Annotated in this window: 51 protein-coding genes (1 of these 51 cut by a window edge); 14 read left to right on the forward strand and 37 right to left on the reverse strand. The window is 65.0% G+C overall.

What is annotated here, in order from left to right:
* Positions 1-2 precede the first annotated feature (2 nt).
* From IAG41_RS11190 to IAG41_RS11270, 17 genes are all read right to left on the reverse strand, one after another.
* Positions 3-734 (reverse strand): extensin family protein, encoded by a 732-nt coding sequence (locus tag IAG41_RS11190; protein ID WP_410468085.1) that lies wholly within the window; start codon positions 732-734, stop codon positions 3-5.
* On the reverse strand, positions 731-1,477 hold the full coding sequence (locus IAG41_RS11195; RefSeq protein WP_187728733.1) for an NUDIX hydrolase: 747 nt from the start codon (positions 1,475-1,477) through the stop codon (positions 731-733). The genes IAG41_RS11190 and IAG41_RS11195 overlap by 4 nt, the downstream gene beginning before the upstream one ends.
* A 172-nt stretch (positions 1,478-1,649) precedes the next feature.
* The gene (locus IAG41_RS11200) at positions 1,650-2,705 is read right to left on the reverse strand and encodes a PepSY-associated TM helix domain-containing protein (RefSeq protein ID WP_187728734.1); all 1,056 of its coding nucleotides are present in this window, start codon (positions 2,703-2,705) and stop codon (positions 1,650-1,652) included.
* Positions 2,705-4,936 (reverse strand): TonB-dependent receptor, encoded by a 2,232-nt coding sequence (locus IAG41_RS11205; protein ID WP_187728735.1) that lies wholly within the window; start codon positions 4,934-4,936, stop codon positions 2,705-2,707. The genes IAG41_RS11200 and IAG41_RS11205 overlap by 1 nt, the downstream gene beginning before the upstream one ends.
* Positions 4,937-5,029: 93 nt before the next feature.
* Entirely contained in the window at positions 5,030-6,040 is a 1,011-nt protein-coding gene (locus tag IAG41_RS11210; protein ID WP_187728736.1) for an SMP-30/gluconolactonase/LRE family protein, read from the reverse strand.
* 11 nt (positions 6,041-6,051) lie between these two features.
* Complete coding sequence (locus IAG41_RS11215; RefSeq protein WP_187728737.1) at positions 6,052-7,395, reverse strand: gluconate:H+ symporter; 1,344 nt, start codon at positions 7,393-7,395, stop codon at positions 6,052-6,054.
* Complete coding sequence (locus IAG41_RS11220) at positions 7,395-9,650, reverse strand: glycoside hydrolase family 3 N-terminal domain-containing protein (RefSeq protein WP_187728738.1); 2,256 nt, start codon at positions 9,648-9,650, stop codon at positions 7,395-7,397. Before IAG41_RS11220 ends, IAG41_RS11215 begins: the two co-directional genes overlap by 1 nt.
* Positions 9,647-10,744: a Gfo/Idh/MocA family protein gene (locus IAG41_RS11225; RefSeq protein WP_187728739.1), complete on the reverse strand. Its 1,098-nt coding sequence runs from the start codon at positions 10,742-10,744 to the stop codon at positions 9,647-9,649. Before IAG41_RS11225 ends, IAG41_RS11220 begins: the two co-directional genes overlap by 4 nt.
* A 72-nt stretch (positions 10,745-10,816) precedes the next feature.
* Positions 10,817-11,842 (reverse strand): sulfotransferase, encoded by a 1,026-nt coding sequence (locus tag IAG41_RS11230; RefSeq protein WP_187728740.1) that lies wholly within the window; start codon positions 11,840-11,842, stop codon positions 10,817-10,819.
* Entirely contained in the window at positions 11,826-12,200 is a 375-nt protein-coding gene (locus tag IAG41_RS11235) for a hypothetical protein (protein WP_187728741.1), read from the reverse strand. Before IAG41_RS11235 ends, IAG41_RS11230 begins: the two co-directional genes overlap by 17 nt.
* Positions 12,200-12,421 (reverse strand): hypothetical protein, encoded by a 222-nt coding sequence (locus IAG41_RS11240; protein ID WP_262408620.1) that lies wholly within the window; start codon positions 12,419-12,421, stop codon positions 12,200-12,202. The genes IAG41_RS11235 and IAG41_RS11240 overlap by 1 nt, the downstream gene beginning before the upstream one ends.
* Entirely contained in the window at positions 12,412-13,824 is a 1,413-nt protein-coding gene (locus IAG41_RS11245; protein ID WP_187728742.1) for an arylsulfotransferase family protein, read from the reverse strand. The genes IAG41_RS11240 and IAG41_RS11245 overlap by 10 nt, the downstream gene beginning before the upstream one ends.
* Positions 13,825-13,928: 104 nt before the next feature.
* A complete protein-coding gene (locus IAG41_RS11250) occupies positions 13,929-15,263 on the reverse strand; it encodes an ATP-binding protein (protein ID WP_187728743.1) in 1,335 nt (444 codons plus the stop codon).
* Positions 15,263-15,964 carry a response regulator gene (locus tag IAG41_RS11255; RefSeq protein WP_222950658.1) on the reverse strand — a complete coding sequence of 234 codons (702 nt, stop codon included), beginning with the start codon at positions 15,962-15,964 and terminating at the stop codon, positions 15,263-15,265. Before IAG41_RS11255 ends, IAG41_RS11250 begins: the two co-directional genes overlap by 1 nt.
* A gap of 62 nt (positions 15,965-16,026) precedes the next feature.
* A complete protein-coding gene (locus tag IAG41_RS11260) occupies positions 16,027-16,410 on the reverse strand; it encodes an OsmC family protein (RefSeq protein ID WP_187728745.1) in 384 nt (127 codons plus the stop codon).
* A 69-nt stretch (positions 16,411-16,479) separates the two neighbouring features.
* A complete protein-coding gene (locus IAG41_RS11265) occupies positions 16,480-17,121 on the reverse strand; it encodes a PilZ domain-containing protein (protein WP_187728746.1) in 642 nt (213 codons plus the stop codon).
* 166 nt (positions 17,122-17,287) lie between these two features.
* Complete coding sequence (locus tag IAG41_RS11270; protein ID WP_187728747.1) at positions 17,288-17,872, reverse strand: TetR/AcrR family transcriptional regulator; 585 nt, start codon at positions 17,870-17,872, stop codon at positions 17,288-17,290.
* A 171-nt stretch (positions 17,873-18,043) separates the two neighbouring features.
* Between IAG41_RS11270 and IAG41_RS11275 the strand changes: the two genes are divergently transcribed.
* Genes IAG41_RS11275 through IAG41_RS11305 form a run of 7 tightly spaced genes read left to right on the forward strand, consistent with a single transcriptional unit; the run spans position 18,044 to position 25,681 of the window.
* The gene (locus IAG41_RS11275; RefSeq protein ID WP_187728748.1) at positions 18,044-19,237 is read left to right on the forward strand and encodes an efflux RND transporter periplasmic adaptor subunit; all 1,194 of its coding nucleotides are present in this window, start codon (positions 18,044-18,046) and stop codon (positions 19,235-19,237) included.
* Between the two features lie 10 nt (positions 19,238-19,247).
* Positions 19,248-22,445 carry an efflux RND transporter permease subunit gene (locus IAG41_RS11280; RefSeq protein WP_187728749.1) on the forward strand — a complete coding sequence of 1,066 codons (3,198 nt, stop codon included), beginning with the start codon at positions 19,248-19,250 and terminating at the stop codon, positions 22,443-22,445.
* Complete coding sequence (locus IAG41_RS11285; protein ID WP_187728750.1) at positions 22,442-23,851, forward strand: efflux transporter outer membrane subunit; 1,410 nt, start codon at positions 22,442-22,444, stop codon at positions 23,849-23,851. The genes IAG41_RS11280 and IAG41_RS11285 overlap by 4 nt, the downstream gene beginning before the upstream one ends.
* Positions 23,852-23,888: 37 nt before the next feature.
* A complete protein-coding gene (locus tag IAG41_RS11290) occupies positions 23,889-24,335 on the forward strand; it encodes a DUF1801 domain-containing protein (RefSeq protein WP_222950659.1) in 447 nt (148 codons plus the stop codon).
* Complete coding sequence (locus tag IAG41_RS11295; protein WP_316251140.1) at positions 24,332-24,814, forward strand: helix-turn-helix transcriptional regulator; 483 nt, start codon at positions 24,332-24,334, stop codon at positions 24,812-24,814. Before IAG41_RS11290 ends, IAG41_RS11295 begins: the two co-directional genes overlap by 4 nt.
* Positions 24,811-25,227, forward strand: coding sequence for a VOC family protein (locus IAG41_RS11300; RefSeq protein ID WP_187728752.1), 417 nt, complete (start codon positions 24,811-24,813; stop codon positions 25,225-25,227). Before IAG41_RS11295 ends, IAG41_RS11300 begins: the two co-directional genes overlap by 4 nt.
* The gene (locus IAG41_RS11305; protein ID WP_316251141.1) at positions 25,217-25,681 is read left to right on the forward strand and encodes a DUF1801 domain-containing protein; all 465 of its coding nucleotides are present in this window, start codon (positions 25,217-25,219) and stop codon (positions 25,679-25,681) included. Before IAG41_RS11300 ends, IAG41_RS11305 begins: the two co-directional genes overlap by 11 nt.
* A 185-nt stretch (positions 25,682-25,866) precedes the next feature.
* On the opposite strand, the gene IAG41_RS11310 is transcribed toward IAG41_RS11305, so the two are convergent.
* From IAG41_RS11310 to IAG41_RS11330, 5 genes are all read right to left on the reverse strand, one after another.
* Positions 25,867-26,700, reverse strand: coding sequence for a hypothetical protein (locus tag IAG41_RS11310; RefSeq protein ID WP_187728753.1), 834 nt, complete (start codon positions 26,698-26,700; stop codon positions 25,867-25,869).
* A gap of 196 nt (positions 26,701-26,896) precedes the next feature.
* Positions 26,897-29,224, reverse strand: a complete 2,328-nt coding sequence (locus tag IAG41_RS11315) for a TonB-dependent receptor domain-containing protein (RefSeq protein ID WP_316251142.1) — start codon at positions 29,222-29,224, stop codon at positions 26,897-26,899.
* Positions 29,225-29,279: 55 nt separating this feature from the next.
* Positions 29,280-30,224, reverse strand: a complete 945-nt coding sequence (locus tag IAG41_RS11320) for a FecR family protein (RefSeq protein WP_187728755.1) — start codon at positions 30,222-30,224, stop codon at positions 29,280-29,282.
* Positions 30,214-30,729 (reverse strand): RNA polymerase sigma factor, encoded by a 516-nt coding sequence (locus tag IAG41_RS11325; protein ID WP_187728756.1) that lies wholly within the window; start codon positions 30,727-30,729, stop codon positions 30,214-30,216. The genes IAG41_RS11320 and IAG41_RS11325 overlap by 11 nt, the downstream gene beginning before the upstream one ends.
* A 95-nt stretch (positions 30,730-30,824) precedes the next feature.
* Complete coding sequence (locus tag IAG41_RS11330; protein WP_187728757.1) at positions 30,825-32,429, reverse strand: ArnT family glycosyltransferase; 1,605 nt, start codon at positions 32,427-32,429, stop codon at positions 30,825-30,827.
* A gap of 264 nt (positions 32,430-32,693) precedes the next feature.
* Here IAG41_RS11330 and IAG41_RS11335 point away from each other — a divergent pair, with 264 nt between their 5' ends.
* The 3 genes from IAG41_RS11335 (at position 32,694) to IAG41_RS11345 (ending at position 34,862) form a co-directional block, all read left to right on the forward strand.
* Positions 32,694-33,608 (forward strand): VOC family protein, encoded by a 915-nt coding sequence (locus tag IAG41_RS11335; protein WP_222950660.1) that lies wholly within the window; start codon positions 32,694-32,696, stop codon positions 33,606-33,608.
* A gap of 39 nt (positions 33,609-33,647) precedes the next feature.
* Positions 33,648-34,502: a helix-turn-helix domain-containing protein gene (locus IAG41_RS11340; RefSeq protein WP_187728759.1), complete on the forward strand. Its 855-nt coding sequence runs from the start codon at positions 33,648-33,650 to the stop codon at positions 34,500-34,502.
* 126 nt (positions 34,503-34,628) lie between these two features.
* Complete coding sequence (locus IAG41_RS11345; RefSeq protein WP_187728760.1) at positions 34,629-34,862, forward strand: hypothetical protein; 234 nt, start codon at positions 34,629-34,631, stop codon at positions 34,860-34,862.
* A gap of 285 nt (positions 34,863-35,147) precedes the next feature.
* On the opposite strand, the gene IAG41_RS11350 is transcribed toward IAG41_RS11345, so the two are convergent.
* A complete protein-coding gene (locus IAG41_RS11350; RefSeq protein WP_187728761.1) occupies positions 35,148-35,774 on the reverse strand; it encodes an HNH endonuclease in 627 nt (208 codons plus the stop codon).
* A 62-nt stretch (positions 35,775-35,836) separates the two neighbouring features.
* Here IAG41_RS11350 and IAG41_RS11355 point away from each other — a divergent pair, with 62 nt between their 5' ends.
* The gene (locus IAG41_RS11355; RefSeq protein WP_187728762.1) at positions 35,837-38,134 is read left to right on the forward strand and encodes a DGQHR domain-containing protein; all 2,298 of its coding nucleotides are present in this window, start codon (positions 35,837-35,839) and stop codon (positions 38,132-38,134) included.
* Between the two features lie 24 nt (positions 38,135-38,158).
* Here the strand turns inward: IAG41_RS11355 and IAG41_RS11360 are convergent, their stop codons facing one another.
* From IAG41_RS11360 to IAG41_RS11425, 14 genes are all read right to left on the reverse strand, one after another.
* Positions 38,159-39,343: a DNA adenine methylase gene (locus IAG41_RS11360; protein WP_187728763.1), complete on the reverse strand. Its 1,185-nt coding sequence runs from the start codon at positions 39,341-39,343 to the stop codon at positions 38,159-38,161.
* A gap of 127 nt (positions 39,344-39,470) precedes the next feature.
* Entirely contained in the window at positions 39,471-40,313 is an 843-nt protein-coding gene (locus tag IAG41_RS11365) for a hypothetical protein (RefSeq protein WP_187728764.1), read from the reverse strand.
* Complete coding sequence (locus tag IAG41_RS11370; RefSeq protein ID WP_187728765.1) at positions 40,313-41,296, reverse strand: ParB/RepB/Spo0J family partition protein; 984 nt, start codon at positions 41,294-41,296, stop codon at positions 40,313-40,315. The genes IAG41_RS11365 and IAG41_RS11370 overlap by 1 nt, the downstream gene beginning before the upstream one ends.
* A gap of 429 nt (positions 41,297-41,725) precedes the next feature.
* A complete protein-coding gene (locus tag IAG41_RS23475; protein WP_187728766.1) occupies positions 41,726-42,115 on the reverse strand; it encodes a TrbC/VirB2 family protein in 390 nt (129 codons plus the stop codon).
* The gene (gene virB11 / locus IAG41_RS11380) at positions 42,112-43,107 is read right to left on the reverse strand and encodes a P-type DNA transfer ATPase VirB11 (RefSeq protein ID WP_187728767.1); all 996 of its coding nucleotides are present in this window, start codon (positions 43,105-43,107) and stop codon (positions 42,112-42,114) included. Before virB11 ends, IAG41_RS23475 begins: the two co-directional genes overlap by 4 nt.
* Positions 43,104-44,207, reverse strand: coding sequence for a TrbI/VirB10 family protein (locus IAG41_RS11385; RefSeq protein ID WP_262408621.1), 1,104 nt, complete (start codon positions 44,205-44,207; stop codon positions 43,104-43,106). The genes virB11 and IAG41_RS11385 overlap by 4 nt, the downstream gene beginning before the upstream one ends.
* Complete coding sequence (locus IAG41_RS11390; protein WP_187728768.1) at positions 44,207-44,899, reverse strand: TrbG/VirB9 family P-type conjugative transfer protein; 693 nt, start codon at positions 44,897-44,899, stop codon at positions 44,207-44,209. The genes IAG41_RS11385 and IAG41_RS11390 overlap by 1 nt, the downstream gene beginning before the upstream one ends.
* A complete protein-coding gene (locus tag IAG41_RS11395; protein ID WP_187728769.1) occupies positions 44,896-45,681 on the reverse strand; it encodes a virB8 family protein in 786 nt (261 codons plus the stop codon). The genes IAG41_RS11390 and IAG41_RS11395 overlap by 4 nt, the downstream gene beginning before the upstream one ends.
* The gene (locus IAG41_RS11400) at positions 45,678-46,916 is read right to left on the reverse strand and encodes a type IV secretion system protein (protein WP_187728770.1); all 1,239 of its coding nucleotides are present in this window, start codon (positions 46,914-46,916) and stop codon (positions 45,678-45,680) included. The genes IAG41_RS11395 and IAG41_RS11400 overlap by 4 nt, the downstream gene beginning before the upstream one ends.
* Positions 46,913-49,267: a VirB4 family type IV secretion/conjugal transfer ATPase gene (locus tag IAG41_RS11405; protein WP_187728771.1), complete on the reverse strand. Its 2,355-nt coding sequence runs from the start codon at positions 49,265-49,267 to the stop codon at positions 46,913-46,915. Before IAG41_RS11405 ends, IAG41_RS11400 begins: the two co-directional genes overlap by 4 nt.
* Positions 49,246-49,530: a type IV secretion system protein VirB3 gene (locus IAG41_RS11410; RefSeq protein WP_187728772.1), complete on the reverse strand. Its 285-nt coding sequence runs from the start codon at positions 49,528-49,530 to the stop codon at positions 49,246-49,248. The genes IAG41_RS11405 and IAG41_RS11410 overlap by 22 nt, the downstream gene beginning before the upstream one ends.
* Position 49,531: 1 nt before the next feature.
* Complete coding sequence (locus IAG41_RS11415) at positions 49,532-49,858, reverse strand: TrbC/VirB2 family protein (protein ID WP_410468088.1); 327 nt, start codon at positions 49,856-49,858, stop codon at positions 49,532-49,534.
* 392 nt (positions 49,859-50,250) lie between these two features.
* Positions 50,251-54,417, reverse strand: coding sequence for an RHS repeat-associated core domain-containing protein (locus tag IAG41_RS11420; protein WP_187728773.1), 4,167 nt, complete (start codon positions 54,415-54,417; stop codon positions 50,251-50,253).
* 59 nt (positions 54,418-54,476) lie between these two features.
* Positions 54,477-54,704, reverse strand: a complete 228-nt coding sequence (locus tag IAG41_RS11425) for a hypothetical protein (protein ID WP_187729172.1) — start codon at positions 54,702-54,704, stop codon at positions 54,477-54,479.
* Between the two features lie 613 nt (positions 54,705-55,317).
* Between IAG41_RS11425 and IAG41_RS11430 the strand changes: the two genes are divergently transcribed.
* The 3 genes from IAG41_RS11430 to IAG41_RS11440 form a co-directional block, all read left to right on the forward strand.
* On the forward strand, positions 55,318-56,337 hold the full coding sequence (locus IAG41_RS11430) for a hypothetical protein (RefSeq protein WP_187728774.1): 1,020 nt from the start codon (positions 55,318-55,320) through the stop codon (positions 56,335-56,337).
* On the forward strand, positions 56,334-56,957 hold the full coding sequence (locus tag IAG41_RS11435) for a RelA/SpoT domain-containing protein (protein WP_187728775.1): 624 nt from the start codon (positions 56,334-56,336) through the stop codon (positions 56,955-56,957). Before IAG41_RS11430 ends, IAG41_RS11435 begins: the two co-directional genes overlap by 4 nt.
* Positions 56,958-57,279: 322 nt before the next feature.
* On the forward strand, positions 57,280-57,671 hold the start of the coding sequence (locus IAG41_RS11440; protein ID WP_187728776.1) for a hypothetical protein. The gene runs 403 nt beyond the window's last position; only the first 392 of its 795 coding nucleotides appear in the window; its start codon is at positions 57,280-57,282; its stop codon lies off the right edge, out of view.

Genomic DNA, 57,671 nt, shown 5'->3' on the forward strand with positions numbered 1-57,671 from the left:
GCCTAGCGGCAGGTCCGCCAGCCCATCTCACCCCGCGCCGCTTCGTCCAGGTGCAGGTGATCCCGATGCGCCGCGTTATAGTCCGGCGACAGCACCGTCGAGAACAGCCTGCATCCGCCGGTGCGCACCTCGCGCAGGAACTTGGCCTTCTCTCCGCCCTTCGACCAATCCACCAACACGCTGACCCGCGTCCCGTTCGACAGGCGGAAAGCGGCGACGTCAACCGCGTCCGCCGTGGCGTGCTCGCTCCAGTCGCCCGAGCTGCGGCCATAGATGCGCCGGCACGAATAGCTGCCGAGATGCTCGATTCCGACGACCTGCGCGCCGAAATGCTTCTGCGCGGCGGGCTGGACCACGTTCCACTCCCACACCGCCAGCGCCGCGGCGACGGGGCATGACGTGCCCAGGTTCGCGGGGCTGAACCCGATCGTCCGCGATCCGCCCGGTGCGAAGCGGACGCCGTCGGCATAGCCGCATTGCTCGCCCGACCGCACAGGCGGCAGCACGGTGTAGGCGACTCCGGCGGCACGGAGCAGTGCGCGGCACTCGGCGAAATCGTCCGTCAGACCGGCGATCTTGCGGCCGGTAAAGGCGCCCACCTTCTGGCTCAAGTCGAGCCGCGTCCACGGCAGGTCCTGCGGCCGGTCGCGCACCAGCGCGACGATGATGAGCACCCCGCCGAGCAGCAACGCAAAGGCGAGCATCACCAGGATCGTCTGCCGTATCGCCCTCACGCGCGGATCGCCCGGTCCAGCCGCTCCTCGGTCACCGGATAGCCAAGGTCATCGGGGATGCAGAGATACTGGCCGTCGTCCCGCGTCTCGATCCACGGTGTGACCGTGCGGATCGGATAGCGGTTCGCATCGGAGGCCGCCTCTTCGAACGACGCGAAGCGCGCGAGCCGCTCCAGGTTGCGCCGCGTCGGGAAGATGATCGTCGCCTCGCCCGCATCCGCCGCATCGAGCACCGCCTGCGCGGTAGCCCAGAAGACGCGGACATTCTCGTTCCCATCGACCACCGGCGCTGCATCTTGGGGCGCGCGGGCGAGGTAGAAGCGGGTGTCGAACACGCGGTGCCTGACATTGTCGGGCAACCAGCGCGCGAACGGAACGAGTGCGTCGAGTCGCAGTGTGCCGCCCATTTCCTCGATCAGCGCGCCCATCGGCTCGCCGGCATAGAGCCGGTGCTTGAGCGCGGGAATCGCATCGCCGTCGACATCGAGCCCGACCGCGACTCCCGCTTCTTCCAGCGTCTCGCGCACCGCCGCGATCCGCGCGGCGATATCGTCGGGATCGCCCGAATGGAGCGCCGCCAACACATGGTCGCCCGCATCGATCCGCCCGCCGGGGAATACCAACGCGCCGCCCGCGAAGGCCATCGCCTGCGCGCGCTCGACCATCAGCAGTTCGGGCGGGCCGCCGGCGCATTCGCGCATCACGATCACGGTGGCGGCGGGAATCGCCTCTGGTTCGGACATGCCCCGAGGTCTAGCCTCTGTCCTGATTGGAAGGAAGCAATCGCCAGTGCTCCTGCGAAAGCAGGAGCCCAGGAGCCTCAGGCGATGCGCTCGTGACCCTGTGCTCCTGCTTTCGCAGGAGAACGATCCCATCGCCAGACTAACGCTAGGCGATGGACCCGAAAACCGCGAGTCAGGCTCGCCGTTTCCGCGGACGCTTGAACCAGAAGGTCCAGACGGTGAGGCTGCCGAGCAGCGCCAGCGCCAGCCCGGAGCAGGTCATCAGCAGCCGATAAGCGAGCCCGCCCACCTTGGCGGCATGCAGCGGATAGGCGCCGTTGAAGACCTGCGCGGCCTTGGGCATCGCCAGCGCGTCGTTCGCGGCGAGCAGATGGCCATCAGCGGCATCGAACCAGACGGTGGAGCGGCCGTTGGGCAGCCACTCGCCCGCACGCTTCATCCGGATCGAGATCGGTTCGCCCGGCTTACGCGGGATCGCGAGGATGCGGATCTGCGCATCGGGGAAGCGTGCATGCGCGGCAAGGATCATCGCGGACCAGTCCGGCCTGGGCGAGAGCGGCCCGCTCTTCACCTTCGGCATCGCGCTCGCCTCGGCAAGCGATCCGAACGGCGCGACGACGAAAGCGGCGAAGGGCTTGAAGATCATCATCGTGCCGGTGACCACCGACAGCAGCAGCAGCGGCGCCATGACGATGCCGAAGTCGCGGTGCTGCATCACGATCGCGGGCCGGCTCAGCCGCTTGGGCCAGAGCCGGAACTTGAAGGTCCGCCGCGTGCGCCACCACAGGATCGCGCCGGTCACGATGAAGAGGAGCGCCGCGAGGCCCGCCACGCCGATCACCGTCTCGCCCACATCGGCGCTGAACAGGTGATGGTGCAGGTCGAAAATCCACAGCTCGGGCCGCTCCCACTGGCTGTGCCAGCGCGCTACCACATTGCCCGCCTGATCGGCATAGGCGCCCGCGCCCTTGGCGAGGCGCAGCTGGTCCAGCCCGAACCGGTCGCCGGCATAGATGATGCTCTGCGCCTTGGGATTGGCGGCGAGCATCTTCGCGGTCGCCGCGCCGATCGCCGCCGGATCGGTGACCAGCGCGTCGCCGGCATGCGGCAGCATCAGCGAGAGCCAGCTCTCCTTATGGACCAGGATCGCGCCGGTCAGGCCCATGATGCCAAGCACCAGGCCGATAATGCCGCCGGTCCAGCGATGGACCAGATCAAGCCATTTCATCAGAACCGATAGTCCCAGCCCAGGGTGAAGGTACGACCGCGGCCGGCGAAATAGCTGAGATTGTCGGTCGGGAGCCGGGTGTCGCTGCTGTAATCGATATAGAATTTGTCGAAGAGGTTCTGGACGCTCAGCGACAAGGCGCCGATGCCGGTTTCGTAGCGCAGGCTCGCATCGGTGACGGTATAGCCGCCGAAATCGTTGCGCGGATCGCGCACCCTCCCCTGGAAACTGCGCGACAGATAGAATTGCGTCTGCACCAGCGCCGAGAGCGGGCCCTTGGCATAACTCGCCGAGAGGTTGAGGCGATCGGGCGAGATGTTGGTGCCGTCGAGATCGGTATCGACCTTGCCGTCGGGCACGACGCTGCTGTCATAGCGCCCATCGAGATGCGCATAGCCCGCCGAGACGCGCAGGCCGTCGATCGGCAGACGGACGCCCAAATTGATCTCGAGCCCCTGGATCTCGACCCGCTGGCGCTGCACGTCGAAGATGCCGCCGGGATTGGCGATGAGCAATTGGCCCTTGTCGCTCGACGACCAGAAATAGGTGGCCGACGCATCGAGCGGCCCGCGCTTGATCTCGACGCCGATCTCGCGGTTGTTCGAGACGATCGGCTGGATATCGACATAGGTGTCGATGTCCTGGTTGGGCTTGCTGATCGCGCGGGTGATGCGGCCGATGTCGGGCACGGTGAAACCCTGGGCGTAGCTCGCATAGGCGCGGATGCCGGTCCAGGGCTCGAGCACGACGCCGCCATTGACCAGCAGATCGTTGAACTTGGGCTTGCCCCCGGCGACCGCGACACCGCCATAGGTCGATGGACCACAGGGTGTGCCGGGCGGCAGAGTGGGCGCGCAGGCGACAAAGGTGGTCGAGGCGAGCGTGTGATAATCGTCGACCTTAATCTCGACATTCTCCCAGCGCACGCCGCCGGCAAGGCGCAGCGCGCCGTCGAACAGCTTGAGATTGGCCTGGCCGAACGGCGCAATGCTGCGGAACTGGCTGGGCGGCACCCAGATGCGGTTAGTCGCGACCAGTAGCTGGGCAGTATTGTCGGACAGGGCATCGAGCCCGGCGGTCAGCGTCAGATTCTCGAAGCCGGGGACCGCCCGCTCATAGGAGATCTTCGCGCCGATCTTGCGCGACTTGTTCTGCGACTGGTCGAACAGCTTGAGCGTGGGATCGATCGCGGGATCCTGGAAGGTCGCGATCGGTGCGATTTCGCCGCCGAACGTGTCGCGGCTGCGGTTGAAGAAGATCTGGCTGACGAAATTGCCGCCCCACAGCGCACTGTCGGTATAGGTCAGCGCGATGCTCTCGGTGCGGCTGGCGGCGGAGATGCCCGGCGGGTCGCCGCGCACCGAGCTGGTCGGCACGCCGGTCAGGCGATTGCCGGGGATCGCGACATAGTCGCCATCGCCCTTCAGCTCGAAGCGGCTGGCGATCAGATCGAGCCGGCCGGTCTCGCCGACCTGATAGCCGAGCCGCGCGAACAGCGAGGTCGTCTTCGAATCCTGCGTTTCGCCCTGCGTCAGGTTGAGGCCGACGCGCCGCCCGTCGCCGTCATAGAAGACGCCGCGCTTGTCATAAGCCGCGCCGAAGGTCGCATCGAAGCGTCCCGCCTTGTACTGGACCAGCCCGGCGACCTTGCCGCCAATCCCGTCCTTGCTGAAATCATTGTCCGCACTGCCCTGGAGCAGGAGGCGGCCGCTGATGCCGTCCTGCTTCGGCGCGCCGACAGTCACCTGGTTGACGATGCCGCCGGTGCCGCCAATCCCCTGCAGCGCGTTCGAGCCATAGATCAGCTCGACCCGGTCGACGAAGAAGCCGTCGATGGTGAAGCCGTCGCGGGCACCGTCGCGCAAGGGAGTCGATTGGGGAATGCCGTTGATCGCGTAGAGCGGCGAACGGCCGCGCAGCGTCTCGCCCGCGCCAGAGAGCTTCTGGCGAGTTGGCGAGAAGGAAGGCGTCAGCGTCGCGACGGCGTCGGTGACCGATCCCGAGATCGCGATCTGCTGGTCGAGCGTCTTCTTGTCGATCACGTCGATCGTCAGCGGCAGCGCGTTGGGCGGCAGGATGGTGCGCGCCGCGGTGACGACGATCTCGTCGGACGAATCGGCAGTCGTTTCTTCGCCAACCGGTGTCACGCCCGAATCCTGCGCGAAGGCCCCACCTGGCATCGTCACGGCGAGTGCGAACAAGGGCAGCGAAAGATACGAGCGACGCGACATGGGATTCCCCCGCCCGCTCGGCACCATGCCCGCGGGTCTATCGCGCGCCGCTAGCAGCGCTCAAAGTCTAATGCAAGTCACTCGCAAGAGCATTTACCGTCCCGAAATCTTGAGCCGCACGCGCACGACCATGTCGCTGGAAGTGATGAACAAGGTCCGGCCATCCTCGCCGAACGCCGAATTGGCGGCCGCCTTGCCGGTGGAGATCAGCCCGAGCCGCCGCCCGTCGGGGGCGAGGATGTGGATGCCGCCGGGGCCGCTCGCGAACAGATGCCCGCTCGCGCCGACCTTCATCCCGTCGGGTAACCCCGGCAGGCCCTTGGCGACGCCGTCGCGGAAATCGGCGAAGATCCGCGAGCCGCGCGGGAGTCCGTCCTCGCCCAGCGGATAAGCGTGGATGAACGGCGCCTTGTCGTCGGAAACCGAGACGTAGAGCGTCTTCTGGTCGGGCGAGAGGCCGATGCCGTTGGGGCGCGTCTGGCCGGGATCGACCAGTGTCACCTTGCCGTCGGTGCCGAGCCGATAGACGCCGTTGAACTTGAGTTCCTTGAGCGGCGACGTGTCGCCCTCGCTCAGGCCATAGGGCGGATCGGTGAAATAGATCGCGCCCGATTTGGCGATCACCAGGTCGTTGCAGCTGTTGAAGCGCTTGCCCCGATAGCGGCCGGCGAGGACTGTCTTCTTCTTGGTCGCGAGATCGACGCGGGCGATCGTGCGCGTGCCGCTATCGGCCATCACCAGCCGGCCCTTGTCGTCCATCACCATGCCATTCGAGCCCGCCTCGCGCACCCCCGCCGGGATCGGCCCGGCCAGTCCCGAGGGCTTGAGGAACACGCTCTTCCCCTCGCCTTCCTTCCAGCGATAGGCGGTGTTCGCGGGCGGATCGGAGAAGAGCAGGTATCCGCCCTCCTTCACCCAGGCCGGCCCCTCGGCCCATTGCACGCCGTCGGCGATCACTTCGATCGGCGTATTCACGTCGAGGATCGTGTCGAGCTCGGGATCCAGCCGCGTGATCCCGCCCACCGTCTCGGCGCGCGCCAGTACGGGCACGAAGGGCAAAGCGGCCATGCCGGCCAGCACGGTGCGGCGCGTCGTCTCGATCATCATCTTCTCCGTCATACAAAGGGCCAGAGCAAAAGCGCCATCGCGAAGCTCGAAAGCCCTGCGATCGTGGCGCCGATCGTCCAGCTGCGAAAGGTCTGGGCTTCGGTGAGCCCGAGATATTGCTTCACCAGCCAGAAGCCGGTGTCGTTGACATGGCTGGCCACCGTCGCGCCCGCGCCGATCGCGACCGTCACCAGTGCGATCCGATCGGGGCTGAGCGCGGCGCTGGCGATCAGCGGCCCGGCAAGCCCGGCCGCGGTGACCATCGCCACCGTCGCGGAGCCCTGCGCGATGCGGACGAACGCGGCGAGCAGGAAGGCGAAGACCGGCACCGATACCTGCGCGGCGCTCACCGCGTGCGTGATCTGCACGCCGGCACCCGATTCGATCAGCACTTCCTTGTAGGCTGCGCCCGCGCCGATGATCAGGACCATCAGCCCGGCAGGCTCGAGCGCTCGGGTCATAATCTTCGAGAGGGTGGCGAAAGGTGCGCGCTCGACGATGCGGAGCCAGAAGGTGACCGAGAGCGCGGCAAGGATCAGCGCGGTGAAGGGATGGCCGAGAAACAGCAGCACCGTCCTGGCCGGCCCGTCCTCCATTGCCTGCCCCGCCACCGCCGCGACCAGGATCAGCGCGAGCGGGAAGAGCATCGCCACCAGCGCCGGCCAGAAGCCGATGGGCGCCGTCTGCGGCGCGCCTTCGTCGAGCATCGGCGGCGGGTTCTGGTCGCCGAAGCCGGGCGCGCCATGCGCCAGTCGCGCGAAGATCGGCCCGGCGAGGATCGCGGAAGGGATGCCGCAGATCAGGCCGTAGAGCGCCATCCGGCCATAATCGGTGTGGAGCAGCTCGGCGACCGCGACCGGCCCCGGATGCGGCGGCAGCAGCGCGTGCATCGTCATCAGCCCGGCGAGCAAGGGCAGCGCGAAATAGGTGACACGGCGCTCCGCGCGGATCGAGAGGGTGGCGAGCAAGGGCGCGAGGATGATGAAGGCGACGTCGAAGAAGAGCGGCACGCCGACGACCACGCCGATCGCGGTGAGTGCCCAGGGAATGCGCTTCTCGCCGAACGCGTCGAGCAGCCGGTGGGCGATGGCGTTGACGCCGCCGCTCGCTTCCAGCAGCCCGCCGAGCACCGCGCCCAGCCCGATCACCACCGCGACAAAGCCCAGCGCCTCGCCGGTGCCCTTGCGGATCGCGCCGATCACCGCCTGCGGGTCGCCGCCGAACGCGAGGCCGGTCACCAGCGCCACCAGCAGCAGCGCGAGGAAGGGCTGGAACTTGAGCTTGAGCACCAGCAGGATCACCGCGGCGATGCTCGCCGCGACGATCAGCAAAGTGTGCCAGGGCTCGGCCATCAGGCGACCCTCACCCTGGTCGCGATCGAGGTGGCCGGCATGTCACCGGCGGCGGTGCCGGTGATGCGGAAACCTGCCTCGCTGCGGATATCGGTAGAGGAGGCGCCGGCCATCAGCTTGATCTCGCCCTTCTCGACCACCCATTTTCCCGGCTGCCAGATGCCGAACTGCGCGGCGCTCAGCGTGAAGCTGACTTTCCGCGTTTCGCCGGGCTTGAGCGTCACCCGGACGAACCCGCGCAGCTCCCGATCCGGCCGCGAGACCGAGGCGACGGGATCGTTGGCATAGAGCTGGACGACCTCTTCCACCGCGACCTTACCGGTGTTGGTGATCGAAATCGTCGCGGTCAGCGTGCCCGTGACGGGAATTTCCGCCGCGCTCAATGACAGCTCGCCATATTTCACCTCGGAATAGCCAAGCCCATGTCCGAACGCGAAGAGCGGCCCGATATCCATATCGCGGTAGCGCGCGCTGTCGACGCTCAGGTCTGGGTTCGCGGGGCGCCCGGTGGGCAGGTGCGCATAGGGGATCGGCGACTGGCCGGTGACGCGCGGCATGCCGATCGGCAGCCGTCCGCCGGGCGACGCCTTGCCGGTCAGTATCTCGGCGATCGCCGGGCCGCTCTCGACGCCGAGCAGCCAGGTCTGCAGCACTGCCGGGATGCCCGTCAGCGCCTTCTCCAGCGCCAGCGGCCGGCCGCCCATCAGGATCGCGACGATCGGCTTGCCGGTTGCCTTGAGCGCCTCGACCAAAGCGATCTGCAGGCCCGCCAGGCCGATCTCGGCATAGCTCCGCGCCTCGCCGGTGAAATCATAGTCCTCGCCGATCGCGAGCAGCACCACGTCCGCGCGCTTCGCCGCGTCGATCGCGGCGGGGATGCCCGATCCGTCGCTGCCGCGCGGCTTGACGCCCGGCTGATACTCGACCGTGTCGCCCAACGCCGCGCGCAGGGTAACGCCGTCTTCGATCTGTCCGCGTGCGCGCCAGGAACCCAGCGTCGAGGATGCATCGTCGGCCAGCGCGCCGATCAACCCGACCTTGGCGCCGGGCTTGAGCGGCAGCAGCCCGCCCTCGTTGCGCAGCAACACGATCGACCGCCGCGCCAGATCGCGCGCCACTGGCCGGTTGAGCGGCGCCTTCTCGTGCGCCGGATCACCAAAGCCGAAGGGGTCGTCGAACAGCCCTAGCCGTGCCTTGGCGGCAAGGATTCGCCCCACCGCCTGGTCGACCAGCGGCAACAGGCCCGCATCCACCGCCACCGCCGCGCCGAGATGCTCGGAATAGGTGCCGCTCGCCATGTCCATGTCGACGCCGGCACGCAGCGCCAGCGCAGCCGCCTGGGCGGGCGTTTCCGCGACGCCGTGGTTGATCAGTTCTTTGATCGCGTTCCAGTCGCTGACGATCAGCCCCTGATAGCCCCAATTATCCCTGAGCGTGCCGCGCACCAGTGCCGCATTCGCGGTCATCGGCACGCCGCCCAGATCGTTGAACGCGGTCATGAAGCTCGCCGCGCCCGCCCGCGCCGCCGCGTGGAAGGGCGGCAGATACACCTCGTTGAGTGTCCGGTCGGACACGTCAGCGCTGTCATAATCGCGCCCGCCAATCGCCGCGCCATAGCCGACGAAATGCTTCGCGCAGGCCATCAGCCTTTGGCCCTTGGCGAGATCCGCGCCCTGGAAGCCCTTCACCTGCGCCTCGGCCATGCGCGCGCCCAGATACGGGTCCTCGCCCGCGCCCTCGACCACCCGGCCCCAGCGCGGATCGCGCGCCACGTCGACCATCGGCGTGAAGGTCCAGTGGAGCCCCGCTGCCCAGGCTTCCTCCGCCGCGAGCCGCGCCGCCGCCTCGGCCACCGCCGGGTCCCAGCTCGCCGCCAGCGCCAGCGGCACCGGCAGGATCGTGCGATAGCCGTGGATCACGTCCATCGCGAAAAGCAGCGGAATCTTGAGCCGCGATTCCTCGACCGCAACGCGCTGCAACTCGCGCAGCGGTTCGGCCCCGGCGACGTGGAGGAACGACCCCATCTCGCCCTTGCGCACCCGATCGAGCATCGCCGCGTCGAGCTTCGAGTTGAGCGATTTCTGCCGTCCGCCGGGGATCTGGGTCATCTGGCCCAGCTTCTCGGCGAGCGTCATCTGGTCGATCAGCGCCTTGATCCGCGCGCTGTGATCCCTGCTCTGAGCGGCGACCGCGACCGGTGCCCAGGCGGAGGCCGCCAGCAGCGCGCCCGCCTTCATCACGTCGCGGCGCTTCATGCGGTCAGCTTGATCGCACGGCCCTCGCGCGCCGATTTATAGATCGCCTCGATCAACCGCATGTCGCGCAGGCCTTCCTCGCCCGATACGATCGGCTCGCGTCCGCTCATCGCGCATTCGGCCAGGTGATCGAGCTGCCCGACGAACTGGGTCTTGGCTGGCGCGGGCAGCACGATCGGCTCGGTTTTGCCGGCGACGCGCTTCCACATTTTGTGGCCGTCATAGGGTGTGGCCGGCTCCATTCCCACCCAGCCCTTGGTGCCCGTCACGCGATAGTCGTTATGGCCGGTGGAATAGCTGGAGACGCAATTGGCGATGATCCCCGAGGGAAAGCGCAGCTGGAAGTCGATCTGGTCCTCGACATTCTTGAAGCGCGGATCGCTGCGGTCGGTCGATTCCATCGCGCTCACCTGGATCGGCTCTTCGCCCGCGAGATAGCGCGCCGCGTTGAGGCTGTAGATGCCGATGTCCATCAGCGATCCGCCGCCCGACATCGGCTTGTCGAGCCGCCACTGGTTCGGCTGGGCATTAAAGCCGTGATTGGCGGTGATGACCTTCGGAGTTCCGATCTCGCCCGATTTCACCGTGCGGATCGCAAGGAGATTGTACTGCTCGAAATGCGAGCGATAGCCGATCATCAGCTTCCTGCCCGCCTTCTTCGCCGCCGCGATCATCGCCTCGCATTCGGCCGAGGAGATCGCCATGGGCTTCTCGCACAGCACATGCTTGCCCGCCTTGCTCGCCCGGATCGAATATTCGGCATGCATGCTGTTCGGCAGCACGACATAGACCAGGTCGATGTCGGGATTGTCGCGGATGCTGTCGTAATTCCGGTAATTGTACCGGTGCGTCCTAGGCACGCCGTATTGCGCGCCATAGCGCTCGAGCTTCTCGGGCGTGCCGCTCACCAGCGCCCTCAGCTCGGCAAACTCGCAGTCCTTGATCCGCGGCATGATCTGGTTGGTGGCGTAATTGCCCAGCCCGACGATCGCATAGCCCAGCTTGCGCTTGCCCTGTCCCCAGGCGGGTCCGGCCAGCGCGCCGGCGACCAGCCCGGCCCCGATTCCGCCCAGCAACTCCCGACGAGTCCCCATGATCCGGCTCCTCTTGTCCCGACGTGTCCCCGCCGCTTCGCTGATAGCGCTATCAGCAAAGCCGGGCGCAATCTAGCCGAGCGCGGCGTCGAACCGGTCGGTCAGGCAGACATGCGTTTCGGCCGCGCGGGCGAGCAATGCGGGACTGACATCGGCGGCGCGGACCGGCGGCGACGCGAGCGTTTCCAGCGCGACCGGCGCGCCGATCCGCGCGCCCAGCCGCGGCGCATAGCGCCTCGGATTGGCGCAGAGCGCGTCATAGTCGACGAAGAGCTGCCGCCCGTGCACCTCGTGCGGCGGAAACAGCAGCGCCTCGTGCACGCTGATCCACAGCTTCAGCCAATAATCGACATGCCCGCGATCCTCGTCCGGCCCGGGGGCGCCGTCGAAGAGGAAGGGGCGCTGGTCCGCGCCGAACTCGTGATGGCCGAGCCAGGTCATGAAGCGGCGGCGGAACGGATCCTCCCCGGCCAGGGTGCACGCGCGGACATGCTGCGCCCGAAGCGACAGCGCCTGTTGCAGCGGATCGCGGAACGGATGGACCAGCACCGCATCCGGGAACGCCTCGATCAGCGCGGCGAGGCGCAGCGCATTGTTGTTGTTCTTGGAGAGATAGCGCCCACCGCCATGCGCGTGGAGCACGAGGCGGACATAGTCGCGGAACGCGGTGATGCTCTCCTGCTGCGGTGCGACGGGGGCCAGCCCGTCGGCCCGGCGATAGCGCGCACCCTCGCGCAGCCGCCAGAACACTTCCTCGATCGCCTCGGGGCTGTCGAGATCGTGCATCAGCCCGTCGCCATGCCCGCGCTCGCGCGCCTCGACGCGCCGCTTGCCGCCCAGCCGGGCCCAGCTGTTGGGCGCGAGCGGAAAGGGCAGGTCGCGATACGAGGCGCAGGCGAAACCCCCGCTTTCGTGCAGGATGCGCGTCAGGATCGAAGTGCCCGCGCGCGCCAGCCCGGTGACGAACACCGGACGCTCGACCGGGACATCGCGCACCGCCTTACCCCAGCGCGCGCGTTCCAAGTCGAAGGTCGCGTCGAGCAATGGCCTCAGTCCCAGCGCCACATGGTGGAGCAGCCGGTCAGCGCGCCCGTACACGCGGCCCGACCTGCCAGCGCAGCGCCGCATAGCCGAGGCTCATCGGCGCCACCCAGAGCCGCGTCACCCAATCGAGATGCGCGCCGATCAGCCGCGGATCCACTGCGGCGAGCCCGAGGACGAGCAGCAAGGGCGAAGCCACCACGACGAGCAGCCCGCCCGCGCGCAGCGACCGGGCGAACAGCCGCCCCGCCAGGATGCGCATCGCGCGCTCCTTGCCCCATTCGGACACGCCGCGCCGCTGCATCAGCCGGACGGCGTGCGCCTGGCACGCGGCCATGTCGCGAAACGCCGCGACCAGCGGCATGCGCCGCGCGAGTTCGAGCACCATGACGATCGCGAGGAACAGGATCAGCATCAGCCGGGCCGCCTGCCGCCGCGCACGCGCCGCACCAGCCGCTTGACCGGGTACCAGAGCACCGAGAGGATCGCGAGCAACAGCGATCCGATCAGCCCGAGCGCGACGCCGATCGCGCCCAGGCCCAGCCCGGGCCCGGTATAGGCGAGCGCAACGCCGGGCGCGGCGAGCGCGAGGAGCGCGGCCATGGCCGCGAGCAGATGGGGAAAGGTCAGACGCATTTGGCACTCACTGCGGCTTGGATGGCTCGACCATCGGTTGCGGGGGAAAGATAGCGCGCCCAACTGAGCGCCATCCGGCGCAGGTCGGGAGTTGCGGAAATGTAGCGCCAGCGCAGCGTGCCGTCGGGCGCCATGCGCATCAGCCGGCCCTGCTCGGTCTCCTCGACCATCAGGTCGCCGCCGGGCAGCGGCGTGCCGCGCCCCTGCGCGCGCGTCGCGATATGATTGCGCGCGAAACCCTGGGCATAAGGCGAGCTCGCCGCGCCGCTCGCCAGGTCGAACACCAGCAACCGGTTGGTGCCGTTCACCCGCTCGTCCGGGTATCCGAGCAGCACATTATTGTCGAAGACCGAGATTCGGTGATCGTCGACGATGCTGACGTCGTGCTGAAAGCGCCACGGCCCCGATCGCCACCACAGAATCTTGCCCGTGGAAGGGCGGTAGAGCGCGACCAGCGAGAGGTTGCGCAGGCTCAAGAACACGTCGCCGCGCCGCCAGTAACGGCCGGTGATCAGCACCGGCTGGATGTCGTTCAGATGGAAGGGGTCGTCGCTATAGGGCCGGCCGCGCCACAGATAGGCGAGCCCGTTGCGCTCGAGGATCTCGGCGACGCGCTCAGTCCGCAGCATCCGCCCGTCCGGCGAGACTTCGGCGACCGCGTCGTCCCAGAAGTCCGGTTTGACCCCCGGCTCGCGCGGCTGGGGATAGCGATAGGGCACCCACAGATTGCCGTCCGCCGCACGCTCGGTCGAATGGGTGAAGATGCCGTCGATCGACCATATCATCCGTCCGCATGCATCGTAGCGCGCCAGCGGCGAACTGTCGTGGAGCACGACACTGCCGTCCTCGAGCAGCAGCGGATGCATCAGCCGGTTGCGGCTCGCATCCTTATCGCGGCGGGGATCGACCAGCGCGGAGCGGAAGCGCGAGCGGGCATTGACCGCATCGACGTCGGGCACGATCTCACGTAGCGCCGCGCCGTCGCTGAGCCGCATCAGCCGCACCACCGATCGCCCGCGCTTGAGGTCGAACGGCGAGATAAGCGCATAGCCCGGATCCTCGAACGCCGTGCCCGGATCGCGCCAGAAGCCCGCGGGCGACCTCTCTGCGGCGCCCGCGTAGATCGGCGCGGTGCCCCGCAGCATGGCGTGGATCGTGTCGGGCGTGCGCGCGATCCGGATCGCGACACGGCCGAGCATACCGGCTCTCTCCCAGCCATCGACGATCGCGCCGAACGCGCCGGCGCCCAGGGTCGCGAGCAGCGCGAACAGGATCAGGCTCCATAGCGGCACCGGGCGGAACAGCAGCCGCTCGATGCGGCCGGGCGCCGGCACGACGCGGCGCGACGCCGGCGTGCTTGCGCCGCCAAAGCCATCCGGCTCGTATTGCCCTTGCCTCAACACCGGTGGGCTTATCCTCGCTACCTTGTGCAAGGAGTCGTCCGCCGGGGGCGTGTCCAAGGGATTTCAAATCATAACGATGACATTTCTGCGACGTAGCGCATGTTTCAAACGGGGAGCGTCACCCGCGCCAGCAATCCGGCGCTTTCGCGGTTTTCGAGCGTCACGTCGCCGCCATGCGCCCTCGCCACCGCGCGCGCGCTGGCCAGCCCCAGCCCGATTCCGCCAGTATCGCGATTGCGCGAGGGTTCGCCGCGGAAAAAGGGCTCGAACACGCGTTCGATGTCCTCGGCGGGGATACCGGGGCCCTCGTCGCGCACTTCGATCACGGCATGCCCATCGATCCGCGCGAGCGAGACGTCGGCACCCCCGGCATATTTGACCGCATTGCACACCAGGTTGCTGAGCATCGCCTTGAGCGCCACCGGATTGCCGTCGAGCACTAGCGGCTCGCCGGTGTCGAGCGACACGGCCTCGCCGCGGTCGCTCAGATCGTCGACCACGGTCTCGGCAAGCGAACGCAGGTCGAGCGGCCGCCGCACGCCCGGTTTGCTGGTATCGCGGACATAGGTCATCGCCGCCGAGATCATCGCCTGCATCTCGCGAATGTCGTTCTCGCATGCGCTGCGCAGCGTCGGCGGCGCCTCCTCGATCCGCAGCCCGAGCCGCATCAGCGGGGTCCGGAGGTCGTGCGCTATCGCCGCGATGACGATCGCGCGATCGTCGACATAGCGATTGAGCCGCGCCTGCATCTGATTGAATGCGTGCGCGGCCTCGGCGATTTCCGCCGGCCCGTCCACCTCGAGCGGCGCGGCCCGCGGATCACGCCCGAGCCTTTCGGCGGCCGCGGCAAAGGCACCGATCGGCTTGGCGAGCCGGTGCGCCAGTGCCCAGGCGAACGGCGCGACCGCTAGCGCCGAGAACACCAGCCAGATCAGCACGAACCAGCGCCAGGGCTCGAAGCCGCGCACCGGCTCGATCTTCAGCCAGTGCCCGTCGGATTGTCGCACCGCCGCCGTGAAATCTCCGACAATCGCCAGATCGCGCGCCGCGGCCAGGCTGGCCGGCGGCGTCAGCCGCGGCACGCTTGACCGATCATAGACCTGTTCGCGCATCAAAAAGGGGCGCTCGAAGCGGACATCGATATTCTGCGGATCGACGCGCAACAGCATGGCCAGCGCCATCTGCGTGCGCTCGCCGCGCGGGTTCCACGGCGAAAGCGTGACGCTGGTCGCCTTCGACACGACGAAGTCGTCGGTGTTGTCGTTGGGATGTCGCTGCAGCGCGTTGGCTACCTGGCCTACGGTATAGAGCTTGGCGGTCGGCGCCTGGATCGCGACAAGCAGAAGGACGTTGAGCAGCTGCGTCACCGCGACGCAGATCAGCATCAGCACGAAGATCCGCAGGAACAGAGGCGAGCGCGCCGCGCTCCCCCGCTCCATCAAGCGCGTACGACCCTGGGGACGAACAGATAGCCCTCGTTGCGGACCGTGCGAATGATCTCGTCGCCGCCGGCGCGCAGCTTGCGGCGGAGCCGGCTCACCTGCACGTCGATCGCGCGGTCATAGGCATCCGAGTCGGGGCCGCGCGCCGCCGCCAGCAGCGCCTCGCGCGAGAGCACGCGGCGCGGCCGTTCGATGAACACGCGGAGCACCGCGAACTCACCGTCGGTCAGCCCCACCAGTACGCCATTGGGATCGAACAGCTCGTGGCTGCCCAGATCGATCCGCCAGCCTTCGAAGCTGTAGACATCGCCTTCGGGCGCCGCGATCGTGCCGCGCTTGCGCAGCGCCGCGCGCACCGTCGCCAGGATCTCGCGGGGGGAGCAGGGCTTGGGCAGATAATGGCTCGCACCGACTTCGAGGCCCAGGATGCGGTCCTGCTCCTCGCCCAGCGCGCTGAGCAGCACCACTTCCGGCCCGTCCTGCCGCGCGATTCGCCGGCATGCCGAAAGCCCGTCCTCGCCGGGCATCATGACGTCGAGGATCACCAGGTCGATTGGCGTGCGCGCCAGGATCTGGTCCATGTCGCGCGCGTTCGACGCAGTCTCGACGCGGTAGCCGCGTGCCCCGAGGCTATTCGCCAGCAAGAGACGGATGTCGCGATCATCGTCGACGACGAGTAACGTCGCCGAGTCGTCCATTCCGGTATTTACGCCCAACATACGCGACCTCGTGCCTTGTCTGAGTTCAGCCCGTTATGGGCCTAGCCGAGCCGCGTATCAATCGGCACGCCATTTCTGAGCGTCATTGTGACGGGAGTCCTCTCCGCGATCTCGGCCAAGCGGGCATTCTGCTCGGCATCGAGACCCACGGGCACGAGCACGCGCTCGATCCGCAGCGTCTCGCTTTGCCCGTGCAGATGCAGCCGGACGTCGAGCGAGTCGAGCGGCCATTGCTTGCGGTCGGCGTACATGCGCAGCGTGATCGCGGTGCACGCGCCCAAGCTCGCCAGCAGCAGTTCGTAGGGGGCGGGGCCGACATTGCCGCCGCCGCGCTCCGCCGGCTCGTCGGCGGTCAGCCCGCGCGTGCCGAAATCGATCCTCGTCGCATATTTGTCGTGCCCGATATGGGCGATCGCATGAGTCATTTGGCTGGCCCGATCCGTGGTGGCTTGCCGCCGCCATAATCGGGTTTCAGCCGAGTGAAACCCCCCGGCTCAGATTCCGCCGGAGACCAGCCGATGCCGCCACTGCGCGAACTCCTGGTAGCTCAACCGCTCGTGGAATCGCACGCCTGCCTCGTTGTCGCGGAACCAGCGAACCGCGGCCATGCGGAAGCCGAGCCCCGGCAGCGAAATCTCGCATCCGATCCCCGGCTTGAGCAGCAGATCGCTGTGTACCTTGCATCCGTCCTGCGAAATGTCGCCGACATGGACGCAGGCCTGTTCGCCATTGACGCGGAGCATGCCGGGCATATCGACCTTCAGCCGCGGCGCGCGGACGGGATTGCCCTCCGGATCGCGCTCGCGGCGCACCAGCAATCGTTCGGTCTCGATCGTCTGATCGAATTCGATGCCCGCCTGCCGGTCTTCGAGCCAGACGACATGTCCGTCGACCTGCTGGCCACTCTTGAACTGGATCTGCACCTTATCGTCGAGCTGCAGGGGGCAGTAGATTTCCGCCTTCAGTCCGCCGCTCGAAATATCCCTGACGATGCACAATTCTTCGCACGTCTCGGTCACGAGCTTGGCGACTTGCAGAACCGTGATGTGACGCTGGCTTTTGCGGCGCTCGTTGGCGATCAGAGTAGTCGCATAGTCGCCGCTCGACTGAAACCAGCCCTGAAGCTGCGCGCGCATGCTACCCCTCCAGCCATTGTCCATCGCCACCTTACGCGCGAACGCCGGTAAAGTTTCGATTTTCACCAGTCAAATTGCCGGAATCGTAGTTAATATTTTGCAATACTCGAAAAGTGCACTCACCTTATCGTCCAAAATGGATGGATTGACTGTTCCTCGTCCTCGCTCAACTGGCGAGGGCGGCCCCGAACAATGCGGTGAGGCGCTCGCGCAGGAGCGCTTCGTCCACCCGGCACAGCGGATCGATCGCCATCGCCGATCGCAGGATTCCCGTGCCCATCAGCACCGCCAGACACAGGCTGGCGCGCAATTCGGCTTGCTCGCCGCCCAGCACCGCGGCGACCGGCCCCAATATGTCCTCATCGATCGCTTCGCGGATGATCTGTGACGCCTTGGGCGAGGACGCAGATCGCAGCAGGATCAGCAACTGCTCGATCTTCGCGGACTTGTCCGCCGAATCCTCGCCTTCCTCGTCGAGGATCAGCGAGACGAAATGCGCGGCAAGGCCGTCGCGCGGCACGCCCTGCATGATGTGCTCGTCGTCGCCGCGCACAGCTTCCTTGAACAGCTTTTCCTTGTTGCCGAAATAGCGCGCGACGAGTGCGGGATCGACGCCGGCATCCCCCGCGATTTCCCTCAGCCCCACATTCTCGTAGCTTTCGCGTGCGAAATGGCGTCGGGCCGAGTCGAGCATCGCGGCGCGCGTCGCGGCGGCGTTGCGCAGACGTGGGACCTGTGTGGGTGGGATCATGGCCGTTCCCTACCACCGGCGCATGGCCGGTCAACGGAGCCCGCATAGCATGTCCACGATCGTTGACAAAGGGGAAACACCGGCCTAGCCACCAAGGCTGAAGGGAGGCTTTTCCTCGAGAAAAAGTCCCCGCGGAGGGTGCCCGGCGGTCGCTGGATCAGGAACGCTCGCATGTTTTCGACGAAAGCTCAGACGTTTATCGCCGCGGCCCTGGCCGGCACGCTCCTGCTCGGCGGATGCGGTGGCGCCGAATCGCCCCCGCCCCCCGGCCCGCCCCCGGTGACGGTCTCCGCGCCGCTGGTGCAGGACCTCGTCGATTGGGACGAATATGTCGGGCGCTTCGAGGCGATCCAGAGTGTCGAGGTGCGCCCGCGCGCCACCGGCTATCTCCAGGGCATCCATTTCCGCGACGGCGCCTTCGTCCGCGCCGGCGAGCTGCTCTTCACGATCGATCCGCGCCAAGCTCAGGCCGCGCTCGCCCAGGCCGTGGCGCAGCTCGCCCAGGCCGAAGCGACGCTCGTCAATGCCCGCACTGAGCTCGCCCGCTCGCAGACGCTCGCCGCGTCGCGCGCCGCGAGCCAGGAGGAAGTCGAGAGCCGCCAGGCCACGGTCCGCACCGGTGTGGCGCAGGTCGCCGCCGCCCAGGCCAATGTCCGCGCGCGCCGGCTCGATCTCGGCTTCACCAATGTCTACGCGCCGATCGGCGGCCGCATCTCCGAGCGCCGCATCGATGTCGGCAATTCGGTCACCGCCGATCAGACCATCCTGACGACGATCGTCTCGGTCGATCCCATTCATTTCGTCTTCCAGGGCTCCGAAGCACTGCTGCTCAAATATCAGCGCGACGGGTCGGGCGTCCGCTCGGGCACGCCGGTGCGCGTCAAGCTGAGCGACGAGAATGATTATGCGCATTCGGGCACGCTCGATTTCATCGACAACGCGCTTGATGCCGGCGCCGGCACGATCCGTGCTCGCGCGATCATCAACAATCCTGGCGGCTTCCTGAAGCCCGGCATGTTCGGCTCGCTCCGGCTCGAGGCGTCGCGCCCCTATCCGGCGCTGTTGGTGCCCGACACCGCCGTCCAGGCCGACGCCGCGCGACAGATCGTGCTCGTGGTGGGCAAGGACAACACCGTCGCCGCCAAGCCGGTGCAGACCGGGGCGCTGCGCGGCGATCTGCGCGTGATCCAGAGCGGTATCACCCGTGAGGACCGCGTGATCATCGGCGGCGGCCAGCGTGCGCGCCCGGGCCAGAAGGTCACGCCGCAACCGGGCAAGATCCAGCAGGGTCAGGCGCCCGCCGCGGCGGCGCCGACCAACGGCGACCTGCCTTCCGGTACCGCGCTCCCCGCCGGCAACCGCTGAGCGCGCCGCCATGAACATTTCGAGCTTCTTCATCGAACGCCCGATCTTCGCGGGCGTGATCGCGGTCTTCATCACGCTGATCGGCGCGTTCTGCTATCCGTTGCTGCCGCTCTCGCAATATCCCGAGATCGCGCCGCCGACGATCGCGGTCAACGCCTTCTATGCCGGCGCCAATCCCGAGACGATCGCCGATACGGTGTCGCAGCCGCTGGAGCAGGAGATCAACGGCGTCGAGGGTATGCTCTATATGAGCTCCTCGTCGACCCAGGGCGCCGCGACGATCACCATCACCTTCAAGCCCGGCACCGATCTCAACGCCGCGCAAGTGCTGGTGCAGAACCGCGTCAACCTCGCGGTGCCGCGCCTGCCCGATCAGGTCCGCCAGATCGGCGTGACGGTGAACAAGCAGGAATCGGGATTCCTGATGATCGTTGCGCTGACCTCGCCCGACGACAGCCTCGATGTCGACTATATCGGCAACTACGCCAACACCGCGATCCGCGACCGGCTGCTGCGCCTCGACGGCGTCGGTTCGGTGCAGGTGTTCGGCGGCGGCAATTATTCGATGCGCGTCTGGATCGATCCGGACAAGGCCGCCGCGCGCAACCTGACCTCGGGCGAGATCGTGGCGGCGCTGCGCGGCCAGAACGTCCAGGTCGCGGGCGGCGCGCTCGGCCAGGCGCCATCGGGCAAGGACAATCCGTCGTTCGAAGTGCCCGTCGACGTAAAAGGACGCCTCGCCACCGTCGAGCAATTCTCGAACATCACGGTCAAGGCCGATCCCACCGGCGCCTCGATCACGCGGCTGCGCGACGTCGCCCGGATCGAGCTAGGCAGCCAGGATTATTCGATCCGCGGCTCATTCGGCGGCAAGCGCGGCATCGCGCTCGCGATCGTCCAGCAGCCCGGCGCGAACTCGCTTTCGGCGGCAGACCGCGTGCTCGCCGAGATGGACGTGATGGCCAAGGATTTCCCGCCGGGCCTGAAATATTCGATCCCCTACAACCCCACCGAATATGTCGCGGCCTCGGTCGAGGCGGTGCAGCACTCGTTGCTCGAAGCGGTAGTATTGGTTGTGATCGTCGTCGTGGTCTTCCTGCAGACATGGCGGGCCGCGGTGATCCCGATCGTCGCGATACCGATCTCGCTGGTCGCCACCTTCGCGGTGCAGCTCGCGCTCGGCTTCTCGATCAACTCGCTGTCACTGTTCGCGCTCATCCTCGCGGTGGGCATCGTCGTCGACGACGCGATCGTCGTGGTGGAGGCGGTGGAGAGGCATATCCGTGACGGGCTCGCCCCGCGCGAGGCGGCGCACCGCACGATGAAGGAAGTGTCGGGCGCGCTGATTGCGATCGGCCTGGTGTTGGTCTCGGTGTTCATCCCCACCGCGATGGTCGGCGGCATCCCCGGCATCTTCTACCGGCAGTTCGCGGTGACCATCGCCGCCGCTTCGGCGGTGTCGCTGCTTGTGTCGTTGACCCTGTCACCCGCGCTTGCGGCGCTGCTGCTCAAGCCACACCACGATGTACACGCGAACGAAGGCCCGCGCTGGTCGCGGCCGATCCGCATCGGCGCGGAAAAGTTCAACCAGGGCTTCGAATGGCTCTCGGACCGCTACGGCCATGTTACCGCGCGCCTGATCCGGCTCGGGCTGATCATGATGCTGATCTATGCTGGCCTGCTGGCGCTGACCGGCTGGCGGCTCACCGCGACGCCGACCGGCTTCATCCCCGAACAGGATCAGGGCTTCCTGATCGGCGTCGTCCAGTTGCCGCCGGGCTCGTCGCTCGACCGCACCAGCGCGGTGACCGACAAGGCCTATGACATCGCCAGCAAGACCGACGGCATCCTCGACGGCGCGGCCTTTGCCGGTCTCGACGGCGCGAGCTTCAGCCAGGCGTCGAACGCGGGCGTGTTCTTCATTAGGCTCAAGGACTGGTCGGAGCGTGGGCCGAAGCAGAGCGCCGAGGCGCTGGCCGGTCAGCTCACCGGCCAGCTCGCGGGCGCGATCGACGGCGCCAACATCTTCATGATCGCGCCGCCGGCGGTGCCGGGCCTGGGCAACGGATCGGGCTTCGTGATGATGGTCGAGGACCGCTCGGCTAATGGCGGCTGGCGCGGGCTCGAAGGCGCAACCGGCGCGATGATGGGCGCGGCGATGCAGGAGAAGAAGGTCACCCAGGTCTTCTCGCTGTTCAACACCGCCAATCCGCGCATCCGCGCCGATGTCGACCGCGACAAGGCGCAATTGCTCGGCGTCGACCCGGGCCAGGTGTTCGATGCGATCAGCACCTATATCGGCTCGAACTATGTCAACGACTTCAACCTGCTCGGCCGCACTTTCCGCGTGACCGCACAGGCCGAGCCATCGGCGCGCGACAGCCTCACCGATGTCGGGCGGCTCCAGGTGCGCTCGATCAGCGGCCAGATGGTGCCGATCTCGTCGGTCGCGACCTTCCACCGCGATTCGGGCGCGGCGCGCGTGGTGCGCTACAACCTGCTCCCCGCGGTCGAGCTGCAGGGCGCCGCCGCACCGGGCGTCTCCTCGGGCGATGCGCTCGCGGCGATGGAGCAGATGGCGGCAAAGACGCTGCCGCCGGGCTATACCTTCGAATGGACCGGCCTCGCCTATCAGCAAAAGGCGGCGGGCAGCAGTTCGGCGCTGATCTTCGTCCTCGCCGTGATGTTCGTGTTCCTGGTGCTCGCGGCGCAATATGAGAGTATCAACCTGCCGCTGGCGGTGATCCTGATCGTGCCGATGTGCATCCTGGCGGCGATGCTCGGTGTCAATCTGCGCGGCATGGACAACAACATCCTGACTCAGGTCGGCCTTGTCGTGTTGATCGCGCTTGCGGCGAAGAATGCGATCCTGATCGTCGAGTTCGCCCGGCAGGGCGAGGAAGAGGGCATGGACCGGTTCGAGGCCGCGGTGCACGCCGCGCGCTCGCGCCTCCGCCCGATCCTGATGACCAGCTTCGCCTTCATCTTCGGCGTGATCCCGCTCGCGATCGCCTCGGGCCCGGGCCAGGAGATGCGTCAGTCGCTCGGCACCGCGGTGGCGTTCGGCATGGTCGGCGTCACGATATTCGGCCTAATCTTCACGCCGGTCTTCTACGTGCTGCTGCGCAAGCTCAGCCCCAAGCCGCGTTCGCATGAGGAGGCGCCGCCGCCCGAAGCGCCGGGTGCCCTTGCGGGAGAAGCGCAATGAAGCGCAGCCTCACCGTCGCCGCCGCGCTCGCTCTTTCGGGCTGCATGGTCGGCCCCAACTATGTCTCGCCCGCGCCCAAGGCACCCGCCCAGGTGCCGCTGACCCAGGCCGCCGCGCCCGGCTTCGTCGCCGAGGAGCCGCCGGTCGAATGGTGGCATCTGTTCGACCAGCCGGTGGTCGACCGGCTGGTGAACGAGGCGCTCGCCGCCAATACCGATCTGCGCGTCGCCGCCGCCAACCTGCGCCAGGCACGCGCGGTACTGCGGGAGACGCGCGTCCAGCGGCTGCCCAGCACTACGGTCAGCGGCAGCTATTCGCGCACCCGCCAATCGGGCGCCTCGTTCGGGCAGAGCACGGGGGGCACGGATCTCGACGTGTTCGATGCCGGGCTCGACGCGAGCTACCAGGTCGACCTGTTCGGCAAGATCGCCCGCGCGATCGAGGCCGGCCGCGCCGATGTCGCGGCGAGCCAGGCGACCTATGATCTCGCCCGCGTCACCGTCGTCGCCGAGACGATCCGCGCCTATGCCGATTCCTGCGCCGCCGGGCATCAGCTCGCAGTGGCGCGCGAGAGCCTGCGCGTGCAGGAAGAGACGTTCGACCTGACCCGCCGGCTCGAAGCGGGTGGCCGGGGCACCGGGCTGGACACCAGCCGCGCCGCCGCCTTGCTCGAACAGACCCGCGCCGACGTCCCGACCTTCGAAGCCGCGCGCAAGGGCGCGCTGTTCCGGCTCGCGGTGATGACCGGCAAGCCGCCCGCGGAATTCCCGGCCGATGTCGCGATCTGCGAGACCTCGCCGACCGTGACCAAGCCGATTCCGGTCGGTGACGGCGCCTCATTGCTCGCGCGCCGGGCCGATGTCCGCGCCGCCGAGCGCCGCCTCGCCGCCGCTACCGCGCGGATCGGCGTCGCCACGGCGGATCTCTATCCCAACATCAGCATCGGCGGGTCGATCGGCTCGACCGCGCTGACCGCCGGCGATCTCTTCTCCGACAAGGGATTCCGCTTCAGCATCGGGCCGCTCATCTCCTGGACCTTCCCCAATATCGGCGTCGCCCGCGCGCGCATCGCCCAGGCGCGGGCCGGCACCGACGCCGCGCTCGCGACCTTTGACGGCACCTGGTTGATCGCGCTGCGCGACACCGAGACCGCGCTCGCCAACTATGTCGCCGCCGGCACCCGTGTCGAGACGCTGCGCCGTGCAAGCGCCCAGAGCGAGGAAGCCGCGCGCATCGCCCGGCTGCGCTATCGCGCGGGCGCCGAGAGCTTCCAGATCGTGCTCGATTCGGAGCGGAGCCTTGCGGCATCCGAGGCACTGCTCGCCCAGGCCCAGGCGCAATTCTCCGATTCGACCGTGTCGCTGTTCCTGGCGCTGGGCGGCGGTTGGCAGACCAACACCCAGTAAGGCAGAAGCGTCGCGCCGACGGATGGGAGCGAACGCAATGGCCGGAACCATGCCTGCGAAGCCGAAAGCCGCGAAGAGCGGCGAGCCGGTCCTTCTCTCCAGCGGCAATCCCCGGATCGCGAAGGGCGAGGGCGACGCGCCTGTCCAGGCCTATATCGCCGCGATGCCGGGCTGGAAAAGCGATATCGGGCGCCGTCTCGACGCGCTCATCACACGCACCGTCCCCGGCGTGCACAAGGCGGTGAAGTGGAACACCCCCTTCTACGGAGTCGCAGGAGAGGGCTGGTTCGTCGCGTTCCACTGCATGACGAAATACATCAAGCTGGCCTTTTTCCGCGGCACGTCGCTCAATCCCGTCCCGCCGGTCGAATCGAAGCAGCGGGAGGTTCGCTACTTCCACATCCACGAGGACGATGTGTTCGACGAGGCACAACTTGCCGTCTGGGTGCAGCAGGCCAGCGTATTGCCCGGCGAGCGCCTGTGAGCGGCCAGGACCCCGAGCTGTTGCGCCGCCTGTTGCGCGCCAAGGACCGGATGGACGCCGCCTCGGACGAAGAATGGCCGGTCCCGCGCCTGGCAAAGGTGAGCGGCGTTTCCGAGGCGCATTTCGCGCGCTCGTTCAAGGAGGCATTCGGCCTGCCGCCGCACCGCTATCTGCTCACCCGCCGGATCGAGCGCGCCGCAGCCCTGCTCCGCGACACCGAGCTGTCGATCACCGAGATCGCGTTCCAGACCGGCTGGAACAGCCTCGGCACCTTCGGCCGAACCTTTCGCGACGTCACCGGCGAGAGCCCGGGCGAACTCCGTGCGCGCGCGAGTGCCGCTCCGAACCAGCTCGATCGGGTGCCGGCCTGCGTGCTGCGCGCCGCGCACCGGCCCGATCTCAACATAGCAGTTTCGGAGAAGCGGCGGCTGGACGCGGACGATAGGAGGGATGCGTCCAACCAGAAGGAGGTCTTATGAGCCAGGGTGTCAGTGTCGTCGGTCTGTATGTTCGCGATCAGGACGAAGCTCTTATATTCTATGTCGAGAAGGTCGGTTTCCGCGTCCATACCGATGCGCGCAACGGCGACTATCGTTGGCTGACGGTGCAGCATCCGGACCAGCCCTCCTTCCAGCTCGGCCTGTTCAAGCCCCAGGCGCCGATGGTCGACGCGGCGACCGCGCAGACCCTGCAGGAGCTCGTGGCGAAGGGCGCGATGCCGGCGCTCGTGCTGGTCGTCGATGATTGCCGCGCCGCCTATGAACGGATGCGCGGCGTCGGCGTGGAGTTCACCCAGGAGCCCGTGGATCGCTATGGCAGCGTCGATGCCGGCTTCCGCGATCCTTCGGGGAACGGGTGGAAGATGATAGAGGCGCAGCGCAATGCTGGCTGAGCATTTCGCCGAGCGCCCCGCAGGCAGTGGCAAGCATCAGGAAGAGGAAGGCGGCGCGATGGAAGCAACAGGAGAAATCTCTCCCTCCCAGCGGATCGATGCGAGGATCGAGGAGCTGGGCGACTGGCGGGGTGAGACGCTCGCCCGGCTCCGCGCCCTCATCAAGCAGGTGATCCCCGACGTCGTCGAGGAGTGGAAGTGGCGGGGCGTTCCCGTTTGGTATCACGGCGGAATGCTCTTCACCGGCGAGACCTACAAGAATGCCGTGAAGATGACCTTCGCCAAGGGCGCTGCGCTGGAGGATCCCGCAGGCCTGTTCAACTCCAGCCTGGAGGGCAACACCCGGCGCGCCATCGATTTCCACGAGGGCGAGGCGATCGACGAGGAGGCGCTGAAGGCGCTCATTCTCGGCGCGGTGGCGCTCAATGTTCAGAAGAAGCCCAGGGACGCCTGACCCGGCGTGCGCAAGTGCCATCCATGCAGTCGGCAAGCCGGGTATCCCACCGGTGCATGGATGGCGGACGAGAGCTGAGGGGCTGAACCTGCCGTAGGGGGGTGACACGGCATACCCAACCCCTCGGGACCTAGACGGAGTCCCGGCGCCGACTCCGCACAAGAATTTTCACGCTCCCGTTTTCGTCACCAGGAAAGGCGAGACCCCAGGCGAAGCGCGATGCCGGTGCCCTCCCGCCGCTCTTCCGCCGAAGCTTCGCCCGCCAGGCTGAAGGCCTCGCGGCCGCCCGAAAGGCGCAGTCGCAGCAAGCCGCCTCCGCGCTGGGCGGCCAGAGCATTATTCTCGCCGAAATGGTCGAAGACGATTTCGCGTCGCCCGCCTTCCAGATCGACCCGCAGCCAGGCCACATCCGGGGCCATGCTGCCAAGCTCATAGCCGAACGCGATCGTGCCGGTGACCGCGCTCTGGTCCCGCCGCGAAGCGCTTCCCCGTGCCTTGCCGCCGGCGAGCCGATAATAGTCGGCGACCAGCGCCGGGGTGAGCCGCAGGCGGCGCCCGATCGCAACTTCGCGCTGCACGCCGCCGCTGGCCGAAAGCAGGACGCTCTTCCGCGTGCCCGCCGCGCCGGGATCTTCCACATCGTCCTTCGAGGTCAGCGTTCCGGCGGCCAGTCGAAGCACCGACGACACGCTTCCCCAGTTGCGGCGCCAATGCACCGCGCCTTCGAGGAGACGAACCTTCTCGCGCGCGGGCCCGGCGGTGGAATCGTCGCTTCGGAAGAAGCCCGCAGAGACCCCGATAGCGTCCCTGCGTCCCGCGGCGAGTTCGAGGCCGCCGGCGGCGCCCCAGCCGCGAATGCCGTTGTCCGCGGCGTCGCCGATGCTGTGCGAGGTGCCCCAGCCGAATTGCTGCAGCCAGGCATTCACCTGCGGAACCTCGGAGGGGCGCGAACCGAGATCCATCATCACGCTCGCGGCGGCACGCAGCGCCGGAACCGCCACGCCGAACGGGTCCGACACCGGCGCAGGCGCGCTATTTCCAGGAGTTTGGGCGCCGTCTTGCGCCAGTGCGGGGGTGGCCGAGATCCCGGAACAGGCCAAAAGAACCAACAAACGCAGTGACGTCATCGACTTTCCAGAAAGGATATTGGGGCCCCCTGTCAGGTGTGCGCCCTTCAGTGTCGAAGACGGTGCCGAGCGCCGCGAGCCGTAAAGATCAGAAGCCGAATTCGAAGCCGAGCCTGAGGCTGCGGGGCTGGAGCGGGGTGATCTGGTTGCGGTCGCGGATCAGGAAAGGCGTGCCGAGCGCGAAGCGGTTGCCGCGCGAATCGAGCAGGTTGGTGATCGAAAGCGTCAGCGCGCCCGCGCCGCGTGCGAGCCGCAGGTCGAGGCCGGTATCGGCATAGTCGCCCTGCAATTGCCCCAGCACCGATCCGATGCCGAGCGTCGAGCGCCCGACATAGCGGACATAGCCCGAGGCCTGCAGTTCGATATTGTCCTCCAGCGCCGTGCGGTAGCTCGCGCCCAGCCGGCCGCTGGCATCCGCGACATTGGGCAAGCGTGCCGATGCATCCACGGCGCCGACGGTGTTCTGCGTCTCGATGGGCACGGAGACCTTGCTGCCGTTCAGGTACAGCGACGCGTCGAGCTCGATTCCGCCGACCGGCCGCCACCGGCCCGACAGGCCCAGCGAGGTAACCCGGCCGTCACCGATATTCGCGGTGGCGGGGAAGCCATAGCCGTCGACCAGATCGGCCTGGATGTCGTGCCACCAGGTCTGCGAACCGGTCGCGGAAATCTCCAGCCGGGGCGCGGTATAGCGAATGCCCGCCTCGATCGTGGAGAGGCGGTCCCCTTTGAATCGCTGGATGAAATCGCGGCGCACCGCCAGGCCGCCGGGCCGGAAGCCCTGCTGATACCGGCCGAAAACGGTGACCCCGTCGCTCGCCTTGAACGCCAGCGCAGCGGACGGCAGCAGCCGCGTTTCCGAGCGCGTCGCGCGGGCGCCGGGATCGACGCGGAACGCCTTGAGCTGATCGACGTCCTCCGCATTCCCGGCCAGCCGGGCATGGGTGAGGCGCCCGCCCAGCGTCACGCTGAGGCGACGCAGCGGCGCGAACGTCCATTCGCCGAACAAGGTGGCTTCCTCGGCGCGATTGCGGACCCCGGTCAGCGACACCGGTTCCGGATCGCGGTTCAGCTGCCGGTTCACCCGCGCCCAGTTGCCGATCGCGCTCACGCCGATCAGCCAGCCGGTCCCGTCCGGCCCGTTATGCGCCAGCCGCGTCTCGGTGGTCAGCATGTCGATGCGGTTCACCTGGGTGAACGACGCGGGCGGCAGGGCGAAGGGAAAGGGCTGTTCCGGATCGAGCGAATCCACGCCTTCGAAACGCTCGGAGACATATTGCTCCGCCAGCGCGACCGACGTCGTCAGCTCCAGCGAGCCCCATTGCTTGCGCGCGACGATCTCGCCCAGCCAGAAGTCGTTCTGATAGGGCTGCGCCAGCGTGCTCGCGCGGCTGAGCCCGTCGCCGCCGCGATCGGCATATTGGCTGTCGTCGCCCAGTATCCGCTGGCCCAGGCCATTGACGTCGATCGTCCAGTCGTCGCCCGGCTCCAGGCGGATGGCCGCGCGTCCCCCGACGGTGCGCACGCGATTGACGTCTTCGAGATGGCGTTCGCGATCGTCGATATAGCCGCCCTCGACCGACACATAGCCCAGGGCGCGGACCGCGAGGACGTCGGAAAGGATGGGCACGTTGACCACCGCACCGGCGTCGCCACCCGGATCGCCATGCTGGACGACCTGCGCGCCCGCCCAGGCCTGGCCTTCGGCGGCGGACAGATCGGGCGCGCGGGGCACCACGCGCAGCACGCCGCCGAGCGATCCCGCGCCATAGAGTGTCGCCTGTGGCCCTTCGAGCACCTCGACCCTGCCGATATCGTAGAGCAGCAGATTGGGATCGGGCGCGCTGTAGGTGATACGGCTGTTCCCCCAATATTGCCCCACCGTCGCCTGGGTCGGCCCGACAAAGCTCGAATCGGCGATGCCGCGGATGAAGAGCTTGTTCCTGCCCGGCCCGAGATGCGTCGAGGACAGGCTGGCCACGCGATTGGCGATCGCATCGGTGCCATGGCCACCCTCGGCCTTGGAGATGGCATCGCCGTCCAGAATCTGCACGCCGCCAGGATAGGCGTAGAGCGGCACGTCGCGCTTCGTGCCGGTGACGACGATCTCCTCGGGCGCCACGGTTTCCGGCGGCTCGACCGTCGGGGATTTCCGTGGCCGCGCCACCGGTGGCGGCTTGCGTCGCGGCGGCGCGCCGCGTTCGATCAGATAGCTGCCCGGCGCGATTCTGCGCAGACGGAGGCCCGTGCCCGCGAGCAATCGATCGAGCGCCTCGCCCGGCATCAGACGCCCGCGTACGGCTCGAACCTGCACAGCCGAGATCGAGCGATCGGGCACGCCGACGCTGATCCCCGCCTGGCGCCCCAGCTCCAGCACGGCGGCGTCCAGCCGGCCCGCGGGAATCGCGACCTGCACGCGCGACTCCTGCGCCGCGGCGGGAGACGCGAGCAATAACGCTGCTACGTGAAACTCAGCGCGGCGAACCATTGATCGGGGTAAGTACCCACCCTTCCTTCGACTTGCTCACGCGTACCCCCATCAGCGGCGCGATCCGGGCCAGCACCGCGCGCGGCTCGCCACGCACCGCGAGCGTCCCGGTGAAACGCCGGTCCCCGGCGTCGACCGTCTCGACGGGTTCGCCCAGACTGCGTGCAAGGTCGGCGGCCACCTGATCGAGCGGCGCATCCCGATAGAAGAGCTGCCCGCTTCGCCAGCTCCCGATTTCCTGCGGCGCGGCGCGGGTCAGCACCGGCGCGGCCGAGCCGTCCACCGCCAGCGCATCTCCAGGCTCCAGGCGAACCTCGTTCGCGCCGGGGCTGTAGATGACCGCGCCTTCGGCAACCGCGACCCGGGTCTGCTGCGCCTGGCGGACAACGTTGAACACCGTTCCCGCATCCACCAGCCGCGTCGCGCCCACGGTCACGACGAAGGGATCGCGCGCGTCGTGGCGGACCTCGAACAAGGCTTCGCCCTCGATGAGCGCGACCCGCCGCGGCGCATCCGACTGGTAGCGGACCCGTGTCGCACCATTCATCTGCACCTTCGACCCATCGGCGAGCGCGAGGGTCCGGTGTTCGCCGCGCCGCGTCGCGATCTCGCGCTCGGCCGGTCCGGCGCCGAAAGTCCACCAGCCGGCCGCCGCAACCACGGTGGCTGCGATCGCGCTGCCCGCACCGACGAGCAGGCGCCGCCGCGAGCGGGCGGGAGCCTCGGCTCGGAATTGCTCCGCGGTCGACAACAGCCCCGTCATTTGCGCATCGTCGTCGAGCGCCTGTTCATAGGCGGCCAGATGCGCCGCATCGGCTTCGAGCCAGGCAGTGAAGCCGTCCCAGCCGTCGAATGCGGGATCCTGAACCCGGATCGCCCATAGCCGCGCAGCCTCCGCGACCGGTTCCGGCGCGCCCCTATTCCGCATCGAATTTCCCCCGGAGATCGGCCAGCGCGCGATAGGCCTTCTGCAAATCCTTCTCGACCGAGCTCAAGCTTATCCCCAGCTCGCGGGCGATCGCCGCCTGCCCGATTCCGTCCAGCCGATAGCGTTTGAACACCAACTCGACCCGCACACCTTGCGCCGCCAGCACCGCTTCCGCCCTGCGCAGCCGCTCGCGCGCGATCAGCACGCGCTCGCCGCGCGGTTCATCGTCGGGATCGGGGCCGAGCTGGTACCAGTCCTGCTGCCGCCGATCGCGACTGACGTCCGAGCGCCGGCGGTCGCGCATCACATTTTCGAGCGCGCGAAAAAGATACGAGAGCGGATCCGCAATCGGCTGGCTGCCCGCCGAGCCCAGGCGCTGCCACAAATCGTGCAGCACGTCCTCAGCTTCCTCGCCCGCGCCACGCGCCTGGAGGAATCGGAGCAGTCGGCTCCGCTCGTTGAGAAAAACACGCTGCAGTCCGCCAATTTCAGGGTGGGACTCCATCCGCGCCCCAAAAGCACTGCGCGGCCGTCTTGCCAAGCCCGGTCGCGTTCGGCCGGGGGATCGAACGGCGCGACGCCGCACCGCGCTCTCGCGATTCATCGCCCGGACTTGAGCTGGTAGACCAGCCGCATCCGGCTCCCGACGGGCTGGGCAAATGCCAGATCATAGTCGCGCGCCAGCCCCGCCTGCACCACGGCCCAGGTCGCCGGGTTCACGTCGCGCTCGGGCTTTGTGCTGGTCACCACCAGCTTCGGGCGAGTCGCCATGATCCGGCTGGTCTCGGCCACGGCATCGACGCCCAGCGCGTTCGCCTCGCGCCGATAGTTCAGGTGGTTCGGGAATATCCACCGGGTCGGAAAACAGCTGTTGGTCATCTGATAGAGCGCGGGCTCGCCGTGGAAGACGAACAGGCAGCCGTCGCCGAGCCTGGGCTGGATGAAGGCGGCCAGCTTCTCGACCTGGGGACCCCAGCCCCGGTCGCGGCGATTCTTGTTGATCGCCGGAATCGAGATCGCCGTGGCGATGATCATCACGACCAGCCCGGCCGAGATCCGCCACGTCCGCTTGCCGCCGACGATCGCGATACCGGCATTGGGATCCCCGAACAGCGGCGCCGCGCAGAGCGAGAGCGGCAGCAGCAGCGGCAGGGCGTAGTGATCGAAATAGGCGCCGAACACGAGGACGCCGGCGATCGCGCAAACCGCCCAGGTCAGGACGAAGTGCCGCACTCGCCGCGCGACGCCGGTCTCAGCCTCCCGCTTGACCGAAAGCGCCATCCAGCTGGCACAGAGCAGCGGCATCAGCCCCAGCGTCATTTGCACGAGCCGCCACGCGGCGATCCCCGTCCCGTCCGAGCCTCGCGCGAGGATAGAGAGGAAATTGGCCTGAACGAACTCCGCGTTGTGGCCGATCGCGACATAGACGAGCCATGCCGCCACAGTGGGAAGCGCGCTGATCCCCGCCCACAGGATCGCGGCGGACAGGACCCGCGCCAACGGCCAGCCATCGGCGCGCGCGGCAAGCATCAGCACCACGCCGAACAGCGCACCCTCGAAGACGGTCGAATATTTGACCTGCAGCGAAATGCCGATGAGCAGCATCGCCGCCGCGCCGAGCGAAACGCTGATGCGATCGAAGTGTGGCCGCTCCAGCACCCGCACGATCGTCAAGCCCGCGCATGCGACCAGCAAATTGTAGAATACCGGTGACTGGCCGGCCTCGCCTCCGAACACGCCGAGATAGAGGATATAGACCACGCCCGCCGCGGCGGCGCCGTGCGGGTTCGTCCCCCTCAGCGCGATTCGCGCGATCACGAATGCGGTCAGCGCCGCGAACAAAGTCGCCACGATCTGATACTGGATGACGCCGCCACCGCCGAGCAGCCGGATCCCGGCATAGAGCAGAAACAGCCCGATCGGCTTGCGGTCCCAGACGTCGACGAAGGGCAGCGCGCCGTGCAGCATCCGGTCGCCAACCAGCAGATAGAATTGGTCGTCCACCTGCACCACGGGATTGCCGAACTGCGCCACGCGCGCCGCGATGGCTACGGCGAACAGGAGCAAAGCGAGCGTCGCGGGATTGGCTACCCACAGCTCCGTGCCGGCAAGCAATCGCCTCGCCCAGCCGGGCTTGCTCGGAGCCTTGGAGGGAAAGGTCCATTCGGACCCATGGGACACGAATGCGTCCGTCGCGCGAAACATCGAACCTCTCAGAACCGTACCGGGCGCCTGGAATGGCTACCGAGAGGAGGACGAGTCAGGCGCGGCAAACCCGCAACGCCAGGCGCAGTTAAATTCGGACGCTGATGTGTCGATGGCCGGGTTCATGACCTCCGAGGTCATGGACCCGGCGAACACTGCCCGGCACAAGCCGCGCGACATCTCCCGGGAGACTCTCGCGTGCGATCCTTGCTTCTAGCGTCTGCGCTGTTCCTAACCCTCGGCGCGACGGCGCCGGCAACGCCAATGGCTACCGCGCCCACGCGGCTCGATCATGTCCTGCTTTGGGGTCGCAGCATCGACGAAGTGACGTCGACCATGGCCGTGAAGCTGGGCTTCCAGGTCCGGGCCGGCCGCAATCCCGGCGGCGTCGCCAATCGCTTTATCCGCTTCGCCGACACCAGCTTCATCGAGTTGCTCGGCGTTACACGGCCCGATCCCGAATATGATCCGGGCATGAAGGAGGACCGCGTCGCGCTCAAGAACGAGCCGGGCGCGCGGACCTTCGGCTTCCGGTCATCGGGGCTCGACGCGATCCACGATTCGCTCAAGGCGCTCGGTTATGCCGTGACGCCGTTCTTCACCGGCCCCGACAGTGCGAAGCCCGGCTGGCGGCTGTTCGCATTCGATCGCGCGCCGCTCTCCAGCAACACCTTCTTCATCGATTATGGCGCCGGATACGCGCCCGATCAGGCCGATCCCGCCAATGCTGACGACTGGCGCGTGACACGCGAGCATCCCAACAGCGCACGCGCGCTCTCCGCGATCTGGCTGGTATCGTCCGTTGCGGAACCCGACCGCAAACAGCTCGAGCGGATGGGCTATGGCGGAGCGGTGCCGGTGCGGGTGCCCGAGGTCGGGGCCAAGGGCTTCTGCGTGCCGGTAGGGCCCACCGCATTGCTGATCCTGCGGCCCGATGGCGCCGGAACCGCGGCGGCGGTGATGGCGAGCGGCGGATCGCGCGTTCTGGGGATGAGCTTCGCCGCCACCGATCTCGGACGGGCGCAGCGCTGGGTCGAGCGCGGCTATGAGCGCAAGCTGACGCGCTATCGCGGCCTGTCGGGCGATTCCTTCCTGGCGCCAACGCGGGACGATCTCGGCATGCTGATCGAATTTCACGCACTAACGGCGCAGGCGAAGGACCCGTGTAGCGGGGCGTGAACCTCGCTATCCTGACGGCCAACAGCCCGAAGGATTCGCATGGCCACGCACGCAACTGCCGACGACGCCCATCCGCCGATCGGCATGTTGCTGCGCGAATGGCGCGCCGCGCGCCGGATGAGCCAGCTCGATCTCTCGCTCGAGGCGGGCATCTCGACCCGTCACCTGAGTTGCATCGAGACCGGCAAGGCGCGAGCCAGCCGCGAGACGGTCGCCCGGCTCGCCGATACGCTCGGCATGCCGCTGCGCGAGCGCAACGCCCTGCTCAGGGCGGCAGGGTACGCAGCGATGCACCCCGAGCGCGCCCTCGCCGCGCCGGCGCTCGATCGGATCCGCCAGGCGGTCGATCTGATCATCGCGCACCAGGAGCCCTATCCGGCCTTCGTGATCAGCCGGCACTGGGACGTGCTGATGACCAACGCCGCGGCGGTGCGGGTGAACAATCTGCTGACCGGCGGCCGGCAGAGCCCGCACGCCAATCTGATCCACCAATTGTTCGACCCTGCGGATTTCCGATCGGTCATCGTCAACTGGCCCGAAGTGGCGGGGCGCTTCATCCGCCACCTGCACGACGACCTGACCGCCAATCCCACCGATCGCCGCACGCGGCAATTGCTCGAGGAGGTATTCCGCTATCCTGGCGTCCCGCAACGCTGGCGGCTGCGCGATCTCGGCGACGAGCCCGCGCCGATCATCACCTTCACCTTCCGCAGCCCGCGCGGCGAGCTGCGCTTTTTCGAGACGTTCACGAGCTTCGCCGCGCCACACGACGTGACGCTCGACGAGATCCGGATCGACTGCACTTTCCCCGCCGACGAGCACACCGCCGGGGTCTGCGCGGAACTAGTCCAGGAAGAAAGCGAAGCGCTCACGCAGTCACCCGATTCCCCATAGGTTATTGGCGGGCGGTCCAACAATTATTTCAGTTTTACAGTAACTTAAATTTAGACCCGGCAGGGGATTGGCGATGTTGGGGTTTCCGGATAGCCTCCCTTCATCCAATGGCCCGGAACGACTGAAATGGTAGAGGAATTGCCGGCACATGCGATCTTGAACGTCATGTTCGACTTCGCAAAACAGGCATCGGATGTGCCGATCGAGACACTCTGCATCCTGTTCGCCACGCTTCTCGCGGATCCACAGATCCAGGCTCTCGATGAAAATCTCTTCATCGAACTGGTCACGCTGGGCGCCGGCCTCTGGCGGCACTCTGACGGTTTTCGAGATGCTGGCGTGGCCCTGACCAGGCAGTAACCGGAAACTGAGGATTCTGCGGCTGGCGGCTGGTGGAGCTGAGGGGAATCGAACCCCTGACCTCTGCAGTGCGATTGCAGCTGAAACTCGAGAAATCTCTGAAAAATCGTGGAGTTTTAGCTTGATTATCCAAGCTTCAATCGTCGAAACCAGCAAACTGCGATACCACCGCGATACCAATAATCATCAGATTGTTCTTTGCGCGGCCGTCCGGACGGCGAGGGTTGGGCCGTTAGCTGCCTGTTTGCTTGCGGCATCTGGTATCGCCATTTCTCCATGACCCCTTCATCGCCTCAGTCGAGACCTCAAGTCCTCGATCGAGAGACGACCCGAACGGTGCAGCATTCGGTGGCAATTGGAGCATACGGCTGCGAGATCCTCCAACCGCGTCCTTGCACCCGGTTCCAGCCGCGCAACAGGGATTTTGTGATGGGCCTCGATGAAGCCGCAGCCCAATTCTCCATAGGTTTTTCCAAAATCGAAATCGCAAACCGAGCAGGCAACTGTCTTCAGTTCCTTCTTGAAGCGCTCGATGAGCGATTTCGATCGTTCACGGCGTAGGTGTGTACGCAGCGTAGCTGTGCCTTCGGCTGCCATATAGGTTTCTACATAGTCAACGAAACCGTCTCGGTTTACGGGGTTGAGCGGATCCATATCGCGCAGCCCCCAAACGCCACCGCCAATCCCGTGTACGCTGTAAAAAAGATCGCGCTTCTTCTTCCAGTGATGGGAATCCGACGAACATTCTTGGATTCGTGCGCGCACACTCTGCAGCAAATTGTCCGTATGCGGCCCAGGGAAGAGCCGTCGTACCTCTTGCGCAATCTCCACGGGTCGCGCCTGGCCGCCAAGGCTGCGCAACGCTGCCGCCACGGTTTCGAAACGAGACAAAGGCACCGCAATCACAGCCATTCTTCCAATCCTATTTGACACGCTTGCACCCGTTTGCCTTTATCGGTCGCGGGGGAGCTAGAATGCTTGGAAATTTGGTAATAGAGTTTGGGGAGAAGCGTGCCGAGTACGCACGCCGAAGCAAGCCCTTTGATGAAGAGACCGTTGCCTCCCCCCTTCGCGCGACGAGGGAAGCGGACGGCTGGTCCCTGCAGCGCGAAAACAAAAATTCCCTGCGCATGCGCCGGCCGAAGCGTTTCGACGAAGTCATCGAAAACCGCTTCTGGAACATCCTCTATCGCTTCGGCTACGCCGAACTCAACAAGGGTCGGCATTTTCGCGTCGTCGTTGGGAAGGGCGAAGACGCGATCCAGAAACAGGTCGATGTCTTTGCGAAGGATGATGAAACGATCGTCATCGCAGAATGCAAAGCCTGCAAAGTGCCGACCAAGAGAGTGCTGCAGAAGGATCTTAACGAATTTGCCGGCCTAATGAAGCCGATGGCCGACGCCATCCGAAAGCATTATGGCGATGCGTTTAAACCGAAGATCATCTGGTGCTTCGTCACGGATAATATCCGCTGGTCGGATGAAGATCTCAAGCGCGCGGCCGACCACAAGATCAACGTAATCCAAGGCTTGGAGCTTATCTATTTCGAGGAGTTTTCCAAGAAACTGGGACCTGCCGCACGCTACCAGTTCCACGCCGAATATCTTGAAAACCAGAAGGTCCCCGCGCTCGCTGGCCGCAAGGTTCCGGCTGTTAAAACCAAGCTTGGCGGCAAGACCGCTTACCTTTTCTCCGCGCTCGCAAAAGACATTCTCCGGATCGCCTTTGTTAATCACCGAGATCTGCGCGATCCTTCGGGCGCCCCCTCCTATCAAAGGATAATCAAACCCTCACGCTTGAAGCAGATCGGCGAATTTCTCGACGATAAGAAATTCTTTCCGAACACGATTCTCTTGAATTTTCACCGCAAGCCTTTGTTTGAGCAGACGGCCAAGGACGACATCTCCTCAGTGGCCTTCGGTAACCTGATTCTGCCCGACCGCTACAAAAGCTGTTGGATCATCGATGGCCAGCACCGGCTGTACGGCACGACCTACGCGAGTGAAGACTATACTACGCCCTTGTTCTTCATTGGCTTCGACTCGGTCACCGCCTCCGAAGAAGCGAATATCTTTGTTGAGATTAACTCTAAGCAGGCGACCGTCCCGCCGACCCTGCTTTCCGCGCTCGAAGGCGAGGTGAAATGGGATTCGGAGATTCCTAAAGAGCGGCTATCGGCGATCGCCTCGCGCGCGGTGGATCTTCTCAATACGCGCGGGGGCGGTGCGCTCGAGGGCAAGGTCGTCTCGCCGGGCATCACCGCAGGCACCAGTCAGCCGTTGAATGTCCGCAGCATCCAGGACCGCATCAACCAGTCAGGACTGATCGGCACCATCAACCCTCGCACTGGCGAGATCGTCCACGGCCCCTGCTGGGACGGCCCCTCCGAAGCGAGCCTGAAGCGACTGGTCACCCTCCTCGATATTCACTTCGAGGAGGTGCGCCTCGCCAACCCCGAACGGTGGGAAGCCGGCAAGGCCGGTCTGCTCTGCACCAATTTCGGCGTAGGCAGCCATATCCGGCTAGTCAGCGAGCTCATTGACTATGCTTCTAAAGAGCTCGGCTTCGAGCCGCAGGCCGCCGAGGTCCATGACCTTTACGGCAGCATCAGGCCGCACATCGAGCCGGTTCTCGCCTTCATCCGGAGGGCGACCGACGCCGAGTTCGAAGCCCGCTTCAAGGTAATCTTCGGCAGCAGCGGCTTCCACGAATACTTCTTCAGCATCGTCGACCTAGTGGTCGGTGTTGCGCCCGACTTCGCGCCGAAAGGCTATTCCGAGTTCAAACGCCTGTCCTCGGCTGAGGTCGTCGAGCTTGCCGACCGGCAGGTAAAATGGATCCAGCAGGTTGTCATGGCCTACCTCATCGACAGGCTGCGCCACATCTACGGCGAAGACTTCTTCGACCTTGGAGTGCCTAAAGAAATTCAGAAGGCCTGCCAGACTAAGCGGATCGATGATGAAGCCGGCGACAAGCATACGGTCGAGACCTATCTCGACTGGATCCAGCTGCAGAAGATCGCGACCCAAAAGGAGGTCCGCGATACCGTCAAGGACGTGCTCAGCATCCAGATGCAGGACGAAGGCGGTGGCAAGCATTTCTACAGCGGTTGGTTCGAGGGCTTCAACCGAATCCGGCGCATCGTTGCCCATCCGGGCGGTCGTTCCTACAAAGATGATGACCTGAAGATGCTCTCACTGATCTCGGAGCATCTGGCGAACACGCTGCCGCCAAGCTTCATCGAGGGAGAGTTCGAGCCGCCGCTCGCTTGAGCCCCCCGGTGCTGGTCGCTCGGATCAGGCTCGGCCCAGATAGAGGCATTCGGCGACGCTCGCCGTCGCGCTGCCTTTAGAGGCGCCCATGGTTGAATGATTATGCTCGATCTGGGCGACCAGCTTGGCTTTCGGATAGGCGCTCCGGAGCACGTCGAGCGGATTCCCACCGATATCGTGTAGCAGCCCGTTCGATGGATAGCTCAGCACCAGGTCCGCGCCCGTCGACGCGACTTCATTGACGAGGGCACGGAAGGCGCCGGCGACCTTACTACGGAGCGAGAAGGCCGTCGTAAATCTGTCGGGCCGGTAAAGGCCCGCGCCTGTGACGGTCGGATAGTCGTTCAGGATCAGCGTTTCCCAAACATGGTAAAAGCGGGAATATTGGTCGTCCGTATAGGGCGGGTCGCAGTAGACAACCCCGACGTCGCCACAACTGGTAATCGTCCGCAACAAGGCGTCACAATCTGATCTCGTGGCGAAATTCTGGGCGCGCCATTCGGGCGTGCCCGAAGGCTTCAACGAGTCCAAGCTGGCCAGCCATTCGTCGAAAACGGGCCGTCCAAATTGCCGCGCAACACGCCTGAAATTCTTCTCACTAGGCGTCAGGAACTGGGCAAAATGACCAGTCGTATTCGCGACGCGCAAGGCTGTATGGCCCAAGGCCAGAAGCCCCCAGTCGAATTGCGCCTGCGTCAATACGCCGCGGCCCCGCAGCGTGTCGATCGCGCAGCGGACGGAGTCGATCTCCGCGCATTGGGTCAGCGAAAAGTAAGCGTTCGAGTAAGTCGCCGTGAAGCACGCATAGGCCCCTTCGCGGGCGATCGTCTCGTCCGCGACCAACGTGAACAAGCGCTCAAACTCTTCGAAGCTGGACGTTGCCGGCATCTTACCGGTGGCATCCCATGCCGTGCTATTCTGCTCCTCGAGCAGATCCATATTCTGCTGGAAGGTCGGTGTCGTCAATTCGCGCATGCGAGAGGCTGGCAAGGGCCCAGCTGGGTCCGTAAACCGACACCGGCCCGCAAGGTAGGCAAAATGCTGGACGTCATTGGTCCAGACCCGCCTTTTGCCGGCATGCGCGTCGGCAACCGCACCCATCCCGGCGAAAGCATCGAGAAGGCGCCCAGGGCGGCAACCAGCGATAACCTTCGCCACGCGATCGGCGAGGTCATGCTTCGTCCCCATATAGCTGATGCGACTGCTCATGACTTCCCCCGGCCGCCCGGAGAATCGGGCTCGAGGTGCCTTTTGGCAAGCCCAAAAGCCGGATCGGTTTCTTCCCATCAATCGTCCGGCAGTCGGAGAGGAGTGCATGGCGCCATTCTCACGGGCGCTAAGCCGCCAGCAGATTGCGCGGGAATGGACCTTCCCAATGCTCGTGATTGGCATGCAGGATTGGGATCGTGTTGTTCGGCGTCTTGTGGCTAAGAATCAGCGTGAGCCCGCAATCGCCGAACCCCTTGGGATGGGACGGCCAGGCCGTCTTCCCATAATCCACCAGGACCAGCCGCTCGTCATCATCGAACCGGCCGCACGCGGCCGCGAAAACATTGGCCGTCGCGTCAAGCCTAAGACGCGCGCGCACGTCCAGCTCGGTATTGTCCTGGATGCTGCGCTCTGCATCATTAGTCAGCGCCGTTAGAAGGAGGTAGCAGCTCGCCTCCGAAGCAACGAGCTCCTGCATGAGCGGCCAGTAGGAGACGATCTGCCGGCCAGTGCCGGCAAAATCATCGACGAAGACGACGTGGTCGTAGGCCGTTAAGGCAAGCCGCGGGAGTTCGCGCGGCATCTTGAAATAATCCTGCCACTGCGCCGAGGTGAGGCCATTCGCTTCCCGGAACATGCGCAGCATTGCCGGGCCGCTCTCCCCGGCTCCGCCGACTCCAACGAAGAACCAGCGCCCCTCGCGGGCCGCCGCTGACTTACTCCAGCCCGGCAAAGCTGTGAGCGCGTCGCGGTAGCCCTCGTGGATTTCGCGTTCGGAGACCACGATGACGGCATCAAGAACCTTGTGGGCCGTTCCGAGATGCTCCGGCTGGAAGCGGCTCAGCCATTTGCACAGAATATCCTTGGTCGGCGGTTGTCGGTAGCCGGCGAAGCGCTTGACCCATGCCTCGAGCTGCTCGCTGGACGCCAGTTGCTCCCACTCGGCGTCGTCCCCGCCCTCACCCGCCATCAGAGGGACCGCCGTTCGCCGGCTTCGAGCTTCGCGCGGACATCGAGCAACAGGCCCTCGAGCTCTTCCCACAGGCCTTCCTCGGCAACGAACTCGTCGGGATCGAGCGCGGTGATAATCGACCGCAAGCGGCTGATCTGTCGCGTTAAGCTATCTGCTTCAGTGTGGATTCGCGCCTCGTCGACCTCGAGATCATGGATCGTCATTCCTGGATCGTCGATGAATCGGTGCAGCTTCACCAGCAGTTGGTTCTCGGTTCCAGTCTTCCTTGCGGCGGTGAGATAGGCCTTGATCTTGCGGAAGTCCGTTACTGACCGGAATCCTGACTTGGACTCGATATATTTATCCATAAGCGCTAGGATCAGCACGCGGCGGTTATACCAATCGGCTGAACGCACCGTACGGTCGGTAATGATCGGGTACATCTCGATGAACAGGTCTGCGTTGAGCCGGGTCTCAGGATCCGGATCAAGCATCCTGTCTTGAAACTCGGGCTCGAACGACAGGAGTTTCTTACACCGCGTTACCACTGCGACGTCGAGACCGGTGAGATGAGCAAGCGCCGTGTCCCGGTTTTCCTCAAGCTCTTCAATCAGCACGCCGAGCTTCAGCGCCGTCGGCATCAGCTCCCAGTCTTTCCGCAGCTTATGGATCTGGAACATCGTGACGATGTTCTGCGCCAGCGTCGGCTCGGTCACTTGGTTGATCGGAACTTCGGTCAGCCCGATCCGCTGCGCGCATATCCAGCGGCGCTGCCCGTCGAGAATGGTGTAATTCTTGCTACCAGCGGCCTGGTAAACGGTGAGCGGAACCAGCACGCCTACTTTCCGGATCGACGCCTCGAGTGTTTGCAGCGGCGCCTCGTCGAACAAGACTCGCGGATTGTGTGGATTGGCCTTTAGAGAATTAGTCGGGACCGTTTGCGGCCGGGGTGGCTTGACGGGGGCTGGTTGGACCGCATCGGCAGGTTCTTCTTTCGCCATCGTTCAACCTTACAGTATTACAAAAGGGAGGCAATCAACAGGAGGGAGCGAGGCCCCATTTCCTCAGCGATTGCTTCGAGAGATTCCCGCAAATTCGAAAGTGACTGCGAAGGACATCAAGAAGTCTCGAGTCCACGTCCAAACAGGTGATGGCTGACGCCGACTAATTCCCGAAAGAGCGGACCGACTTCCTCGCTCCTTCCCGGTTATCGCCTGTATTGCCCGGCGGCCGCGCCTCCCGGCTTTCAATCTCTCGGTCGAGGCGTTGCGTTATCGACCTTCATCGCTTCGATTATCTGCAAGGGCGAATACACATGCTCCACCATAGCGGACATTCGAGTCCCACCTGCAAAACGGCAGCTTTCGGCACCACGCTCTGCATCTTCAAGTGGCGGATAATGGGCGAAGAAACCATTGCGCGTGAGTTAACTAGCGATGTGGTAAAGAAGCCCCGGCATAGGGATCATAACCGGATGACGGCGCGGCGGGCGCCGATAGATTGGCCAACGGTGACGACTCAACTGGTCTCGATTGAGTCATCATCCGGTCGCTCCCGCGCGTCGCATTCTGAATTCCGACCGCGATACCGGGCGCGCCAAACAAGATGAAACAGCCGAGGATCACGGTGGCGCCGCGGCGGATATGGATCCGGCCCGTCAGCATCATCATGCCAACAGCCGCGACGGCGACCAGCGCCACGGTGGTCGCCATCGTCCCCAAAACGGTCCCCTGCAGCCAGGATACAGCCGCCAGCAATACGCTCGATCCCGGCGGATCGGCGAGCGAAGCGGAAGCGGCGAACACCAGCAAATAGGTCACGCCAGTCGCACCTCGCCGACGCTGCGCTTGCCCCCAATTCGCACGAGTTGAACGAACACGTCGACCGTACTCTTCACATAGTGCCGCACATCATCACGGCTGAGCTGAGTACCCGCCTGCAGGACGAGCAATACGACCTGCTCGATCGCGCGCTCGGCGGAATCGGCGTGGACCGATGTCATCGAACCCGGATGGCCGGTGTTGATCGCGCGAAGGAACGTATAGGCCTCCTCGCCGCGCAACTCGCCCAGGATGATACGATCGGGCCGCATGCGCAGCGACGCGGCAAGAAGGTCCGTGGCACCGACGCGCGCCTCTCCCAGGGCACCGCGCACCGCCAGCAACCCGACCAGATTATCGTGATGCTGGTGCAGCTCCGGCGTATCCTCAATGAGGATCAACCGCTCCTCGGCTGGGATCTCACGGATCAGCGCATTGAGAAACGTCGTCTTGCCAGTCGAAGTGCCGCCGGAGACCAGGATGTTCTTGCGCGCCCGCACCGCGGTGGCGAGCATGCCGGCAATGTCACCCGCGCCGAGCAATTCCGCCATGCGAGTATCGGCATTGGACTTGCCACCGACCTCGCCGCGTCTGGTCGAAGCGAAGGCCCCAGCGGCGACGTAACCGTCCAGTGTCAGATCCGACGAGACATGTTTCCGGATCGCTATCGCCATCGGCCCGCGCGTCGCCGGAGGCGCCACGACCTGGACCCGCGCGCCATCGGGAAGCGCGGCGGACAGGAGGGGATGCTCCCGGCTGATCCCCTGGTGCGACAAAGCGGCGATCTGGCGCGCCAGGCGATCAAGCGTTGATGCATCAAGCGCAGGGGCGTCGTGACGCTCGATTGCACCGCCCAGCGTCTCCGCCCAGATCTCGCCGGGTCGGTTGACGTAAATGTCGGTAACATCGGGCCGCGCCAGCATTCCGGTCAGCGGCGCCAGATACGACCGCAGATAGACCTGTCCCTCGGCCGCCAGCACCGCGCTGCTCATCGGCTCTCAACCCCGGTAAAATCAAGGTCGCGTGCCACGAAGATCGAGATGCTGGTCGCCGCCTTCACCTTCAGCGTCGGGCGCACCTGGTTCTGAGTGAGGCTGTTTTGTCCGCCGCTACCTTGGAGCGCTCCCGGGAGCGCGACGATCACCGAGGAATCCGCCGCACGCGAGGCAAGGTTCACGCCCACGTCCAGCGCCGATTGCAGGATCGCCCCGGAGAACCGTTCGAAGAAATGGCTGTTCACCTGGGCCTTGATTCCGCCTTGCCCCAGCGGATCGGTGGCGGGCGATCCGATCGCGATGGTGGCGCCGTCCGGACGGATCAGCCGGATCCAGTTGACGAGCATGCGGTTCTGCCCGCGCTCCACGTCGGAGCGGTACTCGCCGATCAATCGGCTTCCGCGCGGAATGAGTATCCGGCTGCCGTCGAATCCCCGAATGTCGCGTGACACGATGGCGCGTGCGAGACCAGGGCGGGTGGAATCGAGCGCGGTTTCGAGCACTGCCAGTATCAGCGTGCCCTGCGATACCGTGGTGGCCCGGTTCGCCAGCACGCCGGCGCCGGTCCGCGAAACGGCAATCGATGGCTGTTGCGGTTCCGCGGCCCCGCCAGGCGTCGCGCCGCTCGATCCGGCGGGCGCCGAAATGCCTGGCGCGGTGGTATCGATCACCAGCGCAGGATCTGTTGCCGCCCGGGTCGGACGGGGTGGCTCGGACTGGATCGGTGCCATGGATTGCTGCGGCACATAGATCACTTGCGGCGTCGTCTGCGCCGGCCGCTGAACAACGGCGGCCGGGGGCGCAACCGACACAACAGGCGCTAAAGCCGGCGGCGGGATGGGGGCCAGTTCCGGTGGGACGTACAGCGCAGGCAGTGGGGCCGGGGTCGCCACTGCGTCCACAGTGCGCGCACGGACGGCCGGCGCTGTCAGCGCCCTGCGGCGCGCGTCCAGCACTGCGAACAACAGGACTGCCAACAGCCCGAGGACCACGGCGATCACCCAGCCGGGCACGCCGCGGCGGGGCGGCGCGACCAACGGAAGTACCTTGGCTTCACCCGCGGTGCGCGGATCAACGGGTTCGGGTGCGGTCGCCATCAGGGAGCCTGGACAGGAAGGCGCGTCGCCGTCGCGCTGCGATTGTCGATCCGGAACACAAGCTTCGGCTGGACGCTGTCGATGACGATGCGCCCGTCGCGCATCATGCCGTTGACGAGGCTCTCGTTGCCCGAATCATTGATGGCGTAGATCGCCGGCAACGGCCGGTCGACAGGCCATTCTATGTAGGTATGGGTGCCATCGTCATGCATCCCGGCAGGCCGGAGGCTTTCAACGCCGCGAAGCCTGTAGCGACCGAGCGGGGCTTCGCCTTTGGCATTTTCCGCTGCGGCACCGGCCTGTACGGGCGACGGATAGAGGAACCGGACAGTGTAGGCCATGTCCGGCTGGGCTTCGCCCAAGGGCGCCAGATCGAAGGAATATGCCCGCGTATCGGTTATGACCACCATATTGGTCGCAACACCCGGCTGGATCAGCTTGAGGAACAGACGGTCGCCGCGCTTGTTCGCTGAGACCTGCCAGGCACCGCTATCGCCGAGTGCTACATTCTCGATACGCTCGTCGGCTGCGAACTCGACCGTGAGCTGGTAGCCGGGCGCCGCCTGGAGCGTCACGACCTGGTCATCGGCATAGGTGACCGACTGGACATGGGGATTGCCCAAGCCCGGGCGCGGAAGCACCTGAGCTTGAGCCGCCAACGGCGCGAGGAGCAGGACGAGAGCGATCCTCATCGCCGAAGAGCGTTCTGGGATGGTTGTGGCACGATCGCCGGAGCGACGGCTTGCGGCGTGGCCGCGACCGCGGGTGTTGGCGCAGCGGAGGGCTCCGCTTGCGGCAAGGCCTCGGCATTGCGCTGGTAGCGGATGACCTCGAACCCGAGCGGGTTGATGAATCGGTCCTCCAGGCTCATCGGCTCACCCGAGTAGCGGTATCGAATAACCGCCACCCAGGAGCGTGGAGCCGACGCGCTGCCGCCGGCGTCGCGCCGCACCGTGTCGAACCGCACCAGCGCGGAATTGGCGCCCAGCGGCGACACGCTCTTGACCCGGGTTTCGATCAGGCTCGAGCGCGGCAGCCGCGCCAGCGGACTGTCGGGGTTGGACGCCTGGACACTCGACACATAGGCGCTGCGCGCATCGCCTTCCGACCAGAGCGATACCTTGCGATAATTGGCCTGGAGGGCGGACGCGTCGAAGCTCTCGCGTGCGATCACATATTGCACAAGGAAGGATTGGGTCAACGCGCTGTTGCCGCTGACCTGCTGCGCATCGAGCGGTTTTAGCGCCTGGACGAACCCGGTCTGCTTGTCGACCAGCAGCGTATAGGGCTGCACCGTCTTGAGCGGGGTCAGCAGCAGGAGCGCCATCGCTTCCAGCACGGCGATCGCCGCTGCCGCACCTGCCACAATCCAGGCCGTGCGCCGCGATGCGCGCAGCATGTCCTGCCGGTCCAATGCCCAGCTTCCGGCCTCCCGGTAATAGGCGTCGAGCGCCTCACGCGACTTGCTTTTCATGCGTTTCTGTCCCGTCGCCCGGCGCTGGCGGATACGCGGCCCTGGGTCCGGCGCCGATAGCTTTGCCCGAGTGGTGTTGGCGTCGCCACCGCAACGTCTCGGGTTGGTCCCTGTCCTACGGTACGACCAGGCGCGCCGGCAGAAGCTGTCGAGGCCACCTCACGTCGCTGCGCGCCGGCGACCGCTTCGGCCACCGCGGCTGCGCGCGAATGCTGCTCGGACGGCTGGCGCTCCGGGCCGCCCACTACAGCCGGTCGCATCGCCTCTTCTGGGCGAAGTTGTGCCACGGGGTCACCGGCTGCCGCACGCCACGCCGCCGGCAAGCGGAAGGCAATGGCAACCCGCGCCGACATCCCCAACCCTGCGAGTAGCGCCAATGCAAAGGCAAGCGCGACGACGAGTAATTCGGTGTCTGCGCCGGCAATGGATCGGTCGGCCTGCCGAAGCGCGATCAATTGACCAAGCCAGGGTTCTAGCAGCGCCAGCTCGATACCGAGGAGGATGGTCACGGCAACTGCGCCGATAATGGCTGCCACAATACCGCGGATCCAGCCTTCGAACAGGCCGCGCGTCCCTTCGAACAGCAAAAAGGCGATGAAGAACGGCCCAAGCGCCAGCAGGAGGCCGGCAACCAGTCGCACCGACGCAAATCCTGCGATCGTCGCGGTCAGGAACACCAGCCGCGCGGTTCCCAGCCCGGAAGAACCGAAAATGGTGGACGGCTCCTGCACAGGCGCCTCGACGGTCACCTGCTGGCCGTTGACGGTGCGCACCGTATCGATCGTGCCGAGCGTGCGCCCGCCTACCCCGAGCCGGTTCAGTTCTATGAGCGCATTGTCCACCTGCCCAAGCCGCTCGGCAATTCCTCCCTGCGCGCCGGGAAGCCCGGCCGGCGCGCCGATGGTGTCGACAAGTTCGGCTGGCGCATGGAACACCACGTCATAAGCGAGCGTGCGATAGGCCGCCCAGCTCGTCGCCAGTGCCAGCACGATCCCGATCTTGACCAGCGCGACGACACCGTCCCGAACCCCCGGCACCTGCCCGAAGAGCATGCGGTACCCGAAGAACGCGATGAACAAAGTCAGCAGGCCGGTCAGCATGAGGGAGAGCGAAGATCCCGGCGCGGCCAGTGCCTGATAACCACCGCTACCGATCGCCTGCGCCTGGCAGTCGACAAAGCCGAGCACGCTCGGCAGGAACGCGCCGTCGACGATGCCGGCGCACGTCCCGCTCATGCGACCTCCAGCAGGCGCGGCAGCCACGCGGCCGGATCGTCGCCGCTCGTCACGCGGATCTCGTCGAGCAGACGCACCGTGCGCTCGCGGCCCGACAGGATGGTGAGCAGGTCGCGCTCCCCGCTCAAATTGAGGCGCGCTACGACGCTCTCATTGCCATGCTTGATCAGGAAGCAATGGGCATTGTCCGGCAGCGTGCGCACCAGCTCATACTCGTGCGCTGTCAGCCCGAAGCCTTCGATATAATCCGCGGAGCGTGCCTTGGGATTGGCCATGAAGATCTGCGTCGCCGCCTGCTCGATGATAGCGCTGGCGATCCGGCTCTCCAGCGCATCCTGCGCGCTCTGCGTGGCGAAGCCGACGATTCCGTTCCTCTTACGGATCGTCTTCTCCCAGTCCTTGATCCGTCGCACGAACACATCGTCGTCGAGGGCCTTCCAGCCCTCGTCAACCACGATGATGGCTGCGGTTCCGTCCAGACGCTCCTCAACGCGGTGGAACAGATACATCATCGCCGGGGTGCGCAGTGCCGGATCGTCAAGGATCTGGGTCATGTCGAACCCGACCGTCTCGGCTACCAGGTCGGTCTCGTCGCGGGCATTGTCGAAAAGCCAGGCGCGTTCGCCCTCACCCCACCAGGGCCGCAGCCGGGCCCATAGGTCTGCCTCATGGGGACGGTGCCCGCCGCGGAACAATTCGGCGAGGTGGCGCAGCCGCCGATGTTCCGGTGGCTGATCGAAATTGGCGTCGACTGCGTCCTTGATCCGCGCCGTTTCCTCAATGTCGGCACCGCCGGCGAGCAAAGCGACCCAGTCGATCAGGAACTGGCGGTTGGCGGGCGTGTCGTCGATCTGCAGCGGGTTGAGGCCCGAAGGCGTGCCCGGACGCAGCAGGTCATACCGTCCACCAATCGCGCGCAGGAACAGTTCGGCGCCGCGATCCTTGTCGAAGAAGATGATCCGGGGCGCGAATTTGCGCGCCTGGGCGAGCAGGAAGTTGAGCACGACCGTCTTGCCCGAGCCCGACGGCCCGATCACGGTAAAGTTGCCGAGGTCGCCCTGGTGGAAGTTGAAATAATAAGGGCCCGCCGCTGTCGTCTCGAGCAGGGTCACCGCCTCGCCCCAGTGATTGCCGTCGGCCTTGCCCTGAGGAAGGTTGTGGCCGCTGGCGAAGCCCGCAAAATTGCTCGTCGAGAGCAGCCCGCGCCGCGCGATATATTTGGAGTTGCCGGGAAACTGCGCCCAGAACGCGGGCTCGAGCGCGATCTCCTCACGTACCGCGATGATCCCCATGTCCGCCAGCGCCGCTTGCACCTCGGCGACGCCTTCGTCGACCTGCGCCGGCGCATCCCCGCGCACCGCGACCGTCATGTGATGCTCGCCGAACCCCGCGCGGCCGGCGGCGACATCGTCCTTGGCATTGGAAAGATCGGCGCGAAGGCTGACCGCCTCGTCCTCCGCGGAGCGCATGCGGCGGAGCGCGAGATTCATCTTCGAGAGCGCCGCCTGGCGATCGACGAAGCCGAAGCTCTGCGAGATCACCAGCTCGAACGGCAGCCGCAGCAGCTCGTCGAGCATGCCGGGCGCGCTCTGCCCCGGATAATCCTTGATCGAGATGAGACCGAGAAAGCTGCGCGGCACCGCGCCCGCGGCCCCGAGTTCGACCGTCTCCTGCCCGAAGCTCACGCGCCGATAGGGGAGATAGGCGCCCAGGTCCTGCATCGGCAGCAGTACAGGGCGCATCTCGCCATTGTAGAGCGACGACAGGAATTCGAGCGGCTCGGAGCACGGCCCCTGTGCGGTCTGATAGGTGCCGAGCAGGCGCGGTTCGTAGCTGCCCAGCGCCGCCAGCAACGCATCGCGCGCGGCGTCGAGCTGGCGCAGCTCGTTGGCGATATTCGCTTCCGCCCGAGTGCCGCGCAGCCGATCGAACAGGCCGATCCGTCCCTGGAGCGGACGGCGGGCCAGCGTCAGGAACAGATCATTGACATAGAGCCGCTTGCTCGCGAGCCGTGCCCGCCACGCCGCATCGAGCCGTCCGGAGAATTCGTCCGGAAACTCGGCGGTCAGTTCCGCATCGACGCGACGCCGCACGACATGGTGATAGACCGCAAAGCGCGACGACCCGATCGACTGCAGCATCGCGTCGCGCAGGCGCTTGCGATAGTTGATCTCCTCGGTGTCGGCGGTCTCGAACAGCAGCCCGCGCAGATGAATCACCTGGAGCAGCAGCCCGTCGCGCGTCTCGATCGTATGATCGTCGACATGGCGCGCGTACGGGAGGTGTCGCCCAGCCGGCGCCTCCCGTTCGATCACCCTGGGGTCCCGCGTCAGGGGCGGTAGGAGTTGCATCGCCAGATCGCGTAGTTACGCACGCGCGGGCAGCGGCCGATACGCACGAGCCACAGGTCGAAGAAGCGCGGCTCGCGCAGGCACAGCACTACGCCGACCACATGTATGGCGAGCGCAATCGCTACCACCCAAGCCGATTTGAAAATCAGGAACAGCTCGGTCGCCACCACCGCATTGGCGATGAAATAGCTGTAGGTGACACCGGCAAACATCTGCGGTCGCGTTAGGGCGACGAAGAGCTGGTCGCGCTCCAAGCCGTTCACGTCACTGGCTCATTTGCGCGGTAGACTTGATGCCCCCAACGATGCTCGCCGCGCCGAACAGGATGAAACAGCCCAAGATCACAGTCGCGCCATAGCGCCAGTTGATCCGGCCGGTGAGCATCAGCAGCCCGACGGCCGCCACCGCGATTACCGCAACGACCGTAGCGACAGTGCCGAGCAGCGTTCCCTCAAGCCAATGCATGGCGGAAATGAGAACCCCTGAGCCTTGCGGATCCGCGGAAATATCCTGCGCGATGGCAGAGTTGACCCAGCTCAGCGCAGCAACAATTGCTCCACCGGCGAACCGGCCCCGATTATCAACTTTTATCACTTGGCCCCTCTGAAAATGGTCCCGAAATTCGCCATCAACTTTTGCTAGTCTCAAGTAATCTGGTTATTCCAAGTAAGACCAACCCTTCGACGATGATCACGGGCGCAAAGGCCGCGGCCATTTTAAATTCGCGTGGCATCGGAACTGAAAATATCAAAATCATATGCACTACGAGAAAAATGAACAATAAAAACCAAAACGAAATCTTAGTTCTTAGTTCCCATTTCATATTTATTACAACATTAATTGTCCCAACTACAAAACAAATCAACAGGGATCGCTCCAAGGTGAAAAAAAATGATGAAACGATAAAAGAACCCAGCGTGACAATTATGTCTGACAGAAAAATCCCGTTATAATTCTTTCTAAAGAGTGCAGAAAACATCACGTCATCCTCCTTGTACGCACTTACTATAGGCGTCCGCAGTCTTCGCGACATCATATACAGTAGACCCCGCGAGAGCAACGGTTCCGAGGCGTTTCGCGGCAGCTACGCCAAGCCCCTCTCCGACGGCTCCCTGCTTTCCGGCATAGGCTAACCCTGCTCCAGCAAGATCTTTGTCCATTGCCCCAGCGACCATTCCTGTGGCGCCTATTGCCATGCCGCCAAGCGCCTTTGCCACCCTGGTGACCGGAAACAATTCCAAGGCCCAGCCCGCTGTATCCAAAAGAAGTCCTGTCTTGTTTTGCCAAAGCGCAGAGCCAAGACAACCCAACCTAGACTTCTTTTTCGACTCCACCTTATCCGGTTTAAGTGTGATCTCGCAACTCTTGTCCCCCTCCTTACATTCGAACTCAGGGACCGTTTGTCCGCCGCCAGGTTCAATTGGCCGGTCACCTCTTCCGATGGCACCGGCGCTTTGACCTTGCAGGGTCTCTCCGATGGGATCAAACAAGTTGTGCCATCCACAAACTCTTGGCCCATCCCCCATTGTTCCGCACGAAAACACTAACTTCAAGCCTCGCGGATCGGTGTTGTTGACCGGATCTCCGCCAACATATCCGTACATATTCATCCCATCGCCATATCCGATGGGATCGGTCTGCATGAACCGACCCAAGGTCGGCGAGTAGATGCGGGCCTTGTAATAATACATGCCGAGCTCGGGAATCCATGCTTGGCCGGTATATTGGAACCGCCCGATATTTGTGCTCGCCGGTATGCCATATTCGTCATAGCGGTTGATCCCGCCCGATACGACATTGCCCGAGCTGTCGGTTACCGCCACGACCGATCCGCGCTCGTCGCCATGCAGCCAGCGCCGGTCGCCGGTCCCCGCGCCTTCGTACCATACTACCGGTTCGTCGGTGCCGGGACCATAGACGTAGCGACGCAGGATCGTGCCCGTGGGTGCGCTTATCTCGGTCACGATCTTGTCGCCGACCGGATCGAACCGCGTATCCACGCCGGAGGTGCTGTAAACCTGAAGCAAGCGCCCAAGCGGGTCATAGGCCAGCAGGTTACCTGCGCCGTTGGTCATGCGGTTTTCGCTCGTATAGATGTACGAACTGGCGCCCGAACTGGTCAGGTTGCCGCGCGCATCATAGCCCAAGCTCGTCGAACCCGCCGTTGTCAGCTGATTTAGCCCGTTGGGTGTATAGCTGCGATCGATATTGTAGTGACCGTTCCAGGCATAGACGTCGTTCGAGTGCGTCACGCTCGCGATCTGTCCCGCCGGATTATAGGTAAACCCGTTGGTGAAGTCATAGCTCGAGCCAGCCAGATCCTGCGTGAGCGACTCCAACCGCGAGATCCAATCATAGCTGTAGCTCGTCACTGTACCATTGCCACGAGTCACGCTCGTCCGGCGACCCAGATAGTCATAGGCGTAGGTCGCCAGCACGCCTACGCCCGAAGTCGCGCCATTCTCCCGGATCGCCGTCACCTCGCCGGTAACGAGATAATCATACGCAACATATAGACCATCGCTCCAGGTCAGGCGCGTCTGCCGCCCGGCGAGATCGTACTGCATCGTCTTCGATGCGTGATAATCGGCTTCGGTGACCACGCGACCAAGTGCATCATAGGTAAAGGAGGTCGAGACGCCGAGCGCGTTTGTTGCCAAAGACAGTCGACCGAGAAGATCATAGGCATAGGTGATGTCGTAATCGTAATAAACTCCCGTGGCTGGTACGTCCTTGAACGTCACCCGATTGAGCGCGTCATAGGTGAGCGCGATCGTGTTGCCGTCGCGGAGCCGCTGACTAGTAACGTTATTGTTCGCCGGGCCATAAACAAGTTCTTCATAATCGGTGCTCGAGCTTGCGAGTGCGCCCTTGGTTGTGACGGGATAGCGTGTTTTTGATAGGCGATCGAACACGTCATATTCGTAAGTGGTCATGTTGTTCTCGGCATCGGTCACGGTCGCGAGCTTGCCGTTGGTCGTATAGGTACCGGTTACCTCGTCCGAGACTTGACCGGTCACGCCATAGGCCGTCTGCACCTTGGTGACTTGATCGGCGATGCTGTAGCTGTTTCGCGTGATCCGATCCGGCCCCGCCGCCCCCGCGGTCGTCTGCGTGCAGGCGTCGGGCTGCGAGGACCAGCTCGCGCTGTTCATCCGCACCGCGGTGCAGTCGAGCCGGCCGTCGCCGTCATAGCTATATTGCGTCACCTGAAAGGTGCCGCCGCCCGCTGTCAGCACTTCCTTCGTCTTGTGATCGACGCCGTCATAGCTGGTCGCCAGTTGCTGCATGGTCGAGAATCCGGCCCAGTCTGCATCGCTCTGGCTGTTGACAAAGCCGACCTCGCTCAGGGTCACGCGTCCCTTGTCGTCGCGGGTCAACTTCTGCGCACGCGGCTTGAGCGATCCGGCTCCATCCGGATCGGGACTGGTGACGCCGACCAGCTCCCGATCGGCGTTGTAGCGGTAGCGCGTGGTATCGGCCATCCCCGACAGAGGCCCATCAACGGTCAGGGTATCGCCAAAGTCGTCATAGGCTATCGTGGTCGTGGCGGTCAGCGAGCCATCTCCGGCACCGCTGGTGGTAGTCGTCGGAAGGCCGTTGGTGTTGTAACCGATGGTGGTCTTGACCTCGTCCGCCGTGCCCACGCACGATGCCGTCGTCCGACACATAGACGTGCCGCTGAGAAGCTGCACGCCATTGACGGCCGTATAGCTGTAGGTCGTAGTCGGCCGCACGCCGCCTACGGCGGGCGCCGCGACGGTCGTCAGCGTTCCGGTGGTCGTGTTGTAGCTATAGTCGGTCTGGTTGCCCCTGGCGTCCTTGGTCCAGTTGGGCTGATTGCATTTCGCAACGCTGGTGCACGACGTATCATAATCGGCGGTGGTTACGATGTCCCCGGCGCTCAGACCGGTCTTTGCCACCGCGCGCGTCTCGGTCACGTTGCCGCGCGCGTCGTAGCTATATTGCGTATAGTTACCCTCGGGCGCCGTAACCTTGGTGACGCGGCCGGACGCATCATAATCCGACTGCGTCGTGCGCAGTAGCGGATCCTTCGCCGACCTCATTCGCTGCGAAGCGATTTCGAACACATAGACGGTCGGATGGCCGAGCGGATCCGTGACCGTCGTCGTTCGAAACCCGCCGCCGTCCGAATAGGTATAGGTCGTCGTGCCCACGGCATTGGTGACGGTGAACACGCGGCCCGACCCGTCATAGGTGATCGTCACGTCCTCGCCGGTGCTGCCGGGGCGGGTAATGCCGGCCAGACCCGGCACGGCATTTCGATAGGTGGTGGTGCGCCCCATCGGGTCAGTGATCGTGATCCCGCTGGACGTGCTGCCGAACGTCATCGTGCGCGGCGTGGAGCCGGCTATGAGCGTGTTCTTCAGCTGAACGCCGACGGCCTGGCCCCAGATGTTGAAGTTCGGAAACTCACCCTCGGACTCGTTGACCGGGTCGATCTCGTTATACAGGAACCGTATCTGGTAGCCGCCCTTGCTGGTGGCCGTGCCGGCCCGGTAAGCGTTGCCACGCTGCAGGCAGACGAAGTGATCGGAGAGCTCCTTGTAGCTGACGCAATAATTGAGCACGTCATAGGTGTAGGTGAAGGACGCGCCCGACGGGCTCGTCAGATCGGTGACGAGGGCAACCGCCGTTTGATAGGGATAGGCGCCCTGCTTCGCCTTGTCGAAATGGACGACCGTGCCATCTCGCGCGGTGTAGGTGTATTGCGTGCCGCTCAGGGTCAGTGACGCGCCGTTGCCCTCGGTAGGCGTATAGGTCGTCCCCGAGACCGTGAAACGGTCCGAGCGGCCGCCGATGGCGACAATCGCTGTGCCGGCGCTGTCGTAGAGCGAGGCCCAGACGCTATCGCCAAAATAAGCGCTGCCGCGTTGCATCTTCCGATAGTTGATGCCCAAAACCTCATCGCTGCCCGCACTCAGTGACGGGCCATCAAAGTTCATCTTGCCGAGGAACAGATCGACGCCGTTTCCGTCGATCGACTGGCGTACCGGCGGCCCGCCCTGCGCAGAGGCACTCTGCGCCGTTATCGACAGCAGCGAGGCGGAAACGAGCAGCGAACGCGCGAGCAATTTGGCAACGGTCTTCCCGCCGCCGGGGCGCAGCGCCCTGACGTTATTCAGCATTATCGGTTCTCCGAACCTAGATGGTCAGCAAGCCTGGATTATGAGAAAGAATCAGGGTCTCAGGGCGGCGGCGCATTGGGCGAATTGGTGACCTTCACATTGGTCCGATTGTTCGCCTTGTCCTGGGTATAGTCATAGGTGACGTTGTTGTTCACCGTGCCGGTGCGCACGACCTTCACCAGGCGACCCTTCGCATCATAGGTATAGGTGACAGTCTCGCTAGCTATGGCCGCGCTCGCAGCGCAAACACCAACCAACCCCAAAATCGACGCGACGACTCTCCGCATGCGTTCCCCCGATTTGCCCCGCTTAGTCGCTTGAGGGTCCACTCCAGCCGAGATCGTCCGGAGGCTTCGAATCATGCACTAAGACTTCTTCAGACAACCTCATATTGCCCTGACGAGCAAATGAATTTTCAAAAATAATATCATCCAAAATGAAGGTAATTATGGTGTGCAAACGTTAACCTGCTAACTCATTCATTCGACAAGTTGGGCTTGCCCGACTGGTCCCTTAACGAGCGAGGCCTTTGATCATTTTCGGAGGTCTGCCGCAGCTGGCGCATCAGGTCAGCTAGGCGATACGGACGCCAAGCGCATGATTAAGAGCCGCCTTTCTGTCCGCAAATGCTTCTTCCACCACTGTTTTTTTCGCCGGGGCGTCGGCGTGACAGATTTTTGTGTTCACGTACGATCCACTGGCCAAACGCTGTGTTCGAGGACGGCATGGTATTCACGCGAACCTCCTCGGTGAGCTGTCAAGAACCCGCCGCTCATGTCGCTGGCATACTGGAGCTCGCGGATTGAGTCCGGAGTGAATCGTGCCTCGGACGTGATAGCCGATCGGGGCCGTTCACAACGTGAAACCAGACTGTTAGTAACTGCCCTCTGGGGGGCAGAATTGAGTATCGAACATCTTCAGACATACCTTGTCTATCCGAACAAGGGTGCGGTCGACCCGCGGTTGGTCAGCGGCACGGACGTGCCTCTGGAAGGCGAGGTCTTCAGGCTTCTCGAGGATGTCTATGTGAAGTCGGAGCGTGAGTGTTCGATCGACATAGCGTTCAACCAGCCGGCCGACGACGGAGGTTCAAACCCGTGTCGTGCGCTCCTGCTCGCATACGCGCGGGCGCCATCGGTTGCGACCGGGCTTCCTCTCGCGACCCGCCTGGCGGCTCATTCGACACGGCGGTCGGCGCTCGGCCTTCTCTTCCTCGCGACCGGCATGGCGGGGCTGCAGCGTAAGATCGTGATCGCACGCTTCGCTGCGAACAGCGGTATCCTAGCGGACGAGAACCGGGAAGCGCTCAGCGTCGAATTCGTCGAGCGCGTCTTCCTAAGGAGTGTCGGGTCCTACAAGGCTGTACTCTATAAGGACTCAGTCACAGACCACGGCTTCTGGATGGCAAAAGCCGTCGACCGACAGATCAACAGCAGCGAGACGGAGGTTTCGCGCTACTGGATAACAGAGTTCTTGGACTCTGATTTCAAGACTACCTCGGCGACAGGCACGCGGGTTCTGGCCGTGGCCATGCGGAACGCGGCGAAAGCGACCGAAAATCTCGACATTAAGAAAGAGATTACCGCTGCTGCTACACTCGGCCCCGGTCTCAACGATCAGGTGATGACTGCGAACGACTTCCTTGCCCGCCTCGGCCTCTCACAGCCGGCGCGGGATGCGATCACGGGGCAGATGCGGCATCAAGGGCTTCTCAAAGAGCAGTTCCGGTTTAGCGCAGAAGAGTTCAACCGCCAACTTCCGTATAAGTCCGTCGAGCTTCACTCGGGCGCCATCCTGACCGCTGCCGCCACCGATTTCGACCAGGTGTTCGCTCATGGTGAGCCGAACGCCGAGGGGCAGGTCACGTACACGGCGACCGGAATAGTTGTTAGCGAAAAGCTTGAGAAGACGCCGCGGTGACGATCGAGGGCGAATATCAGGCACGCCACGACAAGGTGTTAGTGCCGCTTGCCGCTTCGCTTTCCGACTTGCTGGCGGAGCATCTCGGTGACCAGCAGCGGATCGACCGGATTGGCGCGCGTGCCAAGAGCGTCGACCGGTTTGTCGCCAAGTCCAGGAACGTGACGGACCAGGGTGTTCCAAAATATGAATATCCGCTCGCCCAGATCCAAGACCAGATCGGCGCTCGCGTCACCGTCTTCTACAAGTCAGATGTCGTGCGCGTCCGTGAAGTCCTCATGCGTTACCTGCGGCCGGTCGAGTCGAGGGATCTCGTTCCAGCATCCGAATGGGAGTTCGGGTATTTCGGCTGGCACTCGGTGTGCCTCTTCCCGGCGGAACTGATTATGCCAGACTGGCCTGCAGAACACGTCCCAAACTTTTTAGAACTTCAAGTGAAGACGCTGTTCCAGCACGCCTGGTCGGAGGCAAATCACGACCTTGGTTACAAGCCCGAAGGGGGCGGTCTCATATCTGACCAGAACCGCATGCTGGCCTTCGCCTCGGCTCAAGCCTGGGGCGCCGACCGCGCGTTCGACGAGCTATTCTGCGGGCTGCACGATCCTGCGAAGGTGAGCTAAGCAGATTGCTTCTTCAATCATCTCAACTGGAAGCGAGGATGACAGTGGGTTCCGGGAACAACTAACGCAGTCCGAAACAGCGCAGATTGGGCGCGAAGCGGAGCTGAAAGCGCGTGGTGCGGCCAGCACCGGGGCTTTCCTAAGTCTGTACTGTCCGACCTTGCGGCTGTTCCTTGTCAAGTAACGCCTGCATCTCGTTCCACCAGGCATCGTAGGTCTCCTGCGTTACGCGCCGCGACCGGGCTCGTCGTCCCCTTCGCAGGCTATCGGTCGAGGGAGCGCCCACCTTGGAACGCGGGTCCGCCCATGGCAAAGGGCCTACATGAATGCAGAGACCGAAATCGCCGGGCAACTTCATGAGCAGCTCGCCCTATTGGTGGACTATTGCGATCTGTATGACGCCGGGAAGCGAACGCACGCGAAGTCAATTGCGGTCCGCCTGGGCACCATCTTTATGGACATGCTCCAGACCCCCGGCGGCGGGAAGTTCGTTCAAGATCGAGAGGTTCGGTTCGCTTCCATCAGGGGAAGCGATGGTCCGGCGGACCCGGGGTATATTCCTTCCTATAATTCCAGTGCAGCCATTCTGGGTATCGCACCGAAAACGAGTCGCTTCCTGCCGTTCTGCTCGGGGGAAAATGCGACGACCAGCTGGCTGCGCCTCGGAAAGTGGTGGCCGGAGCCCGTGTTCACCTCCCCCAACGCCAACCTACG

Origin of the sequence: Sphingomonas sp. JC676 (genome assembly GCF_014489075.1) — a bacterium.
Lineage (GTDB): Bacteria > Pseudomonadota > Alphaproteobacteria > Sphingomonadales > Sphingomonadaceae > Sphingomonas.

Excerpts from the sequence above, each read along its gene's own strand:
- IAG41_RS11365 (WP_187728764.1), bottom strand. The coding sequence starts at position 40,313 with ATGGCGGGTGAGGGCGGGGACGACGCCGAGTGGGAGCAACTGGCGTCC.
- IAG41_RS11395 (WP_187728769.1), bottom strand. The coding sequence starts at position 45,681 with ATGAAAAGCAAGTCGCGTGAGGCGCTCGACGCCTATTACCGGGAGGCC.
- IAG41_RS11350 (WP_187728761.1), bottom strand. The coding sequence starts at position 35,774 with ATGGCTGTGATTGCGGTGCCTTTGTCTCGTTTCGAAACCGTGGCGGCA.
- IAG41_RS11225 (WP_187728739.1), bottom strand. The coding sequence starts at position 10,744 with ATGGGGACTCGTCGGGAGTTGCTGGGCGGAATCGGGGCCGGGCTGGTC.
- IAG41_RS11250 (WP_187728743.1), bottom strand. The coding sequence starts at position 15,263 with ATGGAGCGGGGGAGCGCGGCGCGCTCGCCTCTGTTCCTGCGGATCTTC.
- IAG41_RS11400 (WP_187728770.1), bottom strand. The coding sequence starts at position 46,916 with ATGAGCGGGACGTGCGCCGGCATCGTCGACGGCGCGTTCCTGCCGAGC.
- IAG41_RS11330 (WP_187728757.1), bottom strand. The coding sequence starts at position 32,429 with ATGTTTCGCGCGACGGACGCATTCGTGTCCCATGGGTCCGAATGGACC.
- IAG41_RS11355 (WP_187728762.1), top strand. The coding sequence starts at position 35,837 with ATGCTTGGAAATTTGGTAATAGAGTTTGGGGAGAAGCGTGCCGAGTAC.
- IAG41_RS11220 (WP_187728738.1), bottom strand. The coding sequence starts at position 9,650 with ATGAAGCGCCGCGACGTGATGAAGGCGGGCGCGCTGCTGGCGGCCTCC.
- IAG41_RS11290 (WP_222950659.1), top strand. The coding sequence starts at position 23,889 with ATGGCCGGAACCATGCCTGCGAAGCCGAAAGCCGCGAAGAGCGGCGAG.
- IAG41_RS11325 (WP_187728756.1), bottom strand. The coding sequence starts at position 30,729 with ATGGAGTCCCACCCTGAAATTGGCGGACTGCAGCGTGTTTTTCTCAAC.
- IAG41_RS11280 (WP_187728749.1), top strand. The coding sequence starts at position 19,248 with ATGAACATTTCGAGCTTCTTCATCGAACGCCCGATCTTCGCGGGCGTG.
- IAG41_RS11285 (WP_187728750.1), top strand. The coding sequence starts at position 22,442 with ATGAAGCGCAGCCTCACCGTCGCCGCCGCGCTCGCTCTTTCGGGCTGC.
- IAG41_RS11195 (WP_187728733.1), bottom strand. The coding sequence starts at position 1,477 with ATGTCCGAACCAGAGGCGATTCCCGCCGCCACCGTGATCGTGATGCGC.
- IAG41_RS11345 (WP_187728760.1), top strand. The coding sequence starts at position 34,629 with ATGGTAGAGGAATTGCCGGCACATGCGATCTTGAACGTCATGTTCGAC.
- IAG41_RS11265 (WP_187728746.1), bottom strand. The coding sequence starts at position 17,121 with ATGCGCGCGCAGCTTCAGGGCTGGTTTCAGTCGAGCGGCGACTATGCG.
- IAG41_RS11205 (WP_187728735.1), bottom strand. The coding sequence starts at position 4,936 with ATGTCGCGTCGCTCGTATCTTTCGCTGCCCTTGTTCGCACTCGCCGTG.
- IAG41_RS11370 (WP_187728765.1), bottom strand. The coding sequence starts at position 41,296 with ATGGCGAAAGAAGAACCTGCCGATGCGGTCCAACCAGCCCCCGTCAAG.
- IAG41_RS11215 (WP_187728737.1), bottom strand. The coding sequence starts at position 7,395 with ATGGCCGAGCCCTGGCACACTTTGCTGATCGTCGCGGCGAGCATCGCC.
- IAG41_RS11240 (WP_262408620.1), bottom strand. The coding sequence starts at position 12,421 with ATGCGTCTGACCTTTCCCCATCTGCTCGCGGCCATGGCCGCGCTCCTC.
- IAG41_RS11200 (WP_187728734.1), bottom strand. The coding sequence starts at position 2,705 with ATGAAATGGCTTGATCTGGTCCATCGCTGGACCGGCGGCATTATCGGC.
- IAG41_RS11305 (WP_316251141.1), top strand. The coding sequence starts at position 25,217 with ATGCTGGCTGAGCATTTCGCCGAGCGCCCCGCAGGCAGTGGCAAGCAT.
- IAG41_RS11340 (WP_187728759.1), top strand. The coding sequence starts at position 33,648 with ATGGCCACGCACGCAACTGCCGACGACGCCCATCCGCCGATCGGCATG.
- IAG41_RS11275 (WP_187728748.1), top strand. The coding sequence starts at position 18,044 with ATGTTTTCGACGAAAGCTCAGACGTTTATCGCCGCGGCCCTGGCCGGC.
- IAG41_RS11260 (WP_187728745.1), bottom strand. The coding sequence starts at position 16,410 with ATGACTCATGCGATCGCCCATATCGGGCACGACAAATATGCGACGAGG.
- IAG41_RS11385 (WP_262408621.1), bottom strand. The coding sequence starts at position 44,207 with ATGGCGACCGCACCCGAACCCGTTGATCCGCGCACCGCGGGTGAAGCC.
- IAG41_RS11335 (WP_222950660.1), top strand. The coding sequence starts at position 32,694 with ATGGCTACCGCGCCCACGCGGCTCGATCATGTCCTGCTTTGGGGTCGC.
- IAG41_RS11210 (WP_187728736.1), bottom strand. The coding sequence starts at position 6,040 with ATGATCGAGACGACGCGCCGCACCGTGCTGGCCGGCATGGCCGCTTTG.
- IAG41_RS11320 (WP_187728755.1), bottom strand. The coding sequence starts at position 30,224 with ATGCGGAATAGGGGCGCGCCGGAACCGGTCGCGGAGGCTGCGCGGCTA.
- IAG41_RS11270 (WP_187728747.1), bottom strand. The coding sequence starts at position 17,872 with ATGATCCCACCCACACAGGTCCCACGTCTGCGCAACGCCGCCGCGACG.
- virB11 (WP_187728767.1), bottom strand. The coding sequence starts at position 43,107 with ATGAGCAGCGCGGTGCTGGCGGCCGAGGGACAGGTCTATCTGCGGTCG.
- IAG41_RS11420 (WP_187728773.1), bottom strand. The coding sequence starts at position 54,417 with ATGCTGAATAACGTCAGGGCGCTGCGCCCCGGCGGCGGGAAGACCGTT.
- IAG41_RS11255 (WP_222950658.1), bottom strand. The coding sequence starts at position 15,964 with ATGGACGACTCGGCGACGTTACTCGTCGTCGACGATGATCGCGACATC.
- IAG41_RS11425 (WP_187729172.1), bottom strand. The coding sequence starts at position 54,704 with ATGCGGAGAGTCGTCGCGTCGATTTTGGGGTTGGTTGGTGTTTGCGCT.
- IAG41_RS11235 (WP_187728741.1), bottom strand. The coding sequence starts at position 12,200 with ATGCTGATCCTGTTCCTCGCGATCGTCATGGTGCTCGAACTCGCGCGG.
- IAG41_RS11360 (WP_187728763.1), bottom strand. The coding sequence starts at position 39,343 with ATGAGCAGTCGCATCAGCTATATGGGGACGAAGCATGACCTCGCCGAT.
- IAG41_RS11405 (WP_187728771.1), bottom strand. The coding sequence starts at position 49,267 with ATGCAACTCCTACCGCCCCTGACGCGGGACCCCAGGGTGATCGAACGG.
- IAG41_RS11300 (WP_187728752.1), top strand. The coding sequence starts at position 24,811 with ATGAGCCAGGGTGTCAGTGTCGTCGGTCTGTATGTTCGCGATCAGGAC.
- IAG41_RS11390 (WP_187728768.1), bottom strand. The coding sequence starts at position 44,899 with ATGAGGATCGCTCTCGTCCTGCTCCTCGCGCCGTTGGCGGCTCAAGCT.